This window comes from Deinococcus puniceus (assembly GCF_001644565.1).
Classification (GTDB): domain Bacteria; phylum Deinococcota; class Deinococci; order Deinococcales; family Deinococcaceae; genus Deinococcus; species Deinococcus puniceus.
Genome location: NZ_CP011387.1, coordinates 461,604 through 519,274, shown reverse-complemented (window position 1 = coordinate 519,274; position 57,671 = coordinate 461,604). Strand labels below are relative to the sequence as shown.

The window sequence follows — 57,671 nt, the reverse complement described above, 5'->3', positions numbered from 1 at the left end:
AATTCGGCGTCTTCGTTGTCCATCAACAGCTCGTTCAGGCGACCCGCGTCGGCGTGTTCCATGGCTTGCAGCAGGCCGGAATCGGGCAGAGAAGGCGTCATGCCGCCCATCAGGTCAGGGGTGGCGGTCACGCGGGCGTCGGTGACGTGCAGCAGGCGAATATCTGCGCCGGGAAAGCGGGTGCGGGCCACATCCAGCGCGTGCTGGGAAGACGGCGAAAAGTCTATGCCGACAGCGATTCGGGCAAAGCCACTGCGGGGGGTGCTGGGTTCGAGGTGGGTCATGCCCTGACCGTACACCCGTTCAGCTTTCCAAACCTGAAGGGCGCATAAAGGCATGTTGGAACTGTGACGGAACGCACGGTCAGGTTGGGCCGCTAGACTTGCCCCATGAAAATGCAAAGTCTGGGCGCGGCCTGCACCGTTACGGGCAGCATGCACTTGCTGACGCTGGACGCGGCGGCAGGCGGCACGCGGCAACTCCTGATCGACTGTGGGTTGTTTCAGGGTGGCGAGGAATTAGAGGCCCGCAACCGCGAACCCTTCCCCTTCGATCCGCGTGATCTGGACGCCGTAATTTTGACCCACGCGCACCTGGATCATGTGGGCCGCCTGCCCATACTGATCAAGCAGGGGTTTCGGGGGCCGGTGTACTGCACGGCTCCCACCGCCGCCCTCGCCGAAACGGTGCTGTTGGATTCGGCCCGCTTGCAGGTCGAAGGCTACCGCCAGGACGTGCGCCGCGCCCGCAGACAGGGCCGCGAGGACGAAGTGCCGCCGCCGCTGTACGAGGAAGAAGACGTTCACCGCACGGTAGCGTTGCTGCGCCCACAGTTGGAATTTGGCGAAACCTTGCGCGTAGCCGATATCAGCATCACGCCGCAGCGGGCCGGGCACATTCTGGGCAGCGCGTATTTGCTCATCGAATCGGCGCAGGGCCGCCTGATCATGAGCGGCGACCTCGGCAACCGGGAAAGCGGGCTACAACTGGACTTTACGCCGCCCCCCGAAGCCGACGCGGTGGTGATAGAAACCACGTATGCCAACCGAACTCACCGGGTCTGGGCCGATACCCTCACCGAATTTAGGGATGCCCTGCGCGAAAGCGTGCGCTTGGGCGGCAAAATCCTGATTCCCAGCTTTGCCATAGAGCGGGCGCAGACCATTCTGTATACCCTCAAAGAGCTGATGGACAGCGGAGAAGTGCCGCGCATTCCGGTGTTTCTGGATTCCCCGATGGCGGCGCGGGCCACCCACGAATACTTCGAATTTGGCGACGAACTGATTCCCCCGGTGCGGCAGGCCCTGCAAAACGGCGAAGACCCCTTCCGGCCCAGTACGCTGCATGTGGTGCCTACCGCCGCCGAATCGCAGCGCATCAACCGCTACGATGGCCCCGCCATTATTTTGGCAGGCAACGGCATGATGACGGGCGGGCGCATCCAGCATCACCTCAAGCACCACCTCTGGAAACCCAGCACCAGCCTCGTCATCGTCAGTTATCAGTCACCCAGCAGCCTCGGCGGGCGCATTGTCGCGGGCACAGACTCGGTCAGGATTATGGGCGAAGACGTGGCGGTGCGGGCCAAAGTGCATACCATCGGCGGATTCAGCGCCCACGCCGATCAGGATGATCTGCTGGCCTTCCTGAGTACGGCAGGCAAGCCGCATGTCTGGCTGGTACACGGCGAAGTCGAGGTGATGGAGGCTTTTGTGCCCGTGCTGGAGCAAGAGGGCATGAAGGGAGACATCGTGCCTGACCGCGAAACTGTAGACCTGACTGGCCCCGGATTCCCGCAAGGCAGGCCGCCCGGATTGCCCACGCCGGAAGGCCGGGACACGCAACGCAGCGCAGGCGGCGAGTAGGGATTGAGCTTGTCACGAACGCAAACTGGGCCATCTCCTGTCCGGTTTGCGTTCCATGTTGGTCTACACAGGCCGAGTCTCCCCACCCTCCAACCGTGCCCACGCCCGCTGAAACACGTGCAGATTCCCCACGTCATACAGCACCACGCGCACCGTCAGGTCTGGATGCTCGACCAAGGTCTCGGCTACGACAGCGAGGGCCACAGGCGCAGCTTTCTCCACCGGATAGCCGTACACGCCCGTACTGATGGACGGGAACGCCACGCTGCCGCAGCCATTCTCTAGGGCGAGGCGCAGGCTGTGGCGGTAAGCTCCGGCCAACAGGTCAGCCTCGTCCCCTTGCCCGCCGCGCCAAATGGGGCCAACCGCGTGAATGATGTACTGAACGCCCTGCTTGGTCAAGCCGAACGCCGGGGTAATCACAGCCGTTCCGGTGGGTGTGCCGCCGAGTGGCCGAATTGCCCGTAAGAGTTCTGGCCCGGCGGCGCGGTGAATTACGCCGTCTACGCCGCCCCCGCCCATCAGTTCTTTGTTGGCGGCAGTGACGACAGCGCAGGTGGTTTGTGCAGCAATATCGCCCTGTACGAGTTCTAGCGGCATAAAGCCTCCTTTAGCTGCCCACGAACGTCAGCTATTGACAACCCGCTCTAAATCGGCGGCGCTCAGGCCGTCGCTGCGTACCGAGAGGGCCAACGCCTGCGCGGCGCGGTCTTCGGGCGTCCATTCCTCTTCGGGAATCTGCCGCGCCCGTTCGTAGCGTTGTACGGCCTGAAGCTCGTGCAGAGCGCGGTTCAGGTCATCGTTGACGATGGCGTAGCGGAAGGCGTGCGCCTGAGTAATTTCCTCGCGGGCACGCAGCAGGCGTTTTTCTATGCGTTCGGGCGTTTCGGTGGCGCGGCCCTCCAAGCGGCGGCGCAGTTCGGTCAGGCTCGGCGGCATGATAAACACCAAGATCGCCTCCTCGCCTGCGCGGGCCTGCACCTGCATGGCTCCCTCCACCTCGATTTCCAGCACCACGTCCTGACCCCGGCCCAGTGCCGATTCGATGGGTTCTATGGGCGTGCCGTAGCGGTTGCCCACAAAAGCGGCGTGTTCCAGAAAGCCGTCGGCAGCAGCTTTGGCCTCAAAAGCTTCGGGGGTCACGAACACGTAATCTACGCCGTCCTGCTCGCCGGGGCGGGCCTCACGGGTTGTCCATGACGTGGAATAGAACACGTCCTGGCCTTCTAGCCAGCGTTCTCGCAAGGTGCCTTTGCCCACGCCCGACGCGCCCGTCATGACGATCAAGAGGCCCCGGCGGGCGGAATCGGAGGGGGCGGAAACGTCAGGAACGGCCATCATCACCCGGCAGGATACGCGCCCCTGACACGCGGGGAAAGGGGGCAGCCAAAGCCAGACCGCGCCAGAACACGAACTGGGCGAATGCACTTTCGCATCCACCCAGTCAGTAACAGCCTAGTTTAAGTTGCCCTAGGGCTTACTTGCGCTTGCCGCCCTTGCTGCCTTTGGCCCGGCTGTTGCCCAAGGCTTGACCTTTTTCGTAGCTGGCCTGCATTTTCTTGCGGGTTTCCTCGGCCATCTTCTTAAAGTCCACGAGGCCTGATTCAATCGCCTCTACGCTGGGCTTGATGTTGCCGCCTTTGCGTGCTGCCGCCAAATCGCGGTTGGTCTGATCAAACCACGCTTCGAAATCAGGCGTAATTTCAAACAACATCTCTTTGGCATCGCGCTGATAGGTGCCTTCCGCGCCCCGGCGGCTGAATTGCTTGGGCATGGTAAAACGTTCGGGCATGTACGTGGCATCAAATTTGCCCTGACGTACAGCATCACGGAAAAGTTTTACGAAGGAGTCACTGCGCTGTGGGTTGCTGAGTTCGTGAATCTGTTCGCTGAGTTTCTTGTAAGTCATCTGAGTAATCCTCCGGAGATTCAGTATGAACGATGGAAGTAGACGTTGTAAACCCCCATCTTGAGTACAAATCTGACCCGAGAGGTTGTGTTTTTCCAATGAAGCCAGCAAATCTCCCTCTGAGCGCAGTTAAACTGCTCTGTGAGAGTTTGATTTGATCTGTGGCAAAGTCGCGCCCTTTTCCCACAGTGCTGACCCCACTTCGACTGAGAGGGGAGCAAGAAATGCTGCTCAGCTTAGGCGGCTGAAAGCATTAAGCTTGTTCTATACGGCAAAAACTCTGCCTCATCAGCAGATGTCTTGATGTCGAATGGTCATGCATGGACAATAAAAGAGGTCTTTATTGACAGCCTAGTAAGCTTTCTGAAAGTTATTCTCAGACGGGCCTCACGGCTCATTTTTTCCGCTTAGGCAGAATATTCTCTGCATATCCCCGCAAGAGGCCGACTAGACTCAACAGATGAATGTCTCCCGATGAGGAGATGGACAATAATGGAACTGCTTCCAAAACAACCACCACAACTGTTTTCATTGCTCCTTATGTCAAGCAAACAGCAGTGAATATACTGTTGTGAGCAAGCGGTAGGACGTCAGTCGGAGCGGAATCAGCACCGGGGGCCGCTGTTGCATTGGCAGAGTGAATGCTGAATTCACTTACCTCTCCTAACTGCATGACAAAAGATCGTTCTACTCTGTCCGGCCCTCGTCTAGGCCCACGCCAAAGCCCTGATCGAGCAAATCTTCGCTGTAGGTGCGGAAGGCCAGCATGGTTTGCGTGCGCGTAATACCGTCTACCTTCCTCAAATGTCCAGTCACGACATCATCCAGATCCTCGTAGCGGCTCAGGCGCAGCACGGCCACAATGTCCCATTCTCCAGTCACGGAATACACCTCGCGCACGCTAGGCACGCTGGCGAGGGCCTCGGCGGTTTCCTGAATGCGTTGCCGTTCGGCCTGTACCATCACCAGTGCGGTTACCATGCCCATATTGTGCGCCCTGAAACTCAGGGGTTGTCGGTGAATCTTGACCGCCTTAAGCAGATGCACACGCTTGGGCCGGGGCCGCGCCCTTACCGCTCGTTCGGGGACTTTTTGCCGCATGGGTGGGCGTATCTTGGGTGATATGACCTCCCTCCTGACCGCTCCTCCTGCCCCGGAGCCGATCACTCCTCCCACCCCGCGTGAGCAACTGCTGAACCGCATTCAGCGCGATATTCCCATCGTGCAGCGCCCGTATGCGGTGATTGCCGAGCAGGTGGGCCTGACCGAGGCCGAAGCCCTGTCTATCCTGCAGGAAGTGAAGGCGGAAGGCGTGCTGCGGCAGGTCAGTGCCATCTTCGATACCCGCACGCTGGGCTACCAGAGCAGCCTTGTGGCGGCTGTACACGATGAAGACCAACTGGACGCGGGCGCTGAAATCGTGAATCTGCACCCCGGCGTCAGCCACAACTACAAGCGCAACCACGCCTTCAACCTGTGGTACACGATTGCCGTGCCTCCCGAAAGCGATCTGGAGGCCCACGTACAGAAGTTGCACGAGCAGAGCGGCGCACGCCTGACCCGGCTGATGCCCACGCTGCACCTGTTCAAGATCGGCGTGGAATTTGACATGACGGGCAAGGAAGACTGGAACGCCAAGGCCGCGCCGCAGTACACCAGCGAGCAGCGCAACATCGGCTACGCCGTGACCGACCTAGACCGCGCTTTTGTCACCGAATTTCAAAAAGACTTGCCCGTGACCGAGGAACCCTACGCCGACGCCTGCGCCGCGCTGGGCCTGAGCATTGCTGAAGTGGCCGCCCACGCCGAGAAGATGAAGGCTGCCGGAGCCTTACGCCGCGTATCTGCCGTGTTCCGTCACCAGAAGGCCGGATTCACCTTCAATGCGATGGGCGTCTGGGCTGTGCCGCAAGACGACGTGGCCGAAACTGGGCGACGCATGGCCGAATTCAAGGCCGTGTCTCACTGCTATTTGCGCCCCACTTACGCCGAGTGGCCCTACACGATTTTTACGATGGTGCATGGCCGCAGCAAGGAAGAAGCCTTCGGCAAGATTCAGGCCATTCATGACGAAGTGGCGCAGGGCATAGACCACGCCATTCTGTATTCCACCAAGGAATACAAGAAGATTCGGCTGGAGTTTTACAAGCCCGAGTTTTATCAGTGGGCGAAAGATAATTTAGGCACCGACGCTTAATCTTAGAAATTGATCCGCGCATTGGGGCAACAGGTTTAACCGCCGTTGCCCCTTTCTTCAAAGTCTCTTGAGCTTGTCTGAGTTCACCCACTCTTACGGCTGAGCTGGCATCAGGCTGAGACATGCTCGCCTTTCACCCCCACCTGTTTGTGCGGATTCAGGAACTGACTGGCCCCCGTGCCCCTATGCCCCGCCCGCTCGACAGCGGCTTCGTGGAAGATCGGCTGTACCGCGTGCTAGGCATGTTCAATCCCAGCGAAACCAGCGACGCCTATTTCGTGCTGGCCAATGACCGCGACGAGATGTGGTTCATCTGCCAGCGCCATTTGCGGTTCGGGGCATTGGTCGACACGCCCCAGCACCATCTGCCGTGGGTCGCGCAGCAGGCCGCCGACTGAAGGTATTGATTGTTTTGGATGGCAGTTTTGGGGGGAATCACGCTTGTCCCACCCACTCCTGACCACTCCCCGCTCTTAGGGCTTCTCCCATTCCCGCCGCAGCAACGGATAAGGATTGATGGCCCCGCCCCCCGCATAGATGCCGTAGTGCAGATGCGGGGGCGTGCCTTTGGCGTTGCCGCTGTCGCCCACGTAGCCCACCACCTCTCCGGCTTCTACCCAGTCACCCTCTCGCAACTCGGCGTAGCGCTCCAGATGGGCGTAGTAGTGGCGCTGACCGCCGGGGCCAAGAATCATCACGGTGCGCCCGCCGAGGCGGTTTTCTCCGACATTGACCACGATGCCGCGAGTGGTGGCCTCTATGGGCGTGTCACGGCGGGCGAAAATGTCCACGCCCTCATGCCTGCGGCCCGCGCTGCGTGCGGCTCCCCACGTATCTACGAAGCGTTGACCGGGCAGGGGATTGGGCAAACTGCGGGCGGTGGGCGCGGGGGCCGACAGCAGCGCCGAATAGCGGCCAGCGTTTTTCAGCATGGGCCACAGCAGGTAGGCCAGCCCGCCCAGCACAGCCAGAACCACGAGGAAAGACAGCAGACGGCGCATAGAGCTTCAGCATGGCGGCTGAAGATGAGGCAAGCGTCCCTCTAAAGTTGCCTTTGTCCTGTGCGATGTGCTGGGGGGCGCTAAACTACCCCGGATGACGATTGGCGCAGACGGAACGGCAGCCGCGCCTGAGATTCAGACGGGGATAACACACAACAACGGCGGGCCACAGGTCTGGCTCTGGACGCTCCAGAACGGCCTGCGCGTGGCCTATGAGCGCCGCGCCGGGCCGGGCTTCGCGCTGGATCTGCGGATTCCGGTAGGCAGCGCACACGATCCGGTAGGGTTCGAGGGTTCGGCGGGCGTGTTGGAAGAATGGCTGTTCAAGGGCGCTGGGGGCCGCTCTGCCCGCGCACTGCAAGACGCCTTCGATGACCTCGGCGTGCGCCGGGGCGGGGGCGTGGGGCCGGAAGCCACCCGGTACGGCGTCAGCGGCCTAAATGCCGACTTGCCCGGTGCGCTGTCCCTGCTATCCGACGTGTTGCTGCGCCCCGACTTGCCCGACGCCGAACTGGCCGTGTTGCTGGATTTGGCCCGCCAAGACTTGGAAGGACTGGAAGACAGCCCGCCCGACTTGCTGGCGGTGCAGGCCCGCAGCGTGGCTTTCGACGGCGCGGCGGCGGCTCCGTTCGCGGGCTTTGCCCATCCTGCCAGCGGCACGCCAGAAGGTTTAGCCGCGATTACGCCTGCCAGTCTGCGCGAATTTCTGACCTGCTACGGCGGCAACGGCAGCGTGCTGGGGCTGGTGGCCGACGCCGACCCAGACGCCGTGCACGACCTGATGACCCGCACATTTGCCGGGTGGCGCACGGGCCGAAACGACCTCGTAACCGCCCGTTTCTTGCCCGGTCTGCGCTCACACGTACCCTACGAGGACGGCGAGCAGACGCACATCAGCCTGAGTTCGCCGGGCGTCGCGCCGCTGCATCCCCACTGGCTGCACTGGCAACTGGCGATCACGGCGCTGTCGGGCGGCAGTGCCAGCCGTCTGTTCCATGCGGTGCGTGAGGAGCGCGGGCTGGCCTACTCGGTCAGCGCCTCTCCGGTGGTGCTGGGCGGGCAGGGCTTCCTGTCCACCTACGCCGGAAGCACGCCCGCCCGCGCCCCCGAAACGCTGGACGTGCTGCTGGCCGAACTGGGCCGCCTGCCGCAGGGGTTAACCCAAGCCGAATTCGTGCGGGCCAAAACGGGCCTGACCGCCAGCGTGGTCTTCGGCGCGGAAAGCCTGCGGGCACGCGCCACCAGCCTCACGCGGGATGTGGCCGTGTTCAGGCGGATTCGCAGCGTGGCCGACCTGCGCGGGCAACTCGCCGCCCTGACGCTAGAAGATGTAAATGCTTTCCTGAGCGGCTACGATCCGGCTGGGCAAGCGACGACGGTGACGCTAGGGCCGACAGAGGTTGAGGAAAGCGCAGCCGCAGCGGCAGAGGTCAACCATGTCTGAATCCCTTTCTGAAATTAAACTGCCTGAAACCCAACTGCATCATCTCCCGTCCGGCCTGACCCTCCTTCTGGAACCCGACCCCGCCGCGCAGACGGTGGCCGCTGGCTACTTCGTGAACACGGGCGCACGCGATGAAACACCCGCCGAGATGGGGGCCTCGCACTTCATAGAACACCTGATGTTCAAGGGGTCTGAGGCCCTGAGCGCCGCGCAACTGAATGAACGGCTGGACGATCTGGGCGGCAACGCCAACGCCTTCACCAGCGAGGAAGCCACCGTGTACCACGCCGCCGCGCTGCCCGAGTACACGCCCGCCCTGCTGGACACCCTGACCCAACTGATGCGCCCCGCCCTGCGCCAGAGTGATCTGGAATCCGAGCGCGGCGTGATCTTGGAAGAAATCGCCATGTACGCCGATCAGCCGCCCGTGCGCGTGATAGACGAACTGCGGGCCGACTACTGGGGGGCGCACCCGCTGGGGCAACCCGTGTTAGGCACGGTGGAAACGGTCAGCGCCCTGACCCGTGACGCGTTGGCCCGCAACCACCGCGAACGCTACGGGGCAACTCAGGTCACGCTGGCGGTGGTGGGAGCCTTCGATCCGGCAGCAGTGCTGGCATGGGCCGAGGCCGAATTGGGGGAGTGGCCCGCCGCGTCGCCCTTGCCCACGCCGCCGCTTCCTGCGCCTTTGCATCCCGGTACAGTCCGTGTGGTACACGATCCCAGCCTCACGCGGGTGCAGTTGGCCCTCAGCTTGCCGGGGCTGCCCACTACCCACCCGCTGCGGGAAGCTGCCGTAGTCCTAGCCGACCTGATCGGCGGCGAAAATGGGGCGCTGTATTGGGCGCTGCTGGATACCGGGCTGGCCGATGGCGCTGATTTGGCGCATCTGGAATACCGCGATATCGGCACCTTCGAGGGCGGGTTTTCCTGCGACCCAGACCGCGCCCAAACGGTGCTGAACGGTTTCCGCACGGTACTGGCCGGAGCCGCTGACCTGATCACCGAAACCGCCGTGCGCCGTGCGTCCCGCAAAATGGCGGTGGGCACCCTGCTGCGGGCCGAAACGCCGCATGGCCGCCTGTTTACGCTGGGCATGGAACACTTGGCGCACGGCCACCCCAGCCCCACGTCTGAACTCGTAGACCGCTACACCCGCGTCACCGCCGACGATGTGCGCGAAGTCCTGCGCCTGTGCCCCATCAACAACATCGCCGAGTTTCCGCCGACGGTGGTGGCCTTGGGGCCGATTGAAACGCTGAGGTAGGGGGCTGTTTTGTTGGGGATTGTGGGTGAACCCCCCCGTTGCTGACGCAACGCCCCCCCTTAGAGGTGGGGACTAAAAGCTGTTGCGCTCCCCTTAAGGGGGGCTGGCTGCGCAGCAGACTGGGGGGTTCACCTTCCAGCGCAATATTGCCCAGCTAGGCAGGACTCAAGAGCCTTTCCCCAACCCCTCCAGAATTACCCCGATCACGCCTTCCAGCGTCAGCGGCCCAGTGTCGATCACCGTCGCGTCAGGCGCGGGGGCGCTCTGCACTTTGTCTTTGGCGTCGCGGCGAATCAGGGCGGCTTCTATAGCCGGAATGTCTTCGGGACGCTCGCGGGCGCGGCGCTCGGCGCGGATTCGGGGGCTGGCGGTCAGGTAAAACTTGGCCCCGGCCTGAGGAAACACGTTGGTGCCCATATCGCGTCCCTCAGCCACGAAGGGTTCGGGCAGGGTACGCAACTGGGCATCCACCCACGCCCGCAACTCCGGCAGCACAGCCACCACACTCACACCCGCATCCACGCGGGACGAATGCAAGGCGTCGGTCAGTTCACGCTCTCCGGCCCACACGCGGTTGCCTTCGGCCAAAGGCTCTAGCCGGGGCGCGTGGGTGTCCAGCAGGGCCAGTAGCGCCTGCGCGTCGTGCAAATCCACACCTGCCTCTAGGCCCAACAGGGTGGCGGCGCGGTACAGCAGACCGCTGCTGACATAAGGAATGCCTAGCGCCCGCGCTACTCCCGAAGACACGCTCGATTTTCCACTGGCGGCGACGCCATCTATCGTTACAATCACGCCCTGCAGTCTAGCGTTATCTCCCACTTGCTTTGATTTTACGCGGGCAGAGGGTGGGCACTGCTTCATCTGCGGGCCTAAATCACCGTTTTGCCGACTGCCCAACAGGTAGACTGCACCGCATGAAACAGGCCGCCCTGCTGCTGACCCTTGCCCTGATCCTGACCGCGTGCCCTAGAAACGACACCGCCGCGACTACCACACCGGAAGAAACGGCGACGGAAACGCCAGAAACTCCGGTCACCACACCTGAAACCGAAACGCCAGAAGCTACGCCCCCAGCCGCCGCCACGCCCGCCGTGACCAAAGCGGGCGCGGTTCCTGCGGGCTATACGCCCGTGCCGTTCCTGACCGACAAGCCCGTGCGCGAATTCAAGGCTGAACCCGCTCTGAGCCTGCAAGACGGCAAAAACTACTTTGCCCTGATCGACACCAACCGGGGCCAAGTGCTGGCCGATCTGTACGAAGAGCAGACGCCCGTGACGGTCAACAATTTCGTGTTTCTCGCCCGCAACCGCTACTTCGACGGCATCCGTTTTCACCGCGTTATGGACGGCTTTATGGCGCAGTCGGGCGACCCCCAGAGTACCGACCTCGCCAAAAAAGAGCAGTGGGGCACAGGCGGCCCCGGCTACAGCTTTGCCGACGAATTCCGCACCGCCCTCACCTTCGACAGTGCCGGACTGCTGGCAATGGCGAACAGTGGCCCCGCCACCAACGGCAGCCAGTTTTTCATCACGTTTGCCCCCACCGAAAACCTGAACGGCAGGCACACCATCTTCGGCAAAGTGGTCACGGGCGACGACGTATTGCCCAAGCTGACCCGCACCAGCGACAGCAGCACCGGGCAGGAAACCCCGATTGCCGACGCTGTGGCCGATGAGATCTTGTCAGTGCGGATTTTGACTAAGAACTAGGGGAGTGTGGTGGGTGGAACGTGGATTGTGGTGTAGGTATGGGCCTACGTTCCACGATCCACGTTCTGTCTTTTGATGTCCCTACCACACCCAACAAAAAAATGGATCGCAGTTCGCAGGTTTCCCCACGTTCCACGATCCACGTTCCCATCTGTTCTGTTTTCAGCCTGCTAGAACGTTACCGCTCGCCCGGCTGATCGTCGTCGAAGTACTCGAATCGGAAGGTGCCGATTTCTACCGTATCGCCTTCGCGTGCGCCTGCCCGTTTCAGTGCCCGGTAAAGGCCCTGACGCTTGAACAGGTTGGACAGGTACTCGGCGGCGTCGTCGAGGTGACGGGCAAAGCGGGTAATCTTCTCGGCAAAGCCGCCGCCACGCACTTCCCACACGCGCTCGAACTCGCCGCCGGGTTTGGTCGGCTCGTCTTCGCGGTAAACCACCGTGAGGGCTTCTTCGCGCACGTCTTCAATCTCAATTTCCAGCGCGTTTTGCTGCGCCCATAGTTCTCGGTCAGGCAGCATGGCAAACACGTTGTCGCGCAGTTCCGTCAGGCCAATTTTCTCTTTGGCACTGACCCGCAAAATGGGCAGACCAAAGTCCAGCAGCTCGTCTTCCACCATCTGGGCAATGTCTTCTTCGACCAGTTCCACTTTGTTCAGCGCGATCAGGGCCACGTTGCCCAGCAGGCTGGGATCGTAGCTCTGCAACTCGGATTGCAGGCTCCGCATTTCCTCGATGGGGTTGCGGGTCACGTCCAGCACGTAAATCAGCAGGCGGGTGCGGCTGATGTGGCGCAGGAATTCCAGCCCCAGCCCTTTGCCCTCGCTGGCTCCCTCGATGATGCCGGGAATGTCGGCCAGCGTAAAGCGGTCATCGGTGTCCACACGGTCGACCACGCCCAGAATCGGGGACAGGGTGGTGAACGGATAGGCCGCGATGGCTGGATTGGCCCGCGACATGGCCGCCAGCAGGCTGGATTTGCCCGCGTTGGGATACCCTACGAGGCCCACGTCGGCAATCAGACGCAGTTCCAAGCGTACACGCCGCTTTTCACCGGGCGTGCCCAACTCCGCAAAGCGGGGAGCCTGCCGGGTGCTGCTGGCAAACGTAGAGTTGCCGCGCCCGCCGAAGCCGCCGCGTGCAATCACTTTCTCTTGGCCCACCCGCACGAGGTCGGCAATCACGCGCCCGGTGTCTTCATCGAAGGCTGTCGTACCCACCGGAACTTCGATGTAGATGTCTTCGCCGTCGGCCCCTTGCCGCAGTCGGCCCTCGCCGTATGCGCCGTTTGCGCCCTTAAATTTGCGCTTGCCCACCAACCGCTCTAGGCTTTCTACGCCCTCGATGGCCCGCAAGATAATGCTGCCGCCGCGCCCGCCGTGCCCACCGTCAGGGCCGCCCTTTTCCATAAATTTGGCGCGGTGAAAGCTCATCGACCCATCGCCGCCATTTCCGGCGGCCACTTCAATATTTAAAACGTCACGAAATGCCATGTGTACCTCTGATTGATGCTGAAAAAGATGGTCAAAGGATCTGGGGGTCTAAGCGAAGGCGAGAAAAGTGTTCTTAGTCTCTTAGACCCTTGACCCTTAGACGCTCTTCCCTGTTCCCGCTGACCGCGCGGTAGTCCAAACAAAGCACGCCCTGCCACCCATGCGGCAAGGCGTGCTGCGTTCGCGCCTGATCTCAGTCGGCAGCGAGTTCGGGGGCGGCAACTTCGATGGAGATGAAGCGGCCCGTCGCGCCCTTGTTGGTGAACACGACTTTGCCGTGCTCCAGTGCAAAGAGCGTGTGGTCGCGGCCCATGCCCACGTTGGGGCCAGCCTTGAACTTGGTGCCGCGCTGACGCACGAGGATGTTTCCGGCCAAGACCTGCTCGCCGCCAAACTTCTTGACGCCGAGGTACTTGGGCTGGCTGTCACGTCCGTTCTTGGAAGAACCTACACCTTTCTTGTGTGCCATTTCAGTTCACCTTACCCTTTGATGCCCAGAATTTTGATGGCCGTAAAGCCCTGACGGTGGCCCGTGCGCTTGCGGTACTGCACGCCGCTCTTGTACTTACGGACGTAGATTTTGTCGCCGCGTCCGTGCGCCATGACTTCGGCCTGCACCGTAAAGTTGCTCACGGCGTCACCGAACAGGGCGTTGTCGCCGCCCACGAAAAGGGGCTTGAGATCCATCTTGTCGCCCGCATCGGCCTTCAGGTTCTCAACGCGCAAGACGTCGCCTTCCTGCACGCGGTACTGCTTGCCGCCCGTTTGAATAATTGCAAACATTGGTCGTTCCTCCTGCTGTCCCCGCCCCAGAACGCTGCCGGGGGGGTGCTGCCCATCCACGCGAGTAAGCGCGGATCACCAAGCAAAGACTTTAACACATATCGGGGCGGCCTGCCAGAACCATGCACACATCCCCGAACCGGACTGGAGGCCGGAACGGGTTACAAACATCGGGATCAACACAGAAACGCTCTCTGCACGCGGCAGGGCCAACCCATAAGGGCTGGATGTTGGATGATGGTTGCAGTGTCCGTTCCTGAACGTGTCCTCGCGGTACACGACGGCTCGCTAGCGCGAGTCATATTGCTGTGGCCTCCGGCGCGGCGCACCCTAAGGCGGCCACGACTACCCGCCACAATAGCAGACGCAACTCTGAACCTCTAGACCGCGTATCTGTGGGCGTGATTGCCCGCATCCGTCCCATATGGCGTGACGCCCTGGCCCTGCTGTTTTCTCTGGCAGACCGCCGAACGCCGCTGCCCGCCAAAGCTGCCGCGCTGATTGCCATTATTTACGCCGTCAGCCCGCTGGATTTGCTCCCCGATCTGACGCCTTTGCTGGGGCTGGGAGATGATCTGGTGATCGTGCCGACGATTCTGGCCCTCGCCGCCCGCAGTCTGCCCGCCCCGGTTCTGAATGACGCCCGCGCCCGCAGCGCCGCCCTGCAACGCCGCCTGCCCTGGCTGCTGCCCGCGCTGGGTGTGGCCTTGGTGGTTGGGGTGGGATTGGTGGTGTGGGGGCTGGTCAGAACTTTGGGTGGATGACAGGTCAATAAAAGTTTGAGATTCTACGGGTCATGAAGCTCAAGCTTAGGCGTGAGGGCGCAGATTTTACGTCATCGTCAGTCACACGAACTGTCGCTGTCTTTGTCGTTGTTGCTCTTCTGGGAATTGGTCTACCACGTCTAACGCCCGCGCTTCCTTCTCCGGCTTCGGCGCAAGAAAGGATTTTTAGCCTCCATGCCTTGCGTGATGCCAAGAATCTTTTGCGTCACCCACTGCAAAAAGTGATCATTCAACGTCTTTCAGTCTCTTCTATCGTGAAAGAGTCTGAAGTTGGAAAGTGCGGAGGGCGTCCATATGTCACCGAGGGACGATATACGGCAGAGGTCACAGCACTGACATTTTTTGCTGTGCCTATGGCCCACTTACAGGTAGATTGCGAAGGCGCTAGGGTGCGCTGAATAAGCACTAGTTTAGCCGAAAAGAAGGTGTTTCACATTGCCATCAGCACCTTTGCTGCTAAATCCCGCGCTGGAAATGGGGCAGAACTTTCGGCGGATGACGGGTCAATAAAAGTTTGAGATTCTACGGGTCATGAAACTCAAGCCTTGGCGTGAGGCCGCAGAGTTCACGCTGTTCATAGCTGGCCGAGCGGTGAAGATTCTGGTTGGTTTGGGGCTGCTTTTCGTCCTTGCCTACAGCGTACTCATGGTGTTATACGTCGTAGGAAGTTACCGGGTGACGCAATATGCACCGCGAGCATTGGCCGTTTCACCAATCAGTTTCAATAATGGCGGTCAAATCAAAATGATTGGCCGGGACTATTCTGATCTGACCTCAGTCTTGGAAATTCGCTGCTTGAAATCCAATACGCAGGTTTACAGGGAGGAGTATTGGTTTGGCCCGGATTCGAGCGGATCTTTTTCACTTTCTCGCGTGCGTTGGGCCAAAGATGGCCTCTATCTCAAAAGCCCTAATCTGGCCGACAAAAAGCTGTTCCATATCCCCATCAGCACCTTTGCCGCCTGCCGCTAAACTCCGCTTAACCCACCCCTAACCGCCGCGCCTACACTGAGCGGCGTATGAGGCCCACCCGATGAGACTGCTGCTCGTAGAAGACGACCCCCGCATTGCCGAGCCGACGCGGGAGGCGCTGCGCGAGGCGGGTTACGTGGTCACGTGGGCGCAGACTGGGCCGGAAGGTCTAGAGGCCGCCATGCTGGGGGATTATTCCCTGCTCATTCTGGATGTGATGCTGCCCGGTCTGGACGGCTTCGAGGTAGCGCGGCAACTGCGTGAGGCCGAGGTGGATTCGGCCATTCTGTTTCTGACGGCGCGGGGCGAACTGGGCGACCGTGTGCAGGGGCTGGATTTGGGCGGCGATGCTTACCTCGTCAAACCGTTTGCCATGCCTGAACTGCTGGCAACCTTGCGGGCATTGTCGCGGCGGGAGCGGGGGCAAGGTGCGCCGAGGCTGGCCTTTGCGGCGGGGCGCGGCGTGGTGGATACGGTGGCCCGGACGGTGGCATGGGACGGCGAAGAAGTGGCCGTGACCGGGCGCGAATATGCCCTGATAGAAGTCTTGGCGCTGGCTCCCGAACGCTGGTTTACCCGTGAGGAACTGCTAGACCGCGTGTGGGGGCCAGAATTTGAAGGAGAAGCCCGAATCGTGGACGTGTACGTGCGCTACGTGCGGCGCAAGCTGGCGCAGGAAGCCATTTCCAGCGAGCGGGGGCGCGGCTACCGGGTGGAGAAGTGAGGGGGTGGGCAAACCCCCCCGTTGCTGTCGCAACGCCCCCCCTTAGAGGTGGGGACAAGTGCTGTTGCGCTGGCTGGCTGCACAGCAGACTGGGGGGTTTTACCCAGAATCGTCAACGCTGGACGCTTGCCAAGCTGGGCAACAGTCACAGGTCTCCATGTCCTTAAAGTGGCCCCCACTCACCCTGCGGGCGCGGCTGGCACTCTGGGCGGCGCTGGCAACCGGCCTCGCGGTAGCGCTGGTGGCGGGCGGCTTGTACGTCAAGGTCAACGATTTTCTCTTGCGCTCGCAGCAAGACCGCCTGCTAAGTGCCGTCAGTGCCGTGCAGGAGCGGGTAGAAGGAGAGCTGAGCCGGGCCGCTGGGCCGCTGGGCTTTGGCGTGATAGAGGTCACGGTGGCCGACTTGGAGCGAATTGTGAACAGCAATCCGCAGACCCGGAACCTAGAACTTCGGCTGGTGTCGGTGCAGCTTGGCGTGGTGTCTCAAGTCCAAACGACCAACTTTCCGGCAGGCGTAGCCCTGAACCTGAAAGACAACCTGTACCGCTTGAACGACCAACTGATCGCCGTGCGTGGGGTGCGGGCGCGGGGGCCGGGACGCGATCTGCAAGGGAATGTCACGCTGGCGGTGGCCTCCGACGCACAAGCGCTCACCGAGGCTCAGCGGGCCTTTGGGCGGGCGCTGGCGTGGCTGTTGCCTGCCGCGCTGCTGCTGTCGTTGGCTGTGGGCTGGGGCGTGGCGGGGCGACTGCTGAGGCCTGTTCGCGCGCTGGAAGGTGCGGCGCGGGAAATAGGCGCGGGCGGCGATTTGCGGCGGCCTGTGCCGGGGGCCGGACAGGGCGACGAATTGGCGCGGCTGGCCCTGACCTTGCAGGGCACGTTTGGGGGTTTGGCCGATGCCCGCGAACGTGAACAGGCCTTTTTGCGGGCCGCCGCGCATGACCTCCGCAGTCCGTTGGCGGCTGTGCAGGCGCGGGTAGAAGGCACCTTGGCCCGCGAACGCGACGCCGCCCGCTACCGCGCCGAACTGCGTGAAGTGGGCAGCGATATGACCCGGCTCGCCATCCTCACCAATCACCTGCTGCTGCTGGCCCGTGACGCCGAAGCGATGGGGCGTGCGCCCGTGCCCTTGCGCGACTTGGCCGCCGACGCCGTAGACCGCGCCCGCGAACTCTCGCCCGAAGCCGACGTGGATTTGCTGGCCCCCGCGCCCGTATCGGTGCAGGGAGACCGGGTGCTGCTGGGCCAGGCCATCTGGAACCTGACCATGAACGCCGTGCGGCACGCGCCGGGGGCCACCATTACCGTGACCGTGCAGGCCGAATCTGGCGGCGCAACCGTCACCGTACAAGATGACGGCCCCGGCGTGAGCGCAGGCGTGCTGGCCCGCCTAGGAGAAGCCTTTTACCGCCCCGACGAAGCCCGTAGCGGCGAAGGCCACGGCTTGGGCCTCGCCATCGTGCGCCGCGCCGCCGAGTTGCACGGGGGAACCCTGACGCTGGAGAGCAAGCCCGGAGCGGGATTTACGGCTAGGTTGTATCTGCCGGGGTAAAGGGTGAGGGAGCGCCAGCCATTGCCCTGTTTAGACCCTTTGCCCCCCGGCCCTTAGCAGCATTCTGTCACTTCTCAACCCAGAGTGGTGCTGAGTCTGGCTGCCAAAGGAATGCGTTATAGAGCTCATGCAATTGCTGAAGGGCGAGGGTGTCATCTTCGTACCTTGCGCGGAATCGCGCCATCAATCGACGTTCGCCCTCACCAACCAGTTCCTGCAGCCACTCACTAAACGCGAGCCACCGGGTTCCCGTCTGGCGGTGTCCGGCGTGGTATCCCTCAATGAACGCGATGACCTCGTCGTACGAGCTATGGGTCGTATACAGATATGGACGTTCCAGGACACACTGCACGAAGTCGATCAGGCGCAGCTTGACAGGCGGATCGGTCATAGATCCATTCTGACGAAGTCCTATTCGACCACCCCCAAGTATCCCCCCATTCGGCTCCTGCCCCCGCTCCCTGCTACCCTTAAGCCCAATGAGTCAACCTGAGCAGTCAACAACTGGCCTGCCCCACACGGCGGCTTCGGCAGTGCGCTGGAGTGCCGTGGTGCTGGGCGGCGGCGATCCCGGCGATCCTTTCGCGGCGGCGCACGGCGTCAAGGTGAAAGGGCTGATTCCGGTGGCAGGCCAGCCGATGGCGCTCCATGTGTTGCGTGCCCTGCACGGCAGCGGGCGTGTGCAGCGCATCGCTTACGTCGGCCCCACGACGTCCGACATGGACGACTTGATTGCCCTGCGCGTCACCGATCACGGCACGCTGCTGGGCAACCTAGAAGCGGGTGTAGAGGCGTTGGCGGCCACCGCAGGCGAGCGCGTATTGGTGGTCACGGCTGATATTCCCCTGCTGACGGCAGAGCAGGTACGCGACGTGCTGGACGGCGCGCCCATTGACGCCGCCTTGGTCTATCCGGTGGTGCGCCGTGAGGTCTGCGAGGCGGCCTATCCGGGGGTCAAGCGCACCTATGCCCGCCTCAAGGACGGCACGTTTACGGGCGGCAACCTGTTTATGCTCGATCCGGCCCTGATCGGCCAATTCCTGCCGCGCCTGCGCTCGGTGTTGGCTGCCCGCAAAGCGCCCCTGAAACTGGCGGCCCTGATCGGGCCGGGGATTTTGCTGAGGCTGCTGACCGGGCAACTGACGGTGGCGCGGTTGGAAGCCAAAGTGGCCGCGCTGCTGGGCGTGCCCGTTCACGCCCTGATTACGCCGCACGCTGCTGTCGGCACCGATGTCGATAAAGATGAAGACCTGCACTTGGCAGAAGCGCACTTTGTCGGTCAACACACTCAGGCCATCCGCTAAATTCGCTCTGTACCGCGTCCCCATCTGCCTCGCGCCCGCTAATCCTGACCTCTAAGCTCGGCTTTTGCTGCGCCCGCACGGATAAAACCTGACTAGTCCGGTGCAAGGTCTGTAGAGACTTTGCCCTTGTCAGGTTCCCCGGCGCTGTGCATACTGTCTGGCATGCCTCACGTCATCGTCAGCCCCTGCATTGGTGTCAAGGACAACGCCTGCACCGAAGTTTGCCCCGTAGAGTGCATCTACGACGCGGGCGATCAATTCCTGATCCACCCCGACGAGTGCATCGACTGCGGCGCGTGCGTGCCCGCCTGCCCCGTCAGCGCCATTTATCCCGAAGAAGATGTGCCCGGCGGCGAGACCGAATTCATCGTCAAGAACCGCGTTTACTTCGGCCTGTAAAGTCCATTGCGGCCAGCAAGCTGACCCGAACACATTGAGCAGCAACAGAGGCGGAATGCGGTAGATGGACTGAAATCTAGCGCTTTTCTAGATTCCAGGGAGTCGGACGCGCTCCGCACCCCAAGAATCCGCCCTCTTTCCACCCCCGGCCCCGGCTGGCGGGTGGGTTTTTTGTGCCCATGCTTGCGCCTCTACCGTGTATCCGGCTAGCATGGCGGGCGGTAAGGCCACGCCGTTGCTCGCGGCCCGCCGGAAGGGAGGTGATGACGTGCATTCCGAAACTCTGGACAACGAACCGCCCAGTTTGAACTTGACGCCATCCCACCCCACCGGAGGACGCCCATGCTTCGAGCTGTGTCCCGCAATGTGCCACAACCACTTTTTGTTCCTATTCCCTATCCTTTTCTAAGCTCTGGCGGCGGCCTATGCTGACCTATTACCGCTCTATCGGCGGCAAGCTGACCACCGCCGAGGGCTACAGCGACGGCTGCTGGATCAATGCCACCGCGCCCACCGCCGAAGAACTGGCCCGCATCAGCCGCGAAACCGGGCTGGAGCTGGATTACCTGTCGTATCCCCTTGACCCCGACGAACGCTCCCGCTTCGAGCGCGAGGACGGCCAACTGCTGATGATCATGCAGACCAGTTACCGCCTGCCCGACGAGAGCGATATTCCTTACGACACCGTGCCACTCGGCATCCTTCATACCGATCACTGCCTTGTGACCGTGTGTGCGCTGGAAAATCCGGTGGTCAAGGACGTCATCAGTGGGTTGGTGCGGCGCGTCAGTACGGCCAAGAAAAACCGCCTGACCTTGCAACTGTTTCTCCGCAACGCCCAGCGTTTCCTCATAGACGTGCGCCAGATCAACAAGCGCGTCGACCTGATCGAAGACAAATTGGAGAACTCGCAGCAAAACCGCGAACTGCTGAACCTGCTGAAATTGGAAAAAAGCCTCGTGTACTTCATGACCGGCCTGAAAGCCAATGAAGCTATGATGGAGCGCGTGAAGCGTGACCGAATCTTTGAAATGTACGAGGAAGATTCAGATTTGCTTGATGACGTGTTGATCGAGAACTTGCAGGCCATCGAAATGGCGAGTATTGCCAGCAACATTTTGACCAGCATGGCCGGAGCCTTTGCCAGCGTCATTTCCAACAACGTGAATCAGGTGGTGAAAGTGCTGACCGTCACAACGATTCTGGTGGCGATTCCGACGCTGGTCACGAGTATTTTCGGCATGAACGTGCCCATTCCCTTTGCACAGAATCCGTATGGCATGTGGATCGTGCTGGGAATGGCACTGGCACTGGCCTCCACGCTGGCATTTTTATTCCACAAACTGAAGGTGTTTTAGGACTGGCTCAGAGGTAGAAAAACAGCCGCTCCTACTGCGTTGCGCCGTACCCGCCCGAACAGGCCGCGCCGCGTTCTGGGGCTGTCGCGCCCTGCTCGTACTTGTCCAAGAAGGCTTTCAGGCGGCCATCGTCGGCCTTGTCTACCTTCAGTTGTGCGCCCCACGCGCTCGCCACCACTGGGGAAGGCAAGTTGGGATAAGGGCTGAGCAGGGTGTATGGCCTGCCGTCGATCAGCTTTTTCAGTTGATCCAGTGAAGCGGCGTCTAAATCAGGGCGGTAGGTGATCCAAACCGCGCCGTGTTCGAGGCTATGCACAGCGTACTCGTTGTAGAGGGGCTGGGCATACACGCCGCAGTTTTGCCACACGGCGTTGTGTGGGCCGCCCGCTGGTGGGTTCTCGGCATAGACCAGCGAGCCGGTGCGGTGATCTCCTGCCGGGTAGGTGAAGGTTTGCAGGCCCTCTATGCCGCCGCCGCAGGCAGCAAGAGCGAGGGCAAGGGCGGGCAGCAATAGGCTTAGGCGGGTGCGGTTCATTGCCCTACAGCCTAGCGGGTTGTGGGAGCAGCGGTGTGAAGAAACAGCCTGATAAGTGGCTAGCGGCTACCGGTACGGTCATGCGGGAAAAGCGCCCGGACGGTCTCCACTTTCACCCCCAGTCACTGTTGCCTTATCGCTCCGCTCGGAGTGATAACAGGGTCGTGACCCGGCAGTGACTTGCGCTGGTCTGTGTGGGCCGCCGTCAGATGTGCCACCCTGACCCATGCTGGCCGCGCTGACCCAACCGATCATTTTTGTAGACACCGAAACGGGGGGCCGTGACCCGTCTCGCCACCCGCTGCTGACGGTGGGTCTGGTCACGCTGACCCCGGAAGGCGACATCACGCGGCCCCTGCATTTGCGTGTGCAGCACGGGCAATACGACGTGGAACCGGAAGCGATGGCAGTAAACGGCATAGACCTGACCGCCCACCACGCCGCCGCCCAGCCGCCCGAAGCCGTGGCGCAGGCCATCCGCGACTATGCCGCCGAAGTGGGCCGGGTCATTCTGGGCGGCCACAACCTGCAATTCGACACCCGGTTTCTGGCCCCCCTGTTGCCCGACTTGGGCCGCGTGTTTCGGCGGGGGCGGGTGGATACCAAATTGGTGGCCCAGTTTTTGCTGCATTCCGGCCACCTGCCGCGCAAGGTGGGCACCCCGTTAGACCAACTGGTCAAGCATTTTGGCCTGACCTACACCGCCCACGACGCGCTAGAAGACGCCACCGTAACGGCGCGGGTGTACGTGGAGTTGCTGAAACTGGTGACGGGCAAGGCGGACTGAGGTGCTGTGTCTAAGGGTCGAGGGTCTAAGGAACGGCAATCGCGTTGCTCATTCACCCCCTCCCAACCTCCCCCCTCAAGGGGGAGGGGCCAATACCACGAAACCGCCACTCCAAACCGTTCCCGCCCCCATCCGTGTGAGGCCGTCGTGCGTGCAACGCGCGGGCCAATTCCATTTCAGAATGAACTGGCAATTCAGCTTCAGATGAACGATTAGGCCAAGTCTGGACGCGACAAGATCAATCCTGCCGAGTGCAACGACAACTCCCCTGCACCCTTTGGGGGCGGGGGCTGGGGGGTGGGGGAAAGCGTGGCAGCAAGCCAGAAAAGCGGCGTAATTTGCAAGCTCCCAGCAGCTCAGCGGCCAACGTTCCATTCACCCACTTTCGAGGAAGCCAAAGCCAGCACTTCCCTAAAAATTCTACGTTCAGCACGCCAAAAATGTACCTTTATCGTTGCGTCAGCTTAACCTTTTTCTGCCCAATTTGTTATGCTAAAAACATAATTTGTGCTAAGATATACGCATGAAGAGCCTCCCCAACACACTGGAATTTGGTACGGTGCGCCTGCCCGCCAGCGCGGACGGGTTGCTGCACGCCCCCACCGCCCTCCTGCAACTGGGTCTGACAGTGCCCGCGACAGACTGGACTGCTTTTGCCGCTCAGCATGACCTTCATAGCCCCGAACGCGACTTTGGCGCTGGCCCTGAAGCCACACTGCACCCCGACGAATTCGCCCGCCTCGCCTTTGTGCTGACCACCACCGAGGCCAAACGCTGGCGCAAGCGTGCCCAGACCTTGCTGGCCCGTGCCATGCAGGGCGACGTGCGCCTGAGCGCCCAGATTGCCGAGCGCAACCCCGACCCCGAATCGCGCCGTTGGTTGGCCGCACGCCTAGAGAGCACCGACGCCCGCCGCACGTTGATGAGTACGGTGGCGCGGCACGGCGGCGAGGGCAACGTGTACGGGCAGTTGGGGAGCATCAGCAACCGCAGCGTGCTGGGTACCGACAGCGCCACCATTCGCCGGGAGCGCGGCGTGAAGCAGACCCGCGACGGCCTCAGCAGCGCCGAACTCTTGCGGATGGCGTATGTGGACACGGCCACCGAGCGGGCCATTCAGGATCACGGGGCACACGGCAACACCGCCATTTTGCGTCTGCACGAGCATGTGGCCCGCCGCGAACGCCACCTGTGGGACGCGCCGCTGGCCCCGCAAGCCGGGTAACCGGTTCGAATAAGCAAGTTTGATTTAGAGGGCAGGCCACCGGGCTTGCTCTCTTTTATTTGATTCCACCCATCACACTCCCCACTTTCCCCCACCTCTCATGCACTCAGCCGCTAGAATGCCGCCTGTGCCGTCTTTGCTGCCCCGTTCCGTGTTCCGTGAAGTGCTGGGGTGGTACGGCGCGGGCCTCGCCCTGTTCCTGATTTTGCAGATGACCGACGCGCTGAGTACCACCGTGGGCCGCTTGCTGACCTACGACGCCAGTTTTGTGCAGGCGGCGGGCGCGTTTGCCGGATACCTGCCCACGCTGCTGAACCGGGCGTTGGTGCTGGCGGTGCCGTTTGCCGTGCTGCTTGCCTTCTCGCGCATGCAAAAAGACAGCGAAATCAAAGCCATGTTCGCGGCGGGCGTGCGGCCCCTGAGCCTCGTGTGGCCGCTGGCCCTGCCGTTTGCGCTGGTGGGCGTGCTGGCTTTTCTCAATGCCGGGTACGTGGTTCCCGCCGGATTAGACCGTTGGGACAACGCTTGGTACAAAATTTACGGGATGGTGCCGCCGCAGCCCACGCAGGAAAAGTACACCTACGCCGAACCCGGCGCGCTGTATTACGCCGGGCGAGTCCGCAACGACGCGGGCAGCCCGGTGGCCGAGCTTCAGGGCGTGATGGTGCAGCGCGGCGACGAAACGATCACTGCGCCCGGCGGCACTTGGGATACAGAGGCCAAAACGTGGACGCTGACAGGTGCGTGGATCTCTCGCCCCGGCCAGAATCCGCAGGCGCAGACCAAGCCCATTACAGTGCCGCAAGCCGATACGCTGGCCCCGCCGCCGCCCGAAGCTAAGAAGGTCAGCACGCCCGCCCTCCGCGCCCAGTTGGCACAGGACACTGACCGCCTGACCGCCACCCAGCGCCGAGATATTCAGTTTCAGCTGGCCTCGCGCTTGGCCGATCCGGTGACGCCCATCGTGTTTGCGCTGGCCGCCGGAGCTTTGGGCCTGCTGATCCGCAACCGCGCCGCAGCGTTTGCCACCGTGCTGGTGTTCATCGTCAGCTTTTACGTGATCTGGACGACGGTGCCGCAGTTGGCCCGCGCTGGAGCCATCGAACCCAACTTGGCGGCGTGGATTCCCAATCTGGTGTTTCTGGCCGTCGCGGGCGTGCTGGCATGGCGGCTCCGGTGATCGGCCTCAAGCGGTTTGAGAGGTACGTATTAGAGGAAATCCTGCCGCCGTTGGTGGGTGCGCTCGTGGTAGTGATCGTGCTGCTGGTGCTGGCTGCGCTGGAAGACGCGATTGCGCCGCTGCTGGCGAAAGGGGCCAATCCGCTGCTGGTGGCCCGATTGCTGGCCCTGAACGTGCCGGAAGCCGTCTCGCGGGCTTTGCCCATTGCCCTGATGTTCGCCACCCTGCAAGGCCTCTCTCGCCTCGCCGCCGATTCGGAAATCAAGGCGGCGCTCTCGGCAGGCATTCCGGCGTCGCGGCTGTTCCGGCCTGTGCTGGCGCTGGCGGCGGGCGTGACCGTGCTGTCGTTCGTGGTGGCCGAAACCCTCGTGCCGCGTGCCAAAGTGCAGGCCCAAACCGTGCAGCGTGAAATCGTGTTCGACAATCCCCGCGTGATCGGGCTGGGGGAACCGGGCAAGGATAGTCTGGTGCTGCGTGACGCCCTGAACCGGGCCATCAGCGTGGGCAGCGTGGCGGCGGGCGGCGAACTGCGTGACCTGAGAATCGTGACCATGCAGATCGGACAGCCCCCGCGTGAAGTGATCACCGCCCGCACAGGCCGCCTGAAACCCGGCAGCAACATTCTGGAGCTGGAAAACGGCCAGCGCATCACCTATCAGGACGCGCGGCCCGTGACCGTGCTGACCTTCGAGAAGGGCACGCTGCCCGTGCAGGACGTTCAGGCCAGCTTTGAAGACAACGGCGGGCAGCTTAAGTCTATCTATCTGCCGCTGCCTGACCTCTTGGCCCGCACTGGCACCTACCGCGCTCAGAATATCCGCGCTCCCGCCGAATTTACCGCCCTGCACCTCAAATTTGCCCAACCGCTGGCGGCGTTGGCCCTGGCCTTTTTTGCCGTCAGTCTGGCCGTGTACACCTTCCGCAGCGGCCTGAACGTGGGCCTCGTGTGGGCGCTCCTGCTCAGCTTTGCCTATTACGCCACCTGGAGCGTCTTCCGCGTGATGGGCGAAAACGGAGCCTTGCCGCCCGTGCTGGCCGCCTACGCACCCGATTTGATTGCGGTATTTGCGGGACTGGTGCTGCTGCGAATGGCAGGGCGGCGGTAGAATAGAAACCGAATTGCGACTTTCATGTCTATACGAATGCTCATATTAGCCTCACATACGACAACAATCCGATAGGCTACTTGAAGTATGAAAAAAATCACTCTTGGATTGCTAGCTCTTACCCCCCTCGCTCTCGCGTCTTGCAACCTATTTAACACTCCTGAGCCGAAGAACTTGGATGGAACCGTCGTGGAAGGCAAGATCACCACAGACGGAGCAGGCAAAATGACCCTGACCACCAGTGGTTGGGCAGGTGGCGCGGGCCAAGTCATTCTCAAAAGCTTCGTGACCGCCGGTGGTGCCCCCGAGGAAATCACGCGTACTCCCCTTACCGCTGATGGCAAATTCAACTTCGCAGAATTGCCTATGTTGGCCGACAAAAATCTCTCCAGCATCACTGTGGGTGACAACGCAAATTGCACGTCCACCCTCGTTGTGAGCGACAAGACAGCCCGTGGCGGCTCTGCCCTCTTCACCGTAGATGCGGAGAAAGACGGAGCTATTTTTATCATTGCTGATGACAACCTCAACAAGCAAATCTCTGCTATCTATATTGATAAAGCGTCTACGCTTAAGGGTCAGGTTAAATGCACTTCCAGCGGCGTTACTAGAACTAGCGATTACGATATAAATCTAAAAGCGGGCTGGAATGCGCTTCTAACTGTCGTAGCAGGGGATAATGTAACTTTTACCAACGCCAACTCCTATAGAGGCCAAAAATGGACTCTTCTTACTAACAATGTGGCCTCTGCATCCTTGAAGACGCAAGCGATATTCTCTCTGCGTTAAGTCTTTGAAAGAGTGTGGGCCAGCGGCTATGAAACCGTTGGCCCACATTTCTAGCTGAAAATCTATTTTCCAGCCCCCTGAGTCGCCTGAATAGCCGTCAACGCAATCGTATATACGATGTCGTCTACCAATGCGCCCCGGCTCAGATCATTTACGGGCTTTCTCAGGCCTTGCAGCATTGGCCCGACTGCCACCACTCCGGCGGCGCGTTGCACGGCTTTATACGTGGTATTCCCGGTATTCAGGTCAGGGAAAATGAACACGGTAGCGCGGCCTGCCACCGGGCTGTCGGGGGCTTTTTGCTTGCCCACGCTCAGCACGCTGGCGGCGTCGTATTGCAGCGGGCCGTCAATGATGATGTCGGGGCGCATCTCCTTCACCAGTCCGGTGGCGGCCTTGACCTTTTCCACGTCCTCGCCCGTGCCGCTTTCGCCCGTGCTGTAGCTCAGCATCGCCACGCGGGGCGTGATGCCAAAGGCGCGGGCGCTGTCGGCACTCTGAATGGCAATATCGGCCAACTCCTGCGCGTTGGGATTGGGGTTGATGGCGGCGTCACCGTACACCAGCACTTGCTCCGGCATCAGCATGAAGAAGATGGAACTGACCAGCGCCGCTCCGGGAGCCGTTTTGATGAGTTGCAGGGCGGGCCGCACCGTGTTGGCGGTGGTATGAATCGCGCCCGACACCAGCCCGTCCACCTCGCCCAACGCCAGCATCATCGTGCCGATCACCACCGTATCTTCCAGTTGCGCCTCGGCTTGCGGCGCGGTCAGGCCTTTGCTCTTGCGGAGTTCCACCATCGGGGCCACATACTGGGTGCGGATCACGTCTGGGTCAAGGATTTCCAGACTGTCGGGCAGAGTCAGGCCCAATCCTTCGGCCACTTGGCGCACCTTGTCGGGCTTGGCGAGCAGCACGCAGCGGGCAATCCCTTTTTCGACGCAGCGCACGGCGGCCCGCACGGTGCGGGGTTCGTCGCCTTCGGGCAGCACGATTCGTTTGTGGGCGGCCCGCGCCTTCTGAATCAGCTCGTAGCGGAAGGCACTGGGCGGCAGGCGGCGTTCCCCGTCCACGTTGGGGGTGCGGAGGCGTGCGCCCAGCGGCAACGTATCCAGACGGTCTGCGATAAAGTCCAGCATTCTATCCATGCGGTCTGTATCGTCGTGCGGCACGCGGGCGTCCATGCGCGACAGGCGCGAGGCTGTTTCGTAGGAATTGGTGGTGGTTCTCAGCACGGGCAGGGTGCTGGTCAGGGCCGCGCGGCACAGCTTTTCTATGGAATCTTCGGGGCCACTGCCCGAGGTAAACAGCAGCCCCGCCAACGGAACGCCGCTGAGGTGCGCCAACGCGGCGGCCATGACCACATCTTCGCGGTCTCCGGGCGTGACCACCAATGCGCCGGGGCCAAACAAGTGCGCCATGCGCGGCACGCTGCGGGCCGTGACTACCGTGCTGGACACGCGGCGCAGCTTGGCTTCCCCCTCGTTTACCACCGTCGCGCCCAAGTACCGCGCCACATCCAGCGTGCGCGGCGCTCCCAGCGATGCATTCTGGGCCACCACGCCCAGCAACGGCAGTTCTCCGCCTGCCAAGATGCGGCTGCGGCCCCGCAGTTCGGCTAGGAGTCCGCCAAAATCCAGCGCCATCGGGGCAAAGTTCAGGATGTATCCGGCCAGCCCGCGCCCATCGCTGCGGCGGTAAGCCAGCGCCGAAATTTCCAGTTCGTCGGCCAACGCGGCGGGCGTGACCCCGGCGAGGCTGGACACCAGCACCACTTCGGCCTCTAGGTTGCGGGCGAGGCTGGCATTCAGCGCCCCCGCGTAAGTGTTGCGCTCGGTGAGGGCCAGCCCCTCGGCCACCAGCACATCCGCGCCGCCCGTCACGCCCGCCGCCGCCTCACGCGACAGGGCGATCACGCTTTCCATCAGTTCCTCTTCCGCCCCCAAGCTCAGTTGTTCCTCGGCAGAAGTGAGCGAAATCGGCTCCGGCGTGCGCGTTCCCATCAGGGCGCGGGCAAAATGCACTGAATCGTCGGTGTCGGCTTCGTGGGTCTGGGCAATCGGCTTCAGGAACGCGACTTTTAATCCTTGCCGCTCAAGGGCACGCACAAGCCCCAGCGTGGTGCTGCTGAGGCCGACGCCGTTGCGGGTGGGGGCAACAAACAGTGTTTTCATGGGTTCTCCTTCGGAGGGGAAGTGGTGAGTAGTGAGTGGGAAGGTCAAGGGCAAGAATCAGAGTCGGTGGGTTCTATCTTTTTCCACTCACCACTGACGGTTTTCACTGCGCCAGCACCTCTTCCGTCTGCCTCGCAATACTCAATTCCTCGTTCGTATTCACCACCAGCGCCGGAACACCGCCCGCCGTGATCAGGCCCGATTGCCCGCGCACTGCTCCCGCGTTGGCTTCTTCATCCACTTCAAAGCCCAGCACGGCCAAGCGGCGCAATGTGGCGGCCCGGATGGTGGCGCTGTTTTCGCCTATACCGCCCGTGAAGATCAAGCCATCTAGGCGGCCCAGCGCCACGGCCATGCCCGCCACCGTTTTGGCGAGGCGGTACACGAACACGTCTACGGCGAGGCGTGCGCCCGCGTGCCCCCCGGCTGCCGCCGCTTCCAGTTCGCGCATATCGGACGCCAGATTAGACAAGCCCAGTAAGCCCGATTCACGGTTCAGGGCCGCCGTGATTTCGCTGAGGGTGAGGCCGGATTGCCGCGCCAAATAGTCGTGCAGACCGGGGTCTACGTCGCCGCTGCGGGTGCCCATGACCAAGCCTTCCAGCGGCGTGAGGCCCATGCTGGTATCCACGCTGCGCCCGCCCTGCACGGCGCACACGCTGGAGCCGTTGCCCAGATGGGCCGTGACCAAGTTCAATTCGGCCAGTGGGCGGCCCAAGAGTGCGGCGGCTTCGGCAGCCACAAACGCATGGCTGGTGCCGTGAAACCCGTATCTCCGCACGCCGTGGCGGGTGTACCACGCTTCCGGCACGGCGTAGCGGTAGGCCACATCGGGCATGGTCTGATGAAAGGCCGTATCGAACACCGCAACGTGTGGCACGCCGGGAAAGGCTGCCCGCGCCGCCTCGATGCCCGACAAGTTGGCCGGATTGTGCAGCGGCGCGAGTGGCACGCAAGCCCGAATCGCGTCCAGCACATCGGACGTAATACGGGCCGGGGCGCTGAAGCGTTCGCCGCCGTGCACAACGCGGTGGCCTACAGCGCTGACCTCGGAGCGCACACCCAACGCTTCCAACTCGGCCAGCAACACATCAAAAGCTTCGGCATAGGCTCCGCCCCGCAGAGCGTGCGTGGTGCGCCCCCCGTCCCGCTCCAATCGCACCGAGGCTTCAGGCGCACCCAATCGCTCGGCCAGCCCAGAGAGCCGTACCTCACCCGACGCCGGATTCAGGAGGGCGAACTTGACACTACTTGACCCGCAATTCAGAACGAGCGTCCACATACCAGACATTGTGAAGGGTGCGGGCAGGGACGGGCGGCCCGCTGTTGGTTCATAGGGGAAAAGGGCCTAAGAGTCTAAAGGTCTAGGGTCTAAGGAAGGGCAATCGCGCTGCTGGCTCCCCCCACCCCGCTGCCTTGCAGCGCCCCTCCCCCGCAAGGGTGGAGGGGTAACGGAAAGAGCCAGAATCTCTAGGTGTTAGCTCCCTCTCCCTTGAGGGGGGAGGGCCGGGGACTCGCAGAGCTGCGGAGCAGAGGGGGTGAACGAGCGCCAGCGATTGCCCTCCCTTAGACCATCAGAACCTTAGACTTCGCTCCACTTCACCGCACCCGCTCCACCCGCCGCACATCCGGTTCCCCATCTACATGCAGCAGGCGCACAATCGGCGCGTCGGGATAATCGGCATACAAGGCTTCTCCCCACTCGATCACGCTGAGGCGGCTGCCCGCGATCAGGTCTTCCAAGTCCATTTCGTACAGTTCGGCGGGGTGGCGGGTGCGGTAGGCATCCACGTGCAGCACGCGTCCGGCGGGGGTGGGATAGGCGTTCATCAGGGCGTAGGTGGGGCTGGTCACGGGTTCGGTGAATCCCAACGCGCCCACTAGCCCTTGCGTCAGCGTGGTTTTGCCCGCGCCCAGTTCTCCTTCTAGGAAGAGGACAGAGCCAGCGGGCAAGGCGTGAGCCAAGGCCGCACCAAACTCCCATTGTTGCTGCTGTCCATAGAAGAGGTGCGTTTCTCCGGGCAACAACGGCAGCGCATTCGGGGGCGTGATCATGCGGGTGCGAGTGCTTGCGCTTCTGGCTGAGCTTCCGGCCTCGCGTCCAATACGCTGTCGGGCACGCCTGCCATCGCCTCGCGCACCACTTCCAAGCCCGCTCCCGGCAGATGCCCCTTTTCGCTGAGGGTGCGCTTCCAGTGGCGTGCCCCAGCTTGCCCCGCAAACAGGCCCAAGGTGTGGCGCATGGAGCGGTTCAGCGGTTGGCCTTGTTCTACCTGCGCGGCCACATACGGCAAAAAAGCTTCGATGGCTTCGCGGCGGGTGGGCGGTAAGCTACCTGAACCAAAGCCAGCCGAGCCAAACACATCCCGGTCAGCGGCGGCCAGTATGTAAGGGTTTTGATAGGCCGCCCGGCCCACCATCGCGCCGTCGGCCCAAGCCAAGTGGGCCTGTGCGTCCTCCAGCGTCAGCACTCCCCCATTCAACACAATGGTCAGGTGCGGAAAGTCCGTTTTGAGTTGCTGCACCAACTCGTAGCGCAAGGGCGGAATCTCGCGGTTCTCTTTGGGAGACAGGCCACTCAGCCACGCTTTGCGGGCATGCACGATAAAGGTGTCGCAGCCAGCGCCCGCCACAGTGCCCACAAAGTTCGTCAGGTGGTCGTAACTGTCCAGATCGTCTATGCCGATGCGGTGCTTGACGGTCACGGGCAAAGAGGTCGCGCCGCGCATGGCCTCTACAGCGCGGGCCACCACGTCGGGCGTGCCCATCAGGCAAGCGCCGAAAGACCCGTTTTGTACACGGTCACTGGGGCAGCCGCAGTTCAGGTTCACTTCGTCGTAGCCATAATCTTGCGCTATGCGGGCGCATTCGGCCAACGCTACCGGGTCGCTGCCGCCCAGTTGCAGGGCCACCGGATGCTCTGCACCATCAAAGCCCAAGTGCCGCTCGCGGTCTCCGTGCAAAATCGCGCCAGTCGTGACCATTTCGGTATACAGCAGGGTGCGGCGCGTCAGCGTGCGGTGAAACACGCGGCAATGCCGGTCTGTCCAGTCCATCATCGGGGCCACAGACAGCGTATGCGGGGGCAGGGGCGGGGCAGCACTCATGGGCTGACCAGTGTAGCGGCAGCGGGGCAGGTCAAAAGTGGGACGGATCAAACGGGATTTTGCAACCTGTAACATTTCACCCAATTGGATGCCGTCACACGTCCACTGTCGAATACCCCCCATTGGGTGTCTCGGCTGACACTCCACATCTCCGTCACATCATTTAAATTTTCTCTGCATCGGTCATTTCTCTCTTAGGATTACCTATATAAGATAGAAATCCACTCTTATTTTAAGATAAAGCCACTCATACACGCTCAACAGTTCAGACAAATGACCATCACGTTACGGCGGCTCTTCGCTACAACATGAGCGGAAAAATAGGGATGTTCTGACTACCTAGAAAAAAGCCAACTCTTCTGTAAGTAGGCCGTAAGACGGTGCTGACTACCGTGAGAGACGTTGCTGCCTCTTCAGGCGGCCTGTTTCACCCCATGGCCGCCAGTGTTCTCTCACGTTCTTTCACGCGAGGAGTTGTTATGAAAAGTTATTCCCCCCTAGTGTTGCTGACCGGCGCACTCCTGACCAGTATTGCTGTAGCTCAGGCTGCTAGCCCCCTCACCTTGACCTTAGGCCAAGCCCTCGTCAAGGCCGTGACCGTGGACGGCAAAGCCACCGAACAACTGGCCCCCGACCCCAAAAACGTGCGCCCCGGCGACGTGCTGAGCCAGATGGTGACCGCCCGCAATATGGGCAGCAAGGCCCTGACCAACGTGACGGTGCGCCTGCCCGTGCCCAAGGGCACCACCTACCTGAAGGCTGAAACCGCCATGAACACCGCCGCGAGCGGAGCCAAGGCCGAATATTCCATCGACGGCGGCAAAACCTACGCCGCTGCACCCCTCACGAAGATGGTGACAGTGACGGAAAACGGCAAGAGCGTGAAGAAGGAAGTAGAAGTCAAACCTTCCGAGTACACCAACGTTCGCTGGATGTTGGCGCGAATCGATGCGGGCAAAGACCTGAAAGTCGGCTTCCGCGTTCAGGTCAACTGAGCCGATTTCGGCCCACTCACTTTTCCCCCTTCCGACACGATTTAAGGAGTACCGATGAAGTTGCATACCTCTCTTCTCACGCTGATGGCGGCCCTCGCTGCTGGCAGTGCCGCTGCCGCCGGAACGCCCGCTGGCACCCCGATTACCAACATCGCCACCGCCACGTTTATAGACCCCAACGATGGAACCACGCCCAAAACATCTCAGTCGAACACCGTGACCACCACCGTGCTGCCCAAACCCGGTTTTGACGTGAACTTTTCCGGCACCACCGTAGACGGCAACACCCCCGTTGCACCTGTCGCTGGGGCAACCGGCGGCGCGGGCTACTACCCTGCCGATTACGTGAAAAACAACGTGGTTCCTACGGCCACCGGAATTGACGTGGACACCAAATACACACTGGTGAACACGGGCAACAGCGTGAATCCCGTGACTCTGGTGGCTGTGGTGAGCGCCAACGGTAACGGCGCGTCTCCGCTGCCCACCGTCGAGTATTACCTTGACCTGAACGGCAACGGCTTGATCGAGCCGGGCGATACCCTGATCTCTGGCCCCGTCAGCATTCCTGTAGACGATCCCCTGACCCCCGGCGACGAGGGCCAAGTCCAGATTATCCAGCGCATCAAGATCCCGGTCACTGCACCCAAAGCCAGTGAGTATTTTGTCAGTCCTCAGGGCACGGGTCAGCAGTTCGTCACGGCCACCAGCACCACCGACCCGGCCTCTACAGAACCCAGCACCGACTTGCAATACACCTACGTCAAGATCGCCAACCCCAGCGTAGATATCGTGCCGCCCACCGACACCGATCCTTCTACGCCCACCGTGACGCCCCCGGTGCCCGGCCCTATTCCCGGCCCCGTTGGCCCGGTGACCGATCCCAATACGTATGTGCCGCCCGCCAACCCGCCCGGTGGCCCGGTCACTACCCCCGGCACGATTATTGCGGTAGACCCCGCGACTGGCGACCAAAACGCCTATCCGCCCGCCGATCTTGGCACGGCCCCCGACGTGGTCACGTTCGTCAGCCAAGTCACCAACAACGGCACCATTCCCGACGCGGTGGTACTGATTCCGCCCACTGGCCTGCCCCCCGGCACCATCGTGACCATTCTGGACGGCAACGGCAACCCGATTACGCCGGACGCCAACGGCAATTTCCCCCTCGGCATCATCGCGCCGGGCGGCAGCGTGCCCTTCCGGGTCATCGTGACCTACCCTGACCCCGACGGCAACCCCGCCACGCCCGCCCCCAGCATCCCCATCATCATCGGCGTGGATTCGGGCAACGACCCCGACCTGACGCCCAACACCGAAGGCAAGTTCACTGTGAACCCGCCGAACGTGATCTTTGGTGACACTGACGGCACCACCGCTGCACCCGCCAAGTTCCCCAATGAAACGGTGATTCCCGGTACGGCCACAGGTACGGGCACCGCCCAGACCGACAGCAGCGCCGTCTTCCCCATGAGCGTCGTGAATACGGGTGCTTATCCAGAGTCGTACACCATCGCGGGCAGCGTCACCGTCAAGGTCATCAACCCCACAACCGGCGTCATCTCTGACCAAGTTGTGCCCGTGAAGTACTACCTAGCGGACGCCAACGGCAATCCCACCGGGCCTGCCCTGACCACCACGCCCGTTGTCGCCCCCGGCGCACAGCTAAAATTGGTGGCCGTCATCGACGTGCCCGCCAACGCCGCCAGCACCACCGCCAACGGCGTCAGCACTCCGCTGCCCGTTTCGCAGGGCATCGTCGGCAGCTTTAGCGGCATTGCCCGCAGCGACGACAACGACACCGTCAGCATCGGCGTGGCGAACACTGGCCCCAGCGGCATCGAGATCACCAAAACGCAGACTTCGGCCAACGCCAACGCCCTGCCCGGCAACGATATCCAGTATCAGATCGTCGCCAAGAACAACTTCAACGCCTCCGTCCGCGGCTTCTTCCTGACCGAGCAGGGCGGCGTGGTCGGCACCGGCACCAACACCGGCACCACCACCAACCTGTTTACCTACTCCACCTACAAGTCTGTGGCGGCCAGCGCCAACTTTGCGGGCAACCTGCTGGTGCGCTTCAACAGCATGGGCTGGCAGCCCATCGGCACGGCTGTGGCCCCAGCCAGCGTCACGCGGGTAGACGTGGGCGTAGACACCTCTTCGGACGGCGCGATCACTGCTGCCGACACCATGCCCAGCACGGGCGTCATTACAGTCAACTTTACGACCACCATCAAGTAAGCGTCACCGGGCGGGGGTAATCAGCAGGCTTCGGCTTCTGCCCCCGCATCTGCTTGCCTCCAGATGGCCCACCGAACACCCAGCTCTGCTGTCAATTACCCCCCCATCAATACCCCCAAATATCTCTCAGATTTTCGGCCCAGAGTGATGAAACCGTCAGAACTGATAAGAGACACTGTAGTCAGAGTGAGCGCCAGATGTGGCCGGAATGAGGCCTCTGGATCAGATCGACTCTAAGCCGCCCTTTGACTCCGAATCTTGGTTCTCACCGCCACCCCCGTTTTTTTCCGCTGCACAGCAGCCCCCTAGGAGCACCACATGAAAGTAAATTCCCGTTTGATTGCCCTCATGGTCGCCATGGCCGCCGGAACCGCCGCCGCCGCTGGTAACACCCCCGCTGGCACGATTATTTCCAACACCGCCACCGCCGTGTTTGAAGACCCCACCGGCCCTGCTGGGAATACCAGTGGTAATGTCGCGTCAAACCCTGTGACTACCACCGTACAGCCCAAGCCCGACTTTGACATCGTGTACAGCGGTGTCTTGGACATGGGCACCAATGCTGCTCTATCCGCCACCAATCCCGCCATGAACTACAACTTCGTCGATCAAGTGCCCGGCGCGGTCATCAGCACCCCTTACGTGATCGTGAACAACGGTAATGTGGGCAGCAACACGCCTGCTACGACGCCTTATACCGTTGCGGTCGCAGCCTTCACAGGTGGTACGACCCTGCCCACTGGCACCATCGTTCAGTACTTTACAGACGCCAACGCCAACGGCATTCTCGACGGAACCGACGCCCTCATCACCGGCCCTGTTTCTGTGCCTGCCGACTTGTTGGGAGTGGCGGGCGACCCCAACAACGCGATCGACGAAGGACGCCTCAACATCCGCCAAGTTGTCACCATCGGTACGAACGCGCCCTCCGGCAGCCTGTTCTCCGTGTCGCCTCAGGGTACTGGCGATGTATACAGTGGTGGCCCCCCAGCCGGCCCCGTTTCTACGACAGAAGCAACGACCGATTTGCAGTACACGCAGATTAAAGTGTTTGCGCCTTTGATCGACGTAGTGCCACCCAGCTTCGTTCCCGACACCACGCCCGGCGGTACTACCACACCCATCACCACCACTCCTGTCGTCGTGCCGCCCACCGGCCCTACCGGTACGCCCGTTACCGACCCCAACAACCCTGTGTCGCCTCCCGGAACTCCCGGCCTGCCCAGCGACCCCAGCACCCCCGGTTACGTCGACCCAGCCAACCCCGGTACGTCCATTACCTCTAACCCTACGGGCGACAACCAGATTGCTTACCCGCCCGCCGACAGCAACACCGCTCCTGATGTGGTTACGTTCGTCAACACCGTGACCAACAAAGGATTGGCCGATGTTGTGAACCTGTTCCCCACTATTGCCACTGGCCCCAACGCCGGCCAACCAATTGGCGTCAACAACGGCGACGGCAGCTTTACGCTCCCCGACGGCACCATCGTCAAGTTCCTGAATCCAGATGGCACTCCTGCCACTCTTGTAGGAGGCTACCCCACCATCAGCGTCCCCGCTGGCACTCCCGGTACCCCCAGCACCGCCAACTTCCGCACCGAAGTCACGTTCCCCGATACCAACCCAGTACTCAACGGCGTCACCAACCCTGCACAAATCGACATTCTGGTAGGCATTGACTCCAAGAATGACACCGGAGTTGTGGCCGACGGCACCAGCACCAACACCATCATGCCGCCCGCCATGCAGTTTGGCGACAGCGACGGCCCTACTGTAGGCATCAATCCTGTCAACTCTGTCATTACCCAGACCGTCAGCCCCAAGGCTGCTCAGCCCACCGGAGCCGGAATCATTGCAAGCCCCGATACCTCCGACGCCACTGCTGTCTTCCCTATGGACATTGTGAACCAAGGCGAGTACGGCGACAGTTATACACTAACCACCCCCGTCGTCAATTTCCCCAACACAGCAGGCGGCACCACGCCAGCAGTAAGTGTCAAGTACGTAGACATCAATGGTACCGAATTGCCCAAGAACGCCGCTGGAAACTACATCACCCCCGTGGTCGCCAAGAACGAAGAACTCAAAGTCTTCCTTGTGGTCGTCGTACCTGCCGACGCCGCCACCGGATCGGTCACTGTGCCTCAGACGGCAACCGGCAACTACAGCACCATCGTCGCCACCGACCCCAACGACGTAGTGAAAGTCGCCATCGTCAACACCAACCCCGATCTTGTTACTGGCAACCCCGGTAGTGGCATCGATGTGGACAAGTACCAGACCAAGGGCGCAACCGCACCGACCCCTACAGTCGCTCAGAAAGACCCATTCAACGTGCTTCCCGGCGACACCGTGCGCTACGCCATCATCGCCAAGAACAACTTCAACACGCCCGTAGCCAACTTCGTGCTCAGCGATAGCGCTGCCGGTCAGAACGTCTACACCTTTTCCAAGTTCGTCTCCGCAACGGTGGTTCCTACTACTGGCCTCACGGGCTTCACGGCAACAGTAGCACCAGCTCCGGTGTACACCCCCCCAGCCGCCGTTACCAGCGCCACCGTGTACTACAAGTGGACGGGCACTCTGGCAGGCGTAGCAGTTACCAGCGGCGGCTTTGTTACAGCCGCACCTACCGCCACCAATATGGACACTGTTACGACCCTTGAAGTGGCTGTAGACACGAACGGAAGCGGCACCATCACCGCCGCCGACATCGTGCCAGCAACGGCCAGCATCCGCCTCGACATCGTCGTCACCGTCAGGTAACCCTCTCTTTCTCTAGTGCGCCCTTTTCATCCGGGGCGCACTTTTTTCTACCCCTCGCCCATTAACTGACAAGGTAGCCCCCTAATGGGTGTACACCCGCAGCACCCCCCCTTTTCAGCTCTGCCGTCATAGGGATGTCAGAACCGCTCCAGCACACTGAATGACGTTGATGACCCGTTGCCTCTCCACTTCTGACACTTTTGAAAGCCAAAAAATTCATAGATCCTCTTTGAACTTCCGTTTTTGCCGTTTCCAAGCCACTTTTTCCCTTCCCACCGAGGAGACCATGACCGTGAGCTACTTATCTAAATCCCCCCTACAACTGCTGTCCGGCCTGCTGGCGCTAGGTGCCTGCGCGGGCGGCCAGTGGGCCAACGCCGCCGGAACGCCTGCCGGAACCAACATCACCAACATCGCCACCGGAACATTCGAGCCACTGGTGCCGGGTGGCCCAAGCACCGCCCAGAGCAATCTGGTAACCACCACCGTGCAGGCCGTGTGCGCCGTGAGTATTACGCCCAACGGTTCGGTGCTGGCTCCCGGCCAGAGCGCCACGCTGCTGCCCGGCGAAACGACCACCTTCAAATACACGGTGGTCAATGCGGGTAACACCACCTCTACGCTTGGTGTGGCGGGCCGCGTGGAAACAGCGAGCGGCTTTACCCCTGTGCTGGCCGTGTATCACGATCTGAACAACAACGGCGTTGTAGACACCAACGAGCCGACAGTCAGCAGCGTGAACCTCCCCGCCGATGGCAGTGCCAACCTGCTGGTCGTGGTCAGCACCGACCAGAGCGCACGCGGAGACGCCTTCGTGAACCTGATCGGCTCTTGCAGCGGCGGCGTCAGCGATGCCGACAACGTGAGCCGCGTGACTGTAGGCCCGCCCCCGGAACTGGCCGTAGACAAGAGCTTTTCTCCGGCGCTGGTACGCCCCGGCACCGAAACCACCGTCACGGTGAATACGGTGAACGGCGGGCAGGGTGACAGCCGCGAAGTCGTATTGACCGACATTCTGACCGATCAGCTGGCTCTCGGCCTGACCTTTGTGGCAGGCAGCGCCAGCGTCGGCAACAACGTGGCGGGCGCGGTGCTGGAATACAGCGCAGACGGCACCAACTGGCAAACCACCGAACCTGCACAGGTGCGCGGCGTGCGGGTGCGCGTGCCCACGCTGAAGGCGGGCGCTCGCCTGAGCCTCAGCTTCCGCATGCTGGCCGGACTGGCCGCCGAAAACCGCAAGATTCCCAACGTCGCCACCGCCACCACTGGGGGCAAAGCCGCCACCGGCACCGCCACCGCCGACGTGCGCTATCTGCCCGCCGTCGCCATCGGGCCAGTGGGCAACCCCGAAGCGCCCGAAGGCACCGCCGCCGACAGCCAGAGCAAGACGTTTGCCGTGGTGGGTCAAGTGGTCTGCTTCGATCACACCGTCAAAAACACCGGCGATGTGCGCGACAACTTCACGGTCACCGTGACCTATCCGCAGGGCGCGGCCAAAGCCGAGTTCCAGAATGCCAGCGGCGGCCCCCTGGTGCAGCCTATCGCGCTCGATCCGGGCCAGACCGCCTTTGTGCGCGTGTGCTACACCCCCGCACAGGCCGGGGCACTGGAAGCCCTGCTGACCGTGAACGGAGACCGGGGAACCAGCAACCAGACCCGCGATCTGATCGCCGCCGTAGAGGGCGGCCTCCCCGAACTCGTCAAGTCCAGTTCGGTGGCGGCCAATATGACCGTCGCCACGGGCGACAAAATTACCTACACCCTGTCGGTTCGCAACCCTTACACCCGCCCGCTGACCAATGTGGTCGTCAGCGATCCGGTGCCCGCCCACACCGACTTTGTGGGCGCTTCGGCGGGCGGCGTAGTGGCAGGCCCAGTGGGCACGCAGGTCGTGACTTGGAATCTGGGCACGCTGCAACCCGGCGAAACCCGCACCCTGACGATGGACACAGCCGTCTCGACCCGCGCTGTAGACGGCGAGGAACTGAAGAACATCTTCAATCTGGTGAGTACCGAGTTGCCTGCGCCGATTGCCAGCAACGAAGTGAAGACGCCCGTCTGGAGCGCCAAACTGGTGATCTTGAAGGAAGTCAGCGAGAAAGTCGCCACCTACGGAGACCGCCTGACCTACACGCTGCGGATTCGCAACCTGTCGCCCACCACGCCTATCGTGGACGCCATCATTACCGACAACCCCGCCGTGGGGCTGGAGTACATCGCCGGAACCACCACGCTGGCCGGGGCCGCTTACGCCGACCCCACCGTGACCACCGCCAGCACGGGCAGCACCCTGAAATGGCCGGTGGCTGTGATTCCCGCAGGCGGCGAAATCGTGTTGACCTACGCCACCCGCGTGACGCCGCAGGCCACCAGCACCCTCATCAATACGGTCAGTGTGGTGGGCAACGGCGCAGGCGGCCCCAACCGCGCTATCGCCAGCAACCGCGCCGAGGCCAGCACCCGCCTCGATCCCCTGAAGTTTGCGCCGCTGGGCGACGTGGTGGGTCTGGTGTACATCGACCGCAACCGCAACGGCCTGTACGAAGAAGGCTTCGATACACCTGTAGACCGCGCCCGCGTGATCATGGCCGGGGGCCGACTGGCGCTGACCGACAAGGAGGGCCGCTATCACTTCTTCAACGTGCAGTACGGCACGCAGGCCTTCCGCCTCGATCCCAACACCACGCCGTACCCGCCCTTGAAGGTGCCCGCAGACGGCGACCTGAGCGGCACGCAGACTGTGCATGTGCGCGGCCTGACCAGCGTAGATTTCCCGCTGGCTCCCCTGGGCGGCGACATCAACGTATTGCGCCGCACGGTGCTGATTGCAGGCACGGTACGTGTAGAAAAACTGGTGATTCCGGTTACGGGCGGCTACGTGGTGAACCTGAACATCACTTCGCCCACCGCCTTGGAAGAGTTTGTACTGACCGATCCCCTCCCCGCAGGCGCGACCTTGAAAGAAGGCCGCAATAGTCTGACCGGTACGCTAAGTGCAGGTGAAACGAATCTCACCTACCGCCTCGAAGGGCCGGGGGAAGACCGCGCTGCCACCACCGATCCTTTCGTGAGCTGGAGGTACTGAAGTGAATTTCAAAAGAACATCATCTCTGGCTGCCCTGACCGCCCTGACTGCCCTGTTGGCAGCGGGTTCGGTGGCGCAGGCCCAAGAAATAGACACCAGCCTTCCCCTGACCAGCATCGGCGACAAGCTGATGTGGACGGTGGGCGACCAAACCCTGAATCTGGCCGTGCCGATCACGGGCCGCATCAAGCTTGACCTGTACAGCCCCCGCGTCGACCAGAGCGACTACCGCAGCGACACCTACTACGGTGACGAGCAGTACGACGCCAACCGCTCGGCGGTGACGACCACCTTTACCCTGACCGATGCGGGCGGCAAAGTGGTGCTGCGGCGCACCTTCACGCCCGGTGCCCACGCCTGGGAAACCCTGCTGGAGCAAGACCTGACGGCGGGCCAGTACCGCCTGAACGTGGAAACCAAAGGCAACGGCAAAAACACCTTCGCCGTGCGCCTGACCGGCGTGAGCGCCGACATCACCGCCGAACGCCTGACAGTCAACGTGAACTCCACCGACTGGGTTCCGGCCATCAACGTGACCACCGACGGCACCGTGCCCTACGTGGTTCGCATGTACGACGGCGACGGCGCCAGCGAACTCGAAGCCCAACTGCGCGACGAGCAGGGCAACATCACGCCCCTGACGGTCAGCGAAGATTTGGACTGGGCCGATCTGACCCTGCCTGAAGCCGCCGGACGCTACGTGATCGAACTGCGCCAGACTGGCACAGCCAAGCAGTACTCCAACACCGCCGGATTTAGCCTGCTGCGTGCGGGAACCGCCACCCCGATTACCCTGACCCGCGTAGACCAGACCGGACAATTGCGCGTGACCGCCGAACTGATTTTGCCCGGCAGCACGGCAGCCACCAGCGCCGACTTTACCCTGAACGGCAAAACCGAGCGCGTCGACGGCAGCCTGACCCGCCGCGTGCCCGTGGGCGACTACGCACTGACTGCCGCGCCTGTGGCCGGAGCCACTGTGACGCTGGATCAGAGCAAGCTGACCGTGCCCAAAGGCGGGCTGGCCGAAGCCCTGATTCAGATTCGCCCCGAAGTGGCCCTGAGCCTGCAAGCCGACAAGACCGAAATCTGCATCGGTGACCGCGTGACCCTGACAGCGCGTGCCAGCACCGCTTTTGCAGGCGACCTGCCCATGAACCTGACGCTGGACACGCCCGGACTCGACATCATCGGCGTAAACACGCTGGACGGCACCCTGAATGCAGGGCGCCCCGGTGAACTGACCGTGATCGGCACGGCCACTGTGGCTGGCCCCCTGACCGTCAGCGCCCGCCTGAATCCCTGGGAACAGGGCAAAACCGTGAACCTGAACGTGCTGCCCAGCGCGACGAGCCTGCAACTGAGCCGAGAGCCGTTGGCCGCCGCCACCGTAGGCGACGAGGTGACCGTAAGCCTGACCGTGAAGAACACCGCGGCCCAGAGCGTGCCCTTTGCCCTGACCGATACTCCCGGCGCGGGCTTGGTGGCCCTTGACTCCACCACCTTTGAAGGCACGCTGGCCGCCGGTGAAAGCCGCACGCTAACCTACCGCGCCCGTGTGGACGCCGCGGGCGAAGCCACGCTGAACGCCCAACTGAACAGCCCGTCTTGCCCCGCCCCGCAAACTGTGGGTGGCCTGCTGACTGCCGCGCCAGTTCCGGTGCCCGCACCCGTCGTCGTGGTTCCCGAAGTGCGCCCCGCCCCGGCCCAAGTCCGTGAAAGCGTGGTCAGCCTGCCCTATGACGCGCCGACCCGCACCAACGAACTGGTCATTTCGCACTTGCCGCCCGCTGGCGCAACTGTAACCCCCGGCAGCAGCCGCCTGAACAAGCAGCCGATTGCCGACCCCATGGTGGGGCCGAGCGGCACGCTGTACTGGGTCATTCCCGCCACCGATGCCAAAGCACAGCGCGGTGTCGTCGCCTACGATCTTGCCCACACCGAAGTCTTGGGCGTCATGGCCGCGCCATCGCTCCTCAGCCGCTTGCAGGGCAACCGCAGCGAACTGCTGGAAGGCACCTTCGATGCTGCCGACCTGGCCGCCGCCCGCCCGCTGGCCGCCCCCAGCTCCGTGACCACTGCCGAAAACGCCGGAGCCATCAAGTTGCCCCTCGCAGGCAGCCTGATTCGCACCCGTGACCGGATCAGCGTGGTGGTCGAAGTCCCGGTGGGCAATCTGCCTGCCCTGACCATCAACGGGCAACCCGTGGATTCCTCGACCATCGGCACCAACACCCAAGACGGCGTGCGCGGTGTGCAGCGCCTGACCTACGTGGGCGTCCCCCTCAAGCCCGGCCCCAACGTGCTCAGCGTGAACGGAGAAACCGTAACCGTGCAACTCGTGGGCGGCACTGCCGAGATTCAGGTGCTGGCGACCCAGATGCTGGCCGACGGCAGCACGCCCCTGCGCGTCAAGTTCCGGGCGCTGGATTCGTTTGGCAACCTGGCCTCGCTGAGCAGCGTGACGGTACGCACCAACCTCGAACCCCGCACCCCCGATGCCAACCCCAGCGAAAGCGGCTACCAAGTGCGCCTGACCGACGGAGAAGGTGTGATGGAATTGCAGCCCCAGTCTGCACCGACCACCCTGAAACTGGACTTGCTGAACGGCGACGACGTGCAGCGCCAGAGCTTTGAAGTCCGCCCCGACGCCAGCCGCGTGGGCGTGGGCATGCTGAGCGCGACGTTGGGACTGGACGGCAGCCTGAGCCTGCAAGACGACCTGACCTATCAGGCCAAGGGCTACTACGAAGGCCCGCTGGCCGGGGGCAAGCTGTACGCCGCCGCCGACAAGGACGGCCTGTCCACCAACGAAAACACCCTGATCCGCTACCCGCTGGCCGGAGACGCCAGCACCGAAAGCGTGCCGCTGCAGGGCATCGATCCGGTGGCGCTGACCTACGATCATCCTGCCTTCCGCGCCCAGTACCGCACCACCGCGCTGCCCATAGACGTGCTGGCCGTGGGCGAGCAGTTTACGGCCCTGAGCGCCTACACCAAAACCAACCCCTCGGTGGCCGCGTTTGCCGCCCTTGTTCCCCGTGACCGCATTACCGACGCTCCCCTGACGCCCGAAGGCACCCGGATTTTGCGCCTGCCCAACACCGACATTGCCGAGGGCAGTGAAACGCTGGTGCTGGTGACGCTGGAACGCACCCTGCAAGCCGACGGCACACAAAAAGAAGTGGGGCGCGCCACCCTAATCCGCAACGTGGACTACGTGCTGGACGTGCGAACCGGAATTATTACGCTGGCCCGCGCCCTAGACACCGTAGACAACGACTTGAACACCCTGCGCGTGCTGGCCAGCTACCGCCTTCTGAACGCCAAAGATGGCCGCCGCCTGGCCTTCGGCGCGCAAGTGAAACAAACCGGCGAAAACTACTCGGTGGGAGCCGCTGCCGTGAGCCTGGATGACCGCGTGACCTACGGCGTGCGCGGCCAGTATGACAACGGCACCCTGAGGGCCGGGGCGCTCGTGGCTTATTCGGGCGGCGTACAGGCCAGCGCCGAAGTGGCCGCCAAACTGGGTGACGACAGCCTGAGCGCCCGCGTGCGCTACCAAGACGAAGGCTACGCGGGCCTGAACGGCTTCGGCGTAGGCTTTAATGCCAGTGCCAACTACAACGCTCGCCTCGGCGCGAACCTGAACGCCATCGCCGACGCCGAATATCACCGCACGCCCACCACCGAAGGCGGCACTCTGGGGGCACGCGCCGAATTCCGGGTGGCTCCGTTTACCGTGGGCGGCGGCCTCAAGTACGCTTACGGCGACACCTACGGCCTCGGCGCGGTGGGCAGCATCGGCTATCACCGCGACCCTGTAGACATCGACGTGGTGCATACTCAGCCCCTGTTCGGTGGGTTGGGCGGCAATCTGGACGCCACCACCAACATCACCGCCAAGTACCGTTTCAACGACAAAGTGACGCTGGGCCTGACCGACGCCATCACCTGGGGCGCGGGCAGCACCAACAACATCACGCAGTCGGCAGCCCTGACCCTCGATTCCAAACTCGGCAACTTCAATTACGCGCTGGGCTACGAACTGCCCACTGCCAGCGGCGCAGGCAACCGCGCCCGCTTCGGCGTCAGCACGGCCCTGACCCTCTCTGAGCGCGTGAACGTGGGTCTGCGTGGCAGCGCCCTCTACGACCTGAACAAGAATGAAACCCAATTGGGCGCGGGCGCAGACGTCAACTACCGCAGCGACAGCGTGAGCGCCACCACCGGCACCGACCTGACTCTCAACAACGGCAAATTCGGCGTCGTGGTGCGCGGCGGCATCACTGGCACCATCACCCCGCACCTGACCCTCACCGCCGACGCGCTGGCCGAATGGTCTGCCGACAAGTCCGGCCTCCGCGCTAGCCTCGGCTACGCCTACCGCAACCGCACCTTCAATAGCCTCGGCTACGCCCGCTACTTGCAGGGCAGCCTCGGCGGCACGCAACCCGAACTCTCCACTGGCCTGAGCGCCGAATACCGCCAGCCCACGTGGGCCGTGCGCGGCGGCCTAGAGACCCGCACCCTGCTGAACGATACCGCCAGCTTTACCTTGCAGGCGCAGATCGGCGGCACGGCGTACATCACTGACCGCTTCGGCGTGGGCGCGTGGGGCCGCATGATTACGCAGCCTTCCAGCGGCAGCACCGCCTACGGTTACGGCCTAGAAGCCAGCGTGCGCCCGTTGCAGGGCACATGGCTGACCGCCGGATACAACCCAGTCGGGTTCGTGGGCCTGCCCAGCGCCGGAACCTACACCAAGCAGGGCCTCTACCTGCGCCTTGACCTGACCATCGACGAGAATTTGGGCAAAGAGCAAAAATAATGGGCGTGAGAGGGGCAGCAGCTTGAACTCTGCTTGCTCCCTCTCGCCTTTTTTTTACTCTTGTAAATGAACGTTAAGTCAAAACTGATGCGGTATTTATCTTTCAAATCTCAAAAGGTCAATTGTGACATGGGAAATTGTATAAGAAATAACTGGGAAACTTAAAATACAGCTTCAAATTTCAGGCCACCGGATTTTTTATTGACTCGAACAAGATAGTTGATGGGCAAGGCAGAGCAAGAATGGACTGGGCAAGTTCTAAAGGGACGGAAGTCAGCCTCCAGATATTCCGAAACCGTCGCCAATAGATCAACGAAATGATTTTTCAGCCGCTCGGCATACATCCCAAGGAGTGATGATCAGATGAAATTGCCCGACTTTTTGCAACAAAGATCAAAGGATGCTGCTCCCAGCCTCCGCCGCGCCGCTGGCTTGCTCTTGGCCGCCGGAATCGGACTGGGTGTAGTGTCGCCGGGTGCTGGGGCGCAGGCCACGCCAGCCACCTGCATCTCGCCTAATTTCGCCCGAGTAGGCAATGCCACGCTACAGGGCAATGCTGTTCAATTGACCCCAAATACGGGCACGCAGATCGGCGCAGCTTGGTATGACACCCGTGCCGATTTGGATCGGCCCTTCGATTACACCGCCAAAGTGTATTTGGGCAATAACGATGGTGGGGCCGATGGCATGACCTTTACCCTTCAAAATTCTGCAAAGGGATTCACTGCCGTTGGCATTGCTGGCCAAGGCTTGGCCGCTGGGTTTGATAACTCTCTCACCGGGGAAATCACCCCTTCGCTGACCATCGAACTTGATACCTATCAAAACACCACGGCTAACGGTGCCAACGGTTGGGCAGATCCCGTTGGCGACCACATCGCGGCTTACCTGAACGGAGACAGCCGCCATAACACCTCATCGTCCAATTACCTGATCGGTGGCCCCCCCACCGTTGTTCCCAACCTAGAAAACGGTGCGTACCACAATTTCCGCGTGGTTTGGAACCCCGCCACCAATACTCTGCAATATTCCCTTGACGGCACCGTGTACGGCACCATCAATCGCAACATCCGCAACGATGTCGGCACGTCACCTTTCTGGGGCTACACCGCTTCCACGGGTGGCGCAACCAACCAGCAAATCTTTTGCAATGAAAGCGTCATTCCTGCGGCGACGGCGGATGTCACGATTACCAAAACCGACGGCGTGAATAGCGTTAATCCGGGTCAGGCCACCACTTATACCATCGTGGTTGCCAACCCCGGCCCAAGCAGCGATACCGTCTACAACGCTGTGTTCACAGACCCCAAAGTGACCAACTTGACCGTCACGGGCGTGACGTGCGGAAGCGTTACAGGCGGAGGCGTCTGCCCCACAGTTGCTAACACCACCGTAGCCAAGATGCAGGACGTGAGTCCAACTGGCGGCATCGTTATTCCCACGCTCCCCAATGGCGGTAGCGTCACCTTTACTGTGACCGCCACCGTAGGAAATAGCGCCACTGTGACCAGCATCACCAACACCGCCACCGTTGCAACCTCCGGCTACAGCGATCCTACTGGCAACAACACAGTTGAGGACATCAACACCGTCGTTCAGCCGACTTGCATCGCCTCTGGCTTTTCTACAGTTGGCAATGGCAACGGCTCGCCAATAATTTCTAATGGCGCAATTCAACTTACACCTGATGCACAACAGCGAGTGGGCGCGGCTTGGTCTAACACCCGTGCAGACTTGAACCAGTCCTTTGACTACACCGCCAAAGTCTTCTTAGGTGCCAATCCTGGCGGGGCAGATGGCATCACTTTCACCCTTCAGAACCAAGGCCCAACAGCTATCGGCGTTGCTGGCCGCAGCTTGGCCGCAGGCTTTGACCCGTTAGGCAACGGGGCTATCATTCCCTCACTGACCATCGAGATAGACACTTTCCCCAATGCTGATAGCGGCTGGCAAGACTTTTCTAGCAACACCATTAATAATCATATGGCGGCTTACCTGAATGGCGACAGTCGACATATTGCAAATGCCAACAATCTAGTCGACAAAACCGCTATTCCTAGTGTGGAAGACGGCCAGTATCACGACTTCCGCGTGACGTGGAACCCCACCACCAATACCCTCCAGTACTTCCTTGATAGCGTGCTACGCGGCACCATCAATCGCAATATCCGCAACGATGTCGGCACAACGCCTTACTGGGGCTATACCGCTTCTACAGGCGACTCGACCAACCAGCAAGTCATTTGCAACCAGAACCTCATTCCTGCACCTGTGGTCGATCTCTCCATCACCAAAACGGACGGCCAAGCCACTACCAGCCCCAATCAAGTACTGAACTACACCATCGTGATTGCCAATGCTGGGCCAGCCACCGCCACCAACGCCGTGTTTAGAGACCCCAAAGTGACCAACTTGACCGTCACGGGCGTGACGTGCGGAAGCGTGACTGGCGGTGGCGTTTGCCCCACCCTAGACGGCACCGCAGTCACCAAGATGCAGGACATCACTGCAACTGGCGGCATCGTTATTCCCACCCTGCCCAATGGCGGCAGCGTCACGTTTACCGTTACTGGTACGGTTGCCAACGGGGCCACCGGCAACCTCGCCAACACCGCCACGATTACCGTACCTACGGGCTTCACCGATCCAACCGCTAACAACAGCGCCACCGATACCGATACGATTGAAGCCGCCTTGCCTGCCACGCCGCCTGCCACTTGCGCGGTAGGCAGCCCGCTGAATTTGTTGGCCGTCACCACTGGTGTCAAACCTGTTGGTGCATCGCCCTATACCTACGGTACGGCTTTCAATGACGGTGCCATAGAAACTCAAACTGTAACTGCTCAGCGGGGGGGTTGTGGAGTGCCCCCCAAAAACTGGACGGCGTGAAGTAGAGACGGAGGCTCGCCATCCCAGCCCTGATTTGTCAGGCTGGAAGGCGAGGAGACGTCATGAAACAAAAGCAGTTCACCGAAGAGCAAATCATCAAGTTGCTGCAAGACGCCAAGAAAGGTCAACAGCCCATAGAGGAGTTGTGCCGGGACTTCGGATGCAGCCCAGCGTCGTACTACACATGGAAAAAGAAGTACGGCGATACCACACCCGATGAAGCCAAGCGGCTGCGCCACTTGGAGAAGGAAAATGCACGCCTGTTACGGATCGTAGGCCAGCAGCGCCTCGAAATCGAGGCGGTCAAGGAGGTCTTGGCAAAAAAGCGATAACGACCACTGAGAAGCGTGCCTTGGTGCGAGAACTGGTCACGCAGCGGGTCAAGCCCGAACGGGCTTGCTTCTTGGTGGGTCTGCCTAAATCATCGTGGCACTATCGAGCAAAACCGCGTCAGGACGACGAAATTCGTCGTCGGATTCGCGAACTGGCGGGGCAACATCCGCGGCGTGGTTCTCGATTCATCCACGCGCTGCTCGTCAAAGAAGGCAACACGGTCAACCGGAAGAAAGTGAGACGAATCTGGCGAGAGGAGCAGCTGACGATCAAGAAGAACCCCAGCCGGAAAATTCGCACGGGCAACACCATCCCCATGACCGCGGAATTTCCCAATCACGTGTGGACGTATGACTTCATTTTCGACCAAACCCTCGGAGGTACCACCCTCAAAATCTTGACACTCACGGATGAATTCACCCGGCAATCTCTCGCGATTCGCGTCGCCGAGACGTTCACGTCGATGGACGTGAAAGCCGTCCTAGACGAGGTAATTAAAGAAAGAGGTGCCCCCACTTTTCTGCGCAGCGACAATGGCTCAGAGTTCATCGCCCGTGATTTGGGCATCTGGTTGGCCGTGCAGGAGGTCAGCACCCGGTTCATTGAACCGGGGAAACCTTGGCAGAACGGTTTTGCCGAAAGCTTTCATTCCCGCTTACGGGAAGAATGCTTGACCCAAGAAGTCTTCTATTCCGTCAAACATGCAGGCGTCCTCATCGAAGGCTGGCGAGCGTTTTACAACGCTCACAGGCCCCATTCTTCGCTCGCTTACCAAACGCCGGACGAGTTCGCCGCTACCTGGCTGGCTCGATCGGCTTCGCATCCTGTACCCTGTACCTGAGCCGAGTCTCTACTCGAAGTCGTCCAAACATTGGGGCCAGCCCAGTTGGATGCGGTTCAAAGAGTAGAGTTTAGGTATAGCTCACGACGCCTGCCCAAACTGCGAAAGACTCGAAGCCCAGCTCGCTGAGGTGCTGGCTGAACTTCGCGCCATCAAAGCTCAACTGGCCCGAAACAGCACCACCTCCAGTCAGCCTCCCAGTCAGGACAAGCCCTGGGCACCCAAAAGTGAGCGCCAGAAGACCGGTCGGTCTTCTGGCGGCCAGCGTGGTCATACAGGTCAGACGCTCAAGATGTCCGCACATCCAGATGAAACCGTCCCCCTGTCCCTCACTGGACACTGCCCCTGCGGCCAGGTCTGGGACAACGTGTCCGTCCAGACCACGGTGTCCCGGCAGGTTCACGACCTGCCGGAACTTCAGCTGCGCGTCACGGAATACCGCGCGGACGTCAAAGTCTGCCCCACGTGTCATCACCGGCAGCAAGCCCCGTTCCCAGGGCATGTTTCGGGACAGGTGCAGTACGGCCCCCGTATTCACGGGCTCGCGGTATATCTCAACGCCGCGCATTTCATTCCATTGGAGCGGACGAGCGAGATCCTCGAAGCGCTCTGTGGCGTGCGGCCCAGTGACGGTACCATCGCGCTGAACCTTCATCTGGCGGCCGCCAAGCTCGAGGACTTCGAGACCCAGTTGAAAGCGGCACTCCAAAAGCAACCCGTCCTGCATGCGGATGAGACGGGCAGCAAAGTCAATGGGCAGCTTCAGTGGATGCACGTGGTGAGCTGCGCGCAGCTCACCTTGTACGGTCACCACCCAAAGCGAGGTTTTGCTGCGCTGGACGCCATGAACGTGCTGCCGCAGTATCAAGGCATCCTGGTTCATGACGCCTGGAGCACCTATTTCAAGCTCCCAGCACAGCATGCGCTGTGTGGTGCGCATCTGCTCCGCGAACTGCGCGGTCTGGCCGAACACCATGCCCAGGGATGGGCAGGCGAACTGCGGGACGCCCTGCGCCGGGTGTACCACGAGCAGAAACAGGGCATCTTGACCGCTACGGCGCGTACAGCATTCGAACACCAGTTTGATGCGCTGCTGGAGAAGGCACTTCAGGTGAATCCTGAAGCGCCTCCGGTTCCTGGACGACGCGGGCGAACCCGGCAATCACTGGGACGGAATCTGGCTTTGCGGTGTAGGCAGCACCGCGAGGCGGTGCTGCGCTTCCTGCATGACGAGCGGGTGCCGTTCGACAACAATCAAGCGGAACGTGATGTACGCCTGTGGTGCGTGAAGCGCAAGGTGTCTGGCGGCTTCCGCTCTGCGGAAGGTGGGCAGAATTTCGCCCGTATCAGGAGTTACATCTCGACGCTGGGCAAGCAGGGTCTGAACGTCTGGTACGGCCTAGTCAGTGTGTTCACCGGGAATGTCCTCATGCCTGACTTCTCCGTCTGAACCTACTCTGCTGAGCAGTTACCTCAAACTGTTGATTTTATTCCCAATGCCGCCAATTACAGCATCGGCACAGGCCCCAGCAACAGATTTATCGTGGATATGCGCTGGATGTGGTCTAACAGTGCCCCTGTAGCAAATTCTGAAGTTACGACCTTCACTCTACGAGTCAATAACATCAGCTATGCAGTACTGACCACCGTTAACGGTTCGGGCACTGTTGGCAGCATCGTCGGCTTGAGCGGCGCTTCAGTTTCGCAGGGCGTTATTAACGGCTCGGTTGCTTCTATTGGTCAAAACCCAACTACACGCAGCTACGTCGTGTTGCCTGCCACTGTCACGTCTATTGCTTCGGCTGCCGTCGTTTACGATTCGACTCAGGGCACTGCCGGGAACGGGAACGATGACGGCAGCTACAACCTCGACAGCATCTTTGCCTGCCCACCCATCCTGAACCTCTCCAAGAACAGCAACGGCCCGTGGACTGTAGGACAGACCAGCGCCACCTACACCCTGAGTGCCACGAATACTGGCCCGATGGCAACCTTTGGCACCGTGGCCATCAGCGATACGCTCCCCAGCGGCATTACCGTGCCCGACGGTGCAGTAACCCTCAGCGGCACCAACGCCGCCAACTGGACTTGCACGGCAGCCAGCAACGTTTTGACTTGCACCAGCACGGTTACTGTGGCGGCGGGCGGAAGCACCACTTTCACTTTCCCTGTGTCGGTCACAGCTCTCGCCATAGGCTCCCCGGTCAACTACGCCAGCGTCAGCGGTGGGGGCGGCAGTCCGAACGCGCCAACCAACCCCAATTCGAGTAGCTGTACACCCAGTAATCTGTGTGCCAGCACGACCACCACCGTCACGGCAGCCACGCCAGTTCAGCCCGCCATCGAACTCAAAAAGTACGTTCGCAACGTCTCCACCGGAACTGCCTTTTCCGACACCAGCACCACAGCCCGGCCCAAAGACATCATCGAATACTGCATCACTTACATCAACACGGGCGGCAACGCGGCCAACTTCAAACTCACCGACAATGTGCCCGCCGGGATGGTCATCTTGCCGAAGGCCAGCCCCAACCCCCTCGAAGAAGTCAAAGCACCTTACGGCACAGGGGCCGCCGCAACCAACATCCGCTGGAGCAACACCAGCACTAGCGTCACCGGCATCTCCACCCCCGCAGGTACCAACCTGACCAACGCCCCTAGTGACGACGTTGGCACGCTGACCGGAACAGGCACCGGCACCAACAACACGGGGTTGCTGACCCTTGACCTCAGCGCGACTGGGCTGCCCAACGGCGACAAAGGTACCGTCTGTTTCCAGACTCAAATCCCGTGAGCTGAACTAAGCCCTTTGGATTCCGGTTGAAACTCTGTCATTTGGTTTTCAACCGGACATGAAGCCCAAAGAAATTGGCATGGAGGCCGGACAACCGCCAAATAGGTCAGAAAGATGAATTGTGTGGATCAAAGAAACCATCGCTTAGGCCCCGTCATCTCTACATCGTTGGATTTTTGCCTTATACATTGGCCTTTTTGGCCCTCAGAGCGCAGCAGGGAGTGGTTAATCGAATGAAATTACCTAGTTTTATACAGAGTGGAAACGCTTTCAGAGGTGTACGACAATGGTCTGGCCTGCTGCTGGCTGCCGGAATAGGGCTGGGTGGGGTGTCGCCGGATGCGGGGGCGCAATACGCTACTGGCGGCAGTGGTCTTTACCGCAACCAGATTCTGTGGATTGACTGGGGAAACAACGGGGCCAACATCACCCAAACTGGTCAGACAATTACCAACAACATCACGGTTGCAGGTCAAAATCTGGCGGTTGTTTGTAGCATCAATGGTATTAGTGGTACTGGCAACGACCCTGATCTTAGAATCTACCGCCCCGGTGGTTATTTTGAAGATGGACTTGATAACCTTTATCACAGTGGATCTGACGATGTAGGCAACACCATGGATATTGGGCTGGTAAACCGGACAGATGCCAGGAACGCCACGTTTACCTACAGTTGCACCGCAACATTGGGCGGCGTCAGTGTGGTTGATGGATTGGTCATTGCAGATGCCGAAACGACGAGTGAGGATGAGACGACTGTCGTAGATTTGTCCGCGACGCCAAGCGCAACAATGCGCGTGATCGAGCGTCTGCGTGCGCCCGGTTGCGACGAGCCTTATTTTATAAATCGAGCAGGAAATAGTTACACCTTTAGTACTGGACTCTCGGTTTCTGCTGGAGACGGCACGAATAGCTGCTCTGGTACTCCCGCTGGGGCCCCAGCATCAATGGCCATCGGGTTCATCGATAACGCGACCTCAGCTACAGTGACTATTTCCAGCCAAGCAGGGAAGCAGGCTATCGCTCTGGGCGTCATGCTGAACGTGGCCGACTATGGTGATGCCCCCACCGCCTACGGCAACGTTGCCCATTTGCCTGTACTGGGCTGGAATGGCGGCACTTTAGGTGCCGGAACCAACACCATTTTCCCCAACACCAACACCGCCCCTACTTTCGGCTTGGCCACCCAAATCCCGCCTACAACTGCATTGCTTGGCAGCGTCGTAGACGTTGAACGCACTTCGCAGGCCAATGCCACGGCCACAGCCGATGATGCCAACAGCATCGATGACGAAGACGGCGTAACGATGCCTGCCTCCGTCATGATTGGGAATGTTGTCACTCTTCCTGTAGCTATCGGGGCAGCGGGCCTGTTGAGTGCTTGGTTCGATTGGAACAGAGACGGCGACTTTGCTGACGCAGGTGAGCAAATTACCAGTGATAATTCGGTGTCTGTAGGGACAACCAACCTCAGTGTCACTGTGCCCACCAATGCAGTCGCGGGAACGACTTTCGCCCGCTTCCGTATTTGTACGGCTGCTGCAAGCTGCAATTCCCCCACTGGGGTTTCTCCTTCCGGTGAGGTCGAAGATTACTCGCTGGTTGTCATGCCGACGACTGCCGATCTCAATATCAACAAAACCGGCCCCAGCACCGTGGTTCAGGGCAGCCTCGCCACCTACACCATCACCGTGTGGAACAAAGGCCCCGGCAATTCGACAGGCGCGACTATCTCAGACCCCGTTCCCAGCAACCTGACCAACGTGAACTGGACTTGCGCGGCTTCTGATACCGCAGCGTGCGGAATAGCCGGTGGGAGCGGCAACACTATCAACTTTGTGAGCGGCATCTTGCCCGTGAACGCCAGTGCGACAGCGCCCATCAGTGGCAGCTACCTGACCCTGACGGTCACGGGCACGGCCACAACCAGCGGCACCTTGATCAACACGGCCAGTGTGACTGCGGCACCCGGCACTACCGACCCCGTACCGGGCAACAACTCCAGCAGCCAGTCAACAACGGTCACGGCGGCCATGCCAGTTCAGCCTGCCATCAACCTCAAAAAGTACGTTCGCAACGTGACCACCGGAACTGCCTTTTCCGAAACCAGCACCACAGCCCGGCCCAAAGACATCATCGAATACTGCATCACTTACATCAACGCGGGCGGCAACGCGGCCAACTTCAAACTCACCGACAATGTGCCCGCCGGGATGATCGTTCAGCTTGATGCCTATGCAGCAGGCCAAGGCATCCTTTGGAACAGCACCAGCAATACCGTCAGCGGCAACACCACCCCCGCAGGTACCAACCTGACCAACGCCCCCAGTGACGACGCTGGCACGCTGACCGGAGCAGACACACTACCCCCGATAGATTTCACAGTACACGGCACCAACAACACGGGCCTCCTGACCCTCGACCTCAGCGCGACTGGGTTAGCGAACCTCGGCAAAGGCACCGTTTGCTTCCGGACACAAATCCCGTGATCTAAACACAAGGGAATCCAGTTGAAGGCAAACCTACGTAGCCTTCAACTGGAGAGGACTCAAAAGACTTAAACACGATATCAAAAATAACACCGCGTTATAACACAATTGTCCGACACAAACCTTGGTTACGTCGGACAATTGTTTTTTAATTTTAAGCAAGATGCAGAGCCGAACAACACTCATTCTATAAACACTGTCAAGTCCAAGTCTTAAGAGGGAGCTAGGGAAATGAAAAATACGAAGTCTACTTTAGGCCAATCCATCGGTTTTTCACTTCAATCTCCCAGCTTCCTCATTCCCTCCACGAAACTGCAACTACGACTAGCGGCACGGATCATCGCTGCTTCAGCCTATGCACGAATCACTAAAGGCGAGGAATCGAGAATCAGTGGGGCGAGTGCAAACCTCACCCAACTGCCTGCCACAAGCCAGCTTCAGTTCCGCTGGCTTAGGCGGGCTGGGCCATTAATACGCCGACTATGGATTGCATTCGCGCCTAGACCGATACCTCTAGGAGCCTATTGACTATAAACCTCTAAAAATACAGCAGTAGTACCGCTCCACAAGTTGATTTTAGATGTCGGGTGAAATGGCGAACCACCAGTTTCACTTGACCAAGAAAATCTTCAGTAATTAGCCCTCAAACCCTAAAAGGACTAATCAAAATGAAATATAGACTTTCGACTGTTTTGACAGATACGTCAACAGCGGTACTGCGCTCTTACGCCAGTACAGCCTTCGCCCCTTTGCCGGGTAGCCCCTCTACCGGCCTCAGCACTCCACACTCTTCAAAGCCAACTTTTCCAAGCAGCAGCATGGATGACATCAACGTAGATGTCGTCACTTCTCTTGGCTCCGGTTCGGGCGTGGGCTTATGCGGCATTGTGGGCAGCAGTGGTGCCCTGAAAAATGCCGTGGAAGCGGTGTTTCTCTTCCCAGCCCCAGCTCTTCGTGCAGACAACACTGTCAATGCGGCGAGCGCTTTTTCGTTTGCCCTGACCACCACATTGGCCCCTGTTGCCGCCTTCTCGGAAAGAGCAGGGGGCCAGTTTGTGGTTCGCTCTGCCTCTTTTGCTGTCTCGCTAGTGACTGCAGACCTTATTACTAAGACTCATCGGCCTATCCCGATCTGTACTGCATCAACTTCCCTGAACACGTTGATGGCTTCCCTTCTTGCCACCGACAACAGTGCCGCTTTTTGCCATGCAGTTAGCTCTGCAGTCATCAATACCAGCAAGTCCATGCACCCCATCACTCCCGGCGACGAGGTTGGCCGCCCAGATGAGGCTAGACCGCTCTCTGTAGCTGGTTCCGACACTGCTTTTCTGGCTCCTCGACGGCCCTCCCAAGGAGTGATGACTCAATGAACTTGTACAAAACCATGATTCAACTGCTCCTGCGGTTGCAGCGGCACTCCGCTTTCCTGTTCAAGATGCTGCTGCTTGTGCTGGCGTCTTCAGCCTCCACTGTGTTGGCCGCGACGTTGGGCGTCAGCCTGACTGCCACGCCTAGCGTAGATGCGGGCAACTTTGTAGAACTGACCACCACCGTGACCAACGGCACGGGGACTGGGGCCAGCACAACGGGCGCAAGCGGCCTCACCCTGACCTTTACCTTGCCCGCTGGCCTGAATGCGCCGCGTACCAACGTTCTCGCGGCTTCTGAACCCCGCGAGCGGATGGCGATCATTCAGGAAACCTACAACGGCACGCCGACAACGCAAAATCAGACAAACCCGACTCGCTTTCGGTGCGAGGCCAATACACCTGTCGGCTCCACACAGACCCTGACCTGCACTATCAACGGCGGCGCGGGCATCGCTGCTGGCAATTCGGCTACCTTCAAAATCTATGTGCAGTCTCGGGCGACTCCGCTGGGTGCCCAGATCATCAACGTAGCGACCAACGGCACAGGCGGCGACGCCGTCAACCGTACTGCTTCGGCCACCACCACCCTGACCACTCCCCTCCCCTCCTGCGCGGCAGCGGGCTGTACCCTCATCGGCAGCAACCTGATTGCCGCGAGTACAGGGGGAACGTTTGGCACTGCATCTAGCACGGTGCCCGGTACCAGCGCCGGGGCAGACACCAATGTCGCGGGCTATACCTACACCGCCTACAACAGCGCGATCTATGCCCCCCAAGACGGCCAATACACCGTCGTCAATTCGACGGCCCCCAGCTACGGGATCGCTTTTAACACCGCCGACAGCAACACCTTCCTGTGGCACCAAATTTCCGATCATACGAAGGGCGATCCTTCCGGCAACATGCTGATCATCAATTCCATCAACACGCCCAATGTGTTTTACCGGACGACTGTGAGCGGGCTGGCCCAAAACACCATGTACGACTTTTCGGCGTGGGCGATTGCCTTGGTCAGCACCGCCACCAACAACGCTCCCAACGGTTCTAAAGCACAGTTCGAAGTCTCGTATGACAACGGAACGAATTGGACACTCCTCGCCAGCACGCCTGACTTTGCCAATACCAATACGCCTGTCTGGAAAAACTTCTCGGCTACGCTGAATACCCTCAGCAACACCAGTGTCCAAATCCGCGTTCGAAATGCCACCACCGCTGCTGGCCCCCAAGGGAACGATCTGGCGCTCGATGACTTGGGCCTGTTCGAGGTGAACTACAGCGGCGACCTGTCTGTGACCAAAACAGACAATCAGACCAGCCGCACCCCCGGTCAGACCACCAGTTACACCGTCGTGGTCAGCAACGCG

Annotated in this window: 47 protein-coding genes and 1 pseudogene (2 of these 48 cut by a window edge); 32 read left to right on the top strand and 16 right to left on the bottom strand. The window is 61.1% G+C overall.

The window, feature by feature from the left end; translation table 11 throughout:
• Positions 1-284, bottom strand: the 5' portion of a protein-coding gene (locus tag SU48_RS02365) for a universal stress protein (protein ID WP_064015792.1). The gene continues 178 nt to the left of window position 1, outside the view; only the first 284 of its 462 coding nucleotides appear in the window; it begins with the start codon at positions 282-284; its stop codon lies beyond the left edge, outside the window.
• 105 nt (positions 285-389) lie between these two features.
• On the opposite strand from SU48_RS02365, the gene SU48_RS02360 reads away from it, so the two are divergent.
• Positions 390-1,865, top strand: coding sequence for an MBL fold metallo-hydrolase RNA specificity domain-containing protein (locus tag SU48_RS02360; protein ID WP_064013849.1), 1,476 nt, complete (start codon positions 390-392; stop codon positions 1,863-1,865).
• Between the two features lie 63 nt (positions 1,866-1,928).
• On the opposite strand, the gene SU48_RS02355 is transcribed toward SU48_RS02360, so the two are convergent.
• The 4 genes from SU48_RS02355 to SU48_RS02340 form a co-directional block, all read right to left on the bottom strand.
• Positions 1,929-2,465 (bottom strand): macro domain-containing protein, encoded by a 537-nt coding sequence (locus tag SU48_RS02355; RefSeq protein WP_064013848.1) that lies wholly within the window; start codon positions 2,463-2,465, stop codon positions 1,929-1,931.
• Positions 2,466-2,492: 27 nt separating this feature from the next.
• Positions 2,493-3,206, bottom strand: coding sequence for a guanylate kinase (gmk, locus tag SU48_RS02350; protein ID WP_064013847.1), 714 nt, complete (start codon positions 3,204-3,206; stop codon positions 2,493-2,495).
• Positions 3,207-3,342: 136 nt separating this feature from the next.
• Complete coding sequence (locus SU48_RS02345) at positions 3,343-3,774, bottom strand: hypothetical protein (RefSeq protein ID WP_019011408.1); 432 nt, start codon at positions 3,772-3,774, stop codon at positions 3,343-3,345.
• 687 nt (positions 3,775-4,461) lie between these two features.
• Positions 4,462-4,755 carry an Lrp/AsnC family transcriptional regulator gene (locus SU48_RS02340; protein WP_019011407.1) on the bottom strand — a complete coding sequence of 98 codons (294 nt, stop codon included), beginning with the start codon at positions 4,753-4,755 and terminating at the stop codon, positions 4,462-4,464.
• A 142-nt stretch (positions 4,756-4,897) separates the two neighbouring features.
• Here SU48_RS02340 and ahbA point away from each other — a divergent pair, with 142 nt between their 5' ends.
• Positions 4,898-5,971, top strand: coding sequence for a siroheme decarboxylase subunit alpha (ahbA, locus tag SU48_RS02335; protein WP_064013846.1), 1,074 nt, complete (start codon positions 4,898-4,900; stop codon positions 5,969-5,971).
• Between the two features lie 122 nt (positions 5,972-6,093).
• Positions 6,094-6,369: a hypothetical protein gene (locus tag SU48_RS02330; RefSeq protein WP_064013845.1), complete on the top strand. Its 276-nt coding sequence runs from the start codon at positions 6,094-6,096 to the stop codon at positions 6,367-6,369.
• 75 nt (positions 6,370-6,444) lie between these two features.
• Here SU48_RS02330 and SU48_RS02325 read toward each other — a convergent pair whose 3' ends face one another.
• Positions 6,445-6,972: a M23 family metallopeptidase gene (locus SU48_RS02325; RefSeq protein ID WP_064013844.1), complete on the bottom strand. Its 528-nt coding sequence runs from the start codon at positions 6,970-6,972 to the stop codon at positions 6,445-6,447.
• A gap of 94 nt (positions 6,973-7,066) precedes the next feature.
• On the opposite strand from SU48_RS02325, the gene SU48_RS02320 reads away from it, so the two are divergent.
• Together SU48_RS02320 and SU48_RS02315 are read left to right on the top strand one after the other, a co-directional pair.
• A complete protein-coding gene (locus tag SU48_RS02320; protein ID WP_082869625.1) occupies positions 7,067-8,416 on the top strand; it encodes a M16 family metallopeptidase in 1,350 nt (449 codons plus the stop codon).
• The gene (locus tag SU48_RS02315; RefSeq protein ID WP_064013843.1) at positions 8,409-9,683 is read left to right on the top strand and encodes a M16 family metallopeptidase; all 1,275 of its coding nucleotides are present in this window, start codon (positions 8,409-8,411) and stop codon (positions 9,681-9,683) included. Before SU48_RS02320 ends, SU48_RS02315 begins: the two co-directional genes overlap by 8 nt.
• Positions 9,684-9,848: 165 nt before the next feature.
• Here SU48_RS02315 and cmk read toward each other — a convergent pair whose 3' ends face one another.
• Positions 9,849-10,475, bottom strand: a complete 627-nt coding sequence (gene cmk, locus SU48_RS02310) for a (d)CMP kinase (RefSeq protein ID WP_064013842.1) — start codon at positions 10,473-10,475, stop codon at positions 9,849-9,851.
• A 122-nt stretch (positions 10,476-10,597) separates the two neighbouring features.
• Between cmk and SU48_RS02305 the strand changes: the two genes are divergently transcribed.
• Positions 10,598-11,392, top strand: coding sequence for a peptidylprolyl isomerase (locus SU48_RS02305; RefSeq protein ID WP_064013841.1), 795 nt, complete (start codon positions 10,598-10,600; stop codon positions 11,390-11,392).
• Positions 11,393-11,570: 178 nt separating this feature from the next.
• On the opposite strand, the gene obgE is transcribed toward SU48_RS02305, so the two are convergent.
• From obgE to rplU, 3 genes are all read right to left on the bottom strand, one after another.
• Entirely contained in the window at positions 11,571-12,884 is a 1,314-nt protein-coding gene (gene obgE, locus SU48_RS02300; RefSeq protein ID WP_064013840.1) for a GTPase ObgE, read from the bottom strand.
• A gap of 193 nt (positions 12,885-13,077) precedes the next feature.
• Entirely contained in the window at positions 13,078-13,353 is a 276-nt protein-coding gene (gene rpmA / locus SU48_RS02295) for a 50S ribosomal protein L27 (RefSeq protein WP_019011398.1), read from the bottom strand.
• A gap of 11 nt (positions 13,354-13,364) precedes the next feature.
• Complete coding sequence (gene rplU / locus SU48_RS02290) at positions 13,365-13,667, bottom strand: 50S ribosomal protein L21 (RefSeq protein WP_064013839.1); 303 nt, start codon at positions 13,665-13,667, stop codon at positions 13,365-13,367.
• A 401-nt stretch (positions 13,668-14,068) separates the two neighbouring features.
• On the opposite strand from rplU, the gene SU48_RS02285 reads away from it, so the two are divergent.
• The 4 genes from SU48_RS02285 to SU48_RS02270 all read left to right on the top strand — a co-directional run bounded on the left by SU48_RS02285 (position 14,069) and on the right by SU48_RS02270 (position 17,700).
• The gene (locus tag SU48_RS02285) at positions 14,069-14,431 is read left to right on the top strand and encodes a DUF1232 domain-containing protein (RefSeq protein ID WP_064015790.1); all 363 of its coding nucleotides are present in this window, start codon (positions 14,069-14,071) and stop codon (positions 14,429-14,431) included.
• 552 nt (positions 14,432-14,983) lie between these two features.
• A complete protein-coding gene (locus tag SU48_RS02280; RefSeq protein WP_064013838.1) occupies positions 14,984-15,424 on the top strand; it encodes a hypothetical protein in 441 nt (146 codons plus the stop codon).
• A gap of 61 nt (positions 15,425-15,485) precedes the next feature.
• Positions 15,486-16,148, top strand: a complete 663-nt coding sequence (locus SU48_RS02275; RefSeq protein WP_064013837.1) for a response regulator transcription factor — start codon at positions 15,486-15,488, stop codon at positions 16,146-16,148.
• Between the two features lie 157 nt (positions 16,149-16,305).
• Entirely contained in the window at positions 16,306-17,700 is a 1,395-nt protein-coding gene (locus SU48_RS02270; RefSeq protein WP_064013836.1) for a sensor histidine kinase, read from the top strand.
• 67 nt (positions 17,701-17,767) lie between these two features.
• Here the strand turns inward: SU48_RS02270 and SU48_RS02265 are convergent, their stop codons facing one another.
• Positions 17,768-18,091: a hypothetical protein gene (locus SU48_RS02265; RefSeq protein WP_064013835.1), complete on the bottom strand. Its 324-nt coding sequence runs from the start codon at positions 18,089-18,091 to the stop codon at positions 17,768-17,770.
• Between the two features lie 88 nt (positions 18,092-18,179).
• Between SU48_RS02265 and mobA the strand changes: the two genes are divergently transcribed.
• The 3 genes from mobA to SU48_RS02250 all read left to right on the top strand — a co-directional run bounded on the left by mobA (position 18,180) and on the right by SU48_RS02250 (position 20,761).
• Positions 18,180-19,004, top strand: coding sequence for a molybdenum cofactor guanylyltransferase (gene mobA / locus SU48_RS02260; RefSeq protein WP_064013834.1), 825 nt, complete (start codon positions 18,180-18,182; stop codon positions 19,002-19,004).
• 162 nt (positions 19,005-19,166) lie between these two features.
• On the top strand, positions 19,167-19,403 hold the full coding sequence (locus SU48_RS02255; RefSeq protein WP_064013833.1) for a ferredoxin: 237 nt from the start codon (positions 19,167-19,169) through the stop codon (positions 19,401-19,403).
• 425 nt (positions 19,404-19,828) lie between these two features.
• Positions 19,829-20,761, top strand: coding sequence for a magnesium transporter CorA family protein (locus SU48_RS02250; RefSeq protein WP_064013832.1), 933 nt, complete (start codon positions 19,829-19,831; stop codon positions 20,759-20,761).
• A gap of 31 nt (positions 20,762-20,792) precedes the next feature.
• On the opposite strand, the gene SU48_RS02245 is transcribed toward SU48_RS02250, so the two are convergent.
• A complete protein-coding gene (locus SU48_RS02245) occupies positions 20,793-21,296 on the bottom strand; it encodes a DUF3105 domain-containing protein (protein WP_064013831.1) in 504 nt (167 codons plus the stop codon).
• A 226-nt stretch (positions 21,297-21,522) separates the two neighbouring features.
• On the opposite strand from SU48_RS02245, the gene SU48_RS02240 reads away from it, so the two are divergent.
• From SU48_RS02240 to SU48_RS02220, 5 genes are all read left to right on the top strand, one after another.
• Positions 21,523-22,083 (top strand): 3'-5' exonuclease, encoded by a 561-nt coding sequence (locus SU48_RS02240; RefSeq protein ID WP_064013830.1) that lies wholly within the window; start codon positions 21,523-21,525, stop codon positions 22,081-22,083.
• 523 nt (positions 22,084-22,606) lie between these two features.
• On the top strand, positions 22,607-23,308 hold the full coding sequence (ddrC, locus tag SU48_RS02235) for a DNA damage response protein DdrC (RefSeq protein WP_064013829.1): 702 nt from the start codon (positions 22,607-22,609) through the stop codon (positions 23,306-23,308).
• 118 nt (positions 23,309-23,426) lie between these two features.
• On the top strand, positions 23,427-24,488 hold the full coding sequence (locus SU48_RS02230; protein ID WP_064013828.1) for an LptF/LptG family permease: 1,062 nt from the start codon (positions 23,427-23,429) through the stop codon (positions 24,486-24,488).
• Positions 24,473-25,594, top strand: coding sequence for an LptF/LptG family permease (locus SU48_RS02225; protein WP_064013827.1), 1,122 nt, complete (start codon positions 24,473-24,475; stop codon positions 25,592-25,594). Before SU48_RS02230 ends, SU48_RS02225 begins: the two co-directional genes overlap by 16 nt.
• 87 nt (positions 25,595-25,681) lie before the next feature.
• Positions 25,682-26,383: a hypothetical protein gene (locus tag SU48_RS02220; RefSeq protein WP_064013826.1), complete on the top strand. Its 702-nt coding sequence runs from the start codon at positions 25,682-25,684 to the stop codon at positions 26,381-26,383.
• A gap of 62 nt (positions 26,384-26,445) precedes the next feature.
• On the opposite strand, the gene pta is transcribed toward SU48_RS02220, so the two are convergent.
• From pta to dusA, 4 genes are all read right to left on the bottom strand, one after another.
• Positions 26,446-28,557, bottom strand: a complete 2,112-nt coding sequence (pta, locus tag SU48_RS02215; protein ID WP_064013825.1) for a phosphate acetyltransferase — start codon at positions 28,555-28,557, stop codon at positions 26,446-26,448.
• Positions 28,558-28,660: 103 nt separating this feature from the next.
• A complete protein-coding gene (locus SU48_RS02210) occupies positions 28,661-29,839 on the bottom strand; it encodes an acetate kinase (RefSeq protein ID WP_157451055.1) in 1,179 nt (392 codons plus the stop codon).
• A gap of 317 nt (positions 29,840-30,156) precedes the next feature.
• Positions 30,157-30,612 (bottom strand): tRNA (adenosine(37)-N6)-threonylcarbamoyltransferase complex ATPase subunit type 1 TsaE, encoded by a 456-nt coding sequence (tsaE, locus tag SU48_RS02205; protein ID WP_064013823.1) that lies wholly within the window; start codon positions 30,610-30,612, stop codon positions 30,157-30,159.
• Positions 30,609-31,664: a tRNA dihydrouridine(20/20a) synthase DusA gene (dusA, locus tag SU48_RS02200; protein ID WP_064013822.1), complete on the bottom strand. Its 1,056-nt coding sequence runs from the start codon at positions 31,662-31,664 to the stop codon at positions 30,609-30,611. The genes tsaE and dusA overlap by 4 nt, the downstream gene beginning before the upstream one ends.
• A gap of 479 nt (positions 31,665-32,143) precedes the next feature.
• Here dusA and SU48_RS02195 point away from each other — a divergent pair, with 479 nt between their 5' ends.
• From SU48_RS02195 to SU48_RS02135, 14 genes and pseudogenes are all read left to right on the top strand, one after another.
• Positions 32,144-32,659 carry a DUF11 domain-containing protein gene (locus tag SU48_RS02195; protein WP_064013821.1) on the top strand — a complete coding sequence of 172 codons (516 nt, stop codon included), beginning with the start codon at positions 32,144-32,146 and terminating at the stop codon, positions 32,657-32,659.
• A 54-nt stretch (positions 32,660-32,713) separates the two neighbouring features.
• Positions 32,714-34,903, top strand: coding sequence for a hypothetical protein (locus tag SU48_RS02190; RefSeq protein ID WP_064013820.1), 2,190 nt, complete (start codon positions 32,714-32,716; stop codon positions 34,901-34,903).
• Between the two features lie 318 nt (positions 34,904-35,221).
• Positions 35,222-37,672, top strand: coding sequence for a hypothetical protein (locus SU48_RS02185; RefSeq protein ID WP_064013819.1), 2,451 nt, complete (start codon positions 35,222-35,224; stop codon positions 37,670-37,672).
• A gap of 286 nt (positions 37,673-37,958) precedes the next feature.
• Positions 37,959-40,760 carry a DUF11 domain-containing protein gene (locus SU48_RS02180; protein ID WP_064015789.1) on the top strand — a complete coding sequence of 934 codons (2,802 nt, stop codon included), beginning with the start codon at positions 37,959-37,961 and terminating at the stop codon, positions 40,758-40,760.
• Between the two features lies 1 nt (position 40,761).
• Complete coding sequence (locus SU48_RS02175; protein ID WP_064013818.1) at positions 40,762-45,591, top strand: COG1361 family protein; 4,830 nt, start codon at positions 40,762-40,764, stop codon at positions 45,589-45,591.
• A 363-nt stretch (positions 45,592-45,954) separates the two neighbouring features.
• On the top strand, positions 45,955-48,480 hold the full coding sequence (locus tag SU48_RS02170) for a lectin-like domain-containing protein (RefSeq protein ID WP_064013817.1): 2,526 nt from the start codon (positions 45,955-45,957) through the stop codon (positions 48,478-48,480).
• Between the two features lie 62 nt (positions 48,481-48,542).
• Positions 48,543-48,812 carry a transposase gene (locus SU48_RS02165; protein WP_064013816.1) on the top strand — a complete coding sequence of 90 codons (270 nt, stop codon included), beginning with the start codon at positions 48,543-48,545 and terminating at the stop codon, positions 48,810-48,812.
• 23 nt (positions 48,813-48,835) lie between these two features.
• Positions 48,836-49,654: an IS3 family transposase gene (locus tag SU48_RS02160; RefSeq protein WP_231881708.1), complete on the top strand. Its 819-nt coding sequence runs from the start codon at positions 48,836-48,838 to the stop codon at positions 49,652-49,654.
• 76 nt (positions 49,655-49,730) lie between these two features.
• Positions 49,731-51,104: an IS66 family transposase gene (gene tnpC / locus SU48_RS02150; protein ID WP_082869623.1), complete on the top strand. Its 1,374-nt coding sequence runs from the start codon at positions 49,731-49,733 to the stop codon at positions 51,102-51,104.
• A 318-nt stretch (positions 51,105-51,422) separates the two neighbouring features.
• Positions 51,423-52,448 carry a DUF11 domain-containing protein gene (locus SU48_RS02145; protein WP_064013812.1) on the top strand — a complete coding sequence of 342 codons (1,026 nt, stop codon included), beginning with the start codon at positions 51,423-51,425 and terminating at the stop codon, positions 52,446-52,448.
• A 233-nt stretch (positions 52,449-52,681) separates the two neighbouring features.
• Positions 52,682-53,425, top strand: a pseudogene (locus tag SU48_RS14455) (CshA/CshB family fibrillar adhesin-related protein); the annotation flags it as partial.
• Between the two features lie 9 nt (positions 53,426-53,434).
• The gene (locus SU48_RS14260) at positions 53,435-54,937 is read left to right on the top strand and encodes a GEVED domain-containing protein (protein ID WP_197474673.1); all 1,503 of its coding nucleotides are present in this window, start codon (positions 53,435-53,437) and stop codon (positions 54,935-54,937) included.
• Between the two features lie 818 nt (positions 54,938-55,755).
• Positions 55,756-56,307 carry a hypothetical protein gene (locus SU48_RS14055; RefSeq protein WP_157451051.1) on the top strand — a complete coding sequence of 184 codons (552 nt, stop codon included), beginning with the start codon at positions 55,756-55,758 and terminating at the stop codon, positions 56,305-56,307.
• Positions 56,304-57,671 carry the start of a lectin-like domain-containing protein gene (locus SU48_RS02135; RefSeq protein ID WP_064013810.1) on the top strand. The gene runs 3,417 nt beyond the window's last position, so 1,368 of the gene's 4,785 nt are visible here — the first part of the coding sequence; its start codon is at positions 56,304-56,306; its stop codon lies beyond the right edge, outside the window. The genes SU48_RS14055 and SU48_RS02135 overlap by 4 nt, the downstream gene beginning before the upstream one ends.

What these genes read in the sequence shown, in the direction of transcription:
- rpmA (WP_019011398.1), bottom strand. Translation starts at nt 13,353, where the DNA reads ATGGCACACAAGAAAGGTGTAGGTTCTTCCAAGAACGGACGTGACAGC.
- SU48_RS02345 (WP_019011408.1), bottom strand. Translation starts at nt 3,774, where the DNA reads ATGACTTACAAGAAACTCAGCGAACAGATTCACGAACTCAGCAACCCA.
- gmk (WP_064013847.1), bottom strand. Translation starts at nt 3,206, where the DNA reads ATGATGGCCGTTCCTGACGTTTCCGCCCCCTCCGATTCCGCCCGCCGG.
- SU48_RS02185 (WP_064013819.1), top strand. Translation starts at nt 35,222, where the DNA reads ATGAAAGTAAATTCCCGTTTGATTGCCCTCATGGTCGCCATGGCCGCC.
- SU48_RS02320 (WP_082869625.1), top strand. Translation starts at nt 7,067, where the DNA reads ATGACGATTGGCGCAGACGGAACGGCAGCCGCGCCTGAGATTCAGACG.
- pta (WP_064013825.1), bottom strand. Translation starts at nt 28,557, where the DNA reads ATGAAAACACTGTTTGTTGCCCCCACCCGCAACGGCGTCGGCCTCAGC.
- SU48_RS02280 (WP_064013838.1), top strand. Translation starts at nt 14,984, where the DNA reads ATGAAACTCAAGCCTTGGCGTGAGGCCGCAGAGTTCACGCTGTTCATA.
- rplU (WP_064013839.1), bottom strand. Translation starts at nt 13,667, where the DNA reads ATGTTTGCAATTATTCAAACGGGCGGCAAGCAGTACCGCGTGCAGGAA.
- SU48_RS02195 (WP_064013821.1), top strand. Translation starts at nt 32,144, where the DNA reads ATGAAAAGTTATTCCCCCCTAGTGTTGCTGACCGGCGCACTCCTGACC.
- SU48_RS02330 (WP_064013845.1), top strand. Translation starts at nt 6,094, where the DNA reads ATGCTCGCCTTTCACCCCCACCTGTTTGTGCGGATTCAGGAACTGACT.
- SU48_RS02315 (WP_064013843.1), top strand. Translation starts at nt 8,409, where the DNA reads ATGTCTGAATCCCTTTCTGAAATTAAACTGCCTGAAACCCAACTGCAT.
- tsaE (WP_064013823.1), bottom strand. Translation starts at nt 30,612, where the DNA reads ATGATCACGCCCCCGAATGCGCTGCCGTTGTTGCCCGGAGAAACGCAC.
- SU48_RS02220 (WP_064013826.1), top strand. Translation starts at nt 25,682, where the DNA reads ATGAAAAAAATCACTCTTGGATTGCTAGCTCTTACCCCCCTCGCTCTC.
- SU48_RS02240 (WP_064013830.1), top strand. Translation starts at nt 21,523, where the DNA reads ATGCTGGCCGCGCTGACCCAACCGATCATTTTTGTAGACACCGAAACG.
- SU48_RS02210 (WP_157451055.1), bottom strand. Translation starts at nt 29,839, where the DNA reads ATGTGGACGCTCGTTCTGAATTGCGGGTCAAGTAGTGTCAAGTTCGCC.
- SU48_RS02245 (WP_064013831.1), bottom strand. Translation starts at nt 21,296, where the DNA reads ATGAACCGCACCCGCCTAAGCCTATTGCTGCCCGCCCTTGCCCTCGCT.
- mobA (WP_064013834.1), top strand. Translation starts at nt 18,180, where the DNA reads ATGAGTCAACCTGAGCAGTCAACAACTGGCCTGCCCCACACGGCGGCT.
- obgE (WP_064013840.1), bottom strand. Translation starts at nt 12,884, where the DNA reads ATGGCATTTCGTGACGTTTTAAATATTGAAGTGGCCGCCGGAAATGGC.
- SU48_RS02265 (WP_064013835.1), bottom strand. Translation starts at nt 18,091, where the DNA reads ATGACCGATCCGCCTGTCAAGCTGCGCCTGATCGACTTCGTGCAGTGT.
- ddrC (WP_064013829.1), top strand. Translation starts at nt 22,607, where the DNA reads ATGAAGAGCCTCCCCAACACACTGGAATTTGGTACGGTGCGCCTGCCC.
- SU48_RS02355 (WP_064013848.1), bottom strand. Translation starts at nt 2,465, where the DNA reads ATGCCGCTAGAACTCGTACAGGGCGATATTGCTGCACAAACCACCTGC.
- ahbA (WP_064013846.1), top strand. Translation starts at nt 4,898, where the DNA reads ATGACCTCCCTCCTGACCGCTCCTCCTGCCCCGGAGCCGATCACTCCT.
- dusA (WP_064013822.1), bottom strand. Translation starts at nt 31,664, where the DNA reads ATGAGTGCTGCCCCGCCCCTGCCCCCGCATACGCTGTCTGTGGCCCCG.
- SU48_RS02275 (WP_064013837.1), top strand. Translation starts at nt 15,486, where the DNA reads ATGAGACTGCTGCTCGTAGAAGACGACCCCCGCATTGCCGAGCCGACG.
- SU48_RS14055 (WP_157451051.1), top strand. Translation starts at nt 55,756, where the DNA reads ATGGATGACATCAACGTAGATGTCGTCACTTCTCTTGGCTCCGGTTCG.
- SU48_RS02230 (WP_064013828.1), top strand. Translation starts at nt 23,427, where the DNA reads ATGCCGCCTGTGCCGTCTTTGCTGCCCCGTTCCGTGTTCCGTGAAGTG.
- SU48_RS02180 (WP_064015789.1), top strand. Translation starts at nt 37,959, where the DNA reads ATGACCGTGAGCTACTTATCTAAATCCCCCCTACAACTGCTGTCCGGC.
- SU48_RS02250 (WP_064013832.1), top strand. Translation starts at nt 19,829, where the DNA reads ATGCTGACCTATTACCGCTCTATCGGCGGCAAGCTGACCACCGCCGAG.
- SU48_RS02255 (WP_064013833.1), top strand. Translation starts at nt 19,167, where the DNA reads ATGCCTCACGTCATCGTCAGCCCCTGCATTGGTGTCAAGGACAACGCC.
- SU48_RS02270 (WP_064013836.1), top strand. Translation starts at nt 16,306, where the DNA reads ATGTCCTTAAAGTGGCCCCCACTCACCCTGCGGGCGCGGCTGGCACTC.
- SU48_RS02225 (WP_064013827.1), top strand. Translation starts at nt 24,473, where the DNA reads ATGGCGGCTCCGGTGATCGGCCTCAAGCGGTTTGAGAGGTACGTATTA.
- SU48_RS02170 (WP_064013817.1), top strand. Translation starts at nt 45,955, where the DNA reads ATGAAATTGCCCGACTTTTTGCAACAAAGATCAAAGGATGCTGCTCCC.
- SU48_RS02325 (WP_064013844.1), bottom strand. Translation starts at nt 6,972, where the DNA reads ATGCGCCGTCTGCTGTCTTTCCTCGTGGTTCTGGCTGTGCTGGGCGGG.
- SU48_RS02340 (WP_019011407.1), bottom strand. Translation starts at nt 4,755, where the DNA reads ATGGTAACCGCACTGGTGATGGTACAGGCCGAACGGCAACGCATTCAG.
- SU48_RS02165 (WP_064013816.1), top strand. Translation starts at nt 48,543, where the DNA reads ATGAAACAAAAGCAGTTCACCGAAGAGCAAATCATCAAGTTGCTGCAA.
- SU48_RS02305 (WP_064013841.1), top strand. Translation starts at nt 10,598, where the DNA reads ATGAAACAGGCCGCCCTGCTGCTGACCCTTGCCCTGATCCTGACCGCG.
- SU48_RS02190 (WP_064013820.1), top strand. Translation starts at nt 32,714, where the DNA reads ATGAAGTTGCATACCTCTCTTCTCACGCTGATGGCGGCCCTCGCTGCT.
- SU48_RS02360 (WP_064013849.1), top strand. Translation starts at nt 390, where the DNA reads ATGAAAATGCAAAGTCTGGGCGCGGCCTGCACCGTTACGGGCAGCATG.